The following is a 57400-nucleotide window of genomic DNA, read 5'->3' as shown; positions in this document are numbered from 1 at the left end:
CGGCGTCGGGCCGGGCTCGATCTGCACCACCCGGGTGGTCGCGGGCATCGGCGTGCCGCAGGTGACGGCGATCTACGAGGCCGCGCGGGCATGTCATGCGGCCGGGGTGCCGCTGATCGGCGACGGTGGCCTGCAGTACTCGGGCGATATCGCGAAGGCGATCGCGGCGGGCGCGGACACGGTCATGCTGGGCAGCCTGCTGGCCGGGTGTGAGGAGTCGCCGGGCGAGATGGTCTTCATCAACGGCAAGCAGTTCAAGTCCTACCGGGGCATGGGTTCGCTGGGCGCGATGCAGTCGCGCGGCCAGGCCCGCTCGTACTCCAAGGACCGCTACTTCCAGGACAACGTGCTCTCCGAGGACAAGCTGGTGCCCGAGGGCATCGAGGGCCAGGTCCCCTACCGGGGCCCGCTCGCCTCGGTCGCGCACCAGCTCGTGGGCGGTCTGCGGGCGTCGATGGGGTATGTCGGCTCGGCAAATGTGGCGGAGCTCAAGGAGAAGGGCCGCTTCGTGCGGATCACGGCGGCCGGGCTCAAGGAGAGCCACCCGCACGACATCCAGATGACGAGCGAGGCACCCAACTACTCCTCTCGTTAGCGCGTACGAAGAGGGCAGGGATACTGGGACGGCAGACCTGAAGAGCGAAAGGCACCCACGTGACTGAGATCGAGATCGGGCGCGGCAAGCGCGGCCGCAGGGCGTACGCGTTCGACGACATCGCCGTTGTGCCGAGTCGTCGTACCCGGGACCCGAAGGAGGTCTCGATCGCCTGGCAGATCGACGCTTACCGCTTCGAGCTGCCGTTCCTCGCCGCCCCGATGGACTCGGTGGTCTCGCCGAAGACCGCGATCCGCATCGGCGAGCTGGGGGGTCTCGGGGTGCTCAACCTCGAGGGCCTGTGGACCCGGTACGAGGACCCGGAGCCGCTGCTCGCGGAGATCGCCGAGCTGGACGAGCACAGCGCGAGCCGGCGCATGCAGGAGATCTACGCCGCGCCGATCAAGGAAGAGCTGATCGGACAGCGCCTGAAGGAGGTGCGCGACGCGGGCGTGGTCACGGCCGCCGCGCTCTCCCCGCAGCGCACCGCGCAGTTCTCCAAGGCCGTCGTGGACGCCGGGGTCGACATCTTCGTGATCCGTGGCACCACGGTCTCGGCCGAGCATGTCTCCGGCGCCGCCGAGCCGCTGAACCTGAAGCAGTTCATCTATGAGCTGGACGTCCCGGTCATCGTGGGCGGCTGTGCGACCTACACCGCCGCGCTGCATCTGATGCGGACGGGCGCGGCCGGTGTGCTGGTCGGGTTCGGCGGCGGCGCCGCGCACACCACGCGCAATGTGCTGGGCATCCAGGTGCCGATGGCGACGGCCGTCGCCGACGTCGCCGCCGCCCGGCGGGACTACATGGACGAGTCCGGCGGCCGGTATGTGCATGTGATCGCCGATGGCGGCGTCGGCTGGAGCGGCGACCTGCCCAAGGCCATCGCCTGCGGTGCGGACGCGGTGATGATGGGCTCGCCGCTGGCGCGGGCCATGGACGCGCCGGGCCGGGGTCACCACTGGGGCATGGAGGCCGTGCACGACGAGGTGCCGCGCGGCAAGCGGATGAACCTGGGCACCGTGGGCACCACGGAGGAGATCCTGCTGGGCCCCTCCCACACCCCCGACGGCTCGATGAACTTCTTCGGCGCGCTGCGCCGGGCGATGGCCACGACGGGCTACTCGGAGCTGAAGGAGTTCCAGCGGGTCGAGGTGACGGTCGCTCCCTCGCAGCACGACAAGCGCTGAGCGCGCGGCACAAACGGGTTGGGCCCCGACCGCATCGCGGTCGGGGCCCAACCCGTTTGGTGTGTCGGTGCGTCAGCGGTTGCTGAGGCGGTAGGAGGTGGAGACCGCCGCGGCCGGCGACAGGATCATGAAGATCCAGGTCAGGGCGTCGGCGTCTTCCTTCCACGCGTCGAACAGACCGCCGCCGGTCTTGGCCCCGAAGAGGGGCGTGTTGAAGTGCTCGAAGAAGATCTCGAACGAGGACGGCGCGTCCTGGCCGATGCTGGCGAGCTCCTTCTCGTGGTTGCCCAGGAAGTCGGCCGTGACCATGGCGTAGCCGTACAGCTCACCGAAGAACACCGCCGCGAAGGCCAGAACCGCGCCGATCACCCACAGCGCGGGGTTGCGGCCGCCCAGCTTGGCGATGACAAAACCCACGAGCGCGCCGACGGCGACACCGGCGTAGGCGAACTGAGTGATCTTCGGCTCGTTGCCGTCCGTGTCGGCCAGCGCGCTCAGCAGGAAGGCGTAGAGGAACCCGCCGACCAGAGCGGCGACGACGGCGGCGAGGACGGCGACGGCCGGGTTGCCCGGGCGGCCGACCGGCGGCGCCGGCGGCGGGAAGCCACCCGCGAACTGCGGCTGCTGCTGCGGGCCGCCGTACTGCGGCTGCGGCGGCTGGGCCGGGTAGCCGTAACCACCGGGCTGCTGGGGCGGCTGCGGCTGCTGAGGCTGCTGCCAGTTCTGGCTCATGGAGATCCCCCGGGGATGAAGGTGATGGTCCGTGCTCCGGGGATTTTCGCTGATGGGAGCGCGGACGAGGAGTTCGAGCCATAAAACTAACAGCTGGGCACGACAATCAGACAAGTCGTGTCTGTCGTCCGTGACACGCCTGCGACCGGACGGAGACAACCTGTCCGTCCTTATACGGATTTGACGCCCACTATTCCGTGACGCACTTGGCGACGAGGTAACGCTCCACCTCTGTAAACGGCGTAGCAGGCGATGTCGTTCCGCCCCTGGGTCTCCTCCTGTCGGGGATCGTGATCATGAAACACGGTAGCAGCGGTCACGTCGCACGAGGGTGCGATCGACATCAGTGCCGGGCAAGAATCCGGCATAAGCAATAATGTCAACTTATGGCGCAGAACAAGACGTTCACGGGACGTGATGTCGGAATCGACCTCGGCACGGCGAACACCCTGGTGTACGTGCGGGGTAGGGGGATCGTGCTCAATGAGCCGTCGGTCGTCGCGGTCAGCACGACGGACGGGAGCGTGCTGGCGGTCGGCTCCGAGGCGAAGGAGACCATAGGGCGTACCCCCTCCAACATCGTCGCCGTCCGTCCGCTGCGGGACGGGGTCATCGCCGACTTCGAGATCGCCGAGCGGATGCTGCGGCACTTCATCAAGAAGGTCACAGGCGGCCGCCGGCTCGCCCGCCCCCGCGTCGTGGTGTGTGTGCCCTCTGGCATCACGGGCGTCGAGCGGCGCGCGGTCACGGAGGCCGCCTCACAGGCCGGGGCGCGCCAAGTGCATCTGATCGAGGAGCCGATGGCGGCGGCGATCGGCGCGGGGCTGCCGGTGAGCGACCCGACCGGCTGCATGGTGGTCGACGTGGGCGGCGGCACGACCGAGGTGGCCGTGGTCTCGCTGGGCGGGATCGTCACCGCCCGCTCGGTGCGCATGGCGGGTGACGCGATGGACGCCGCGATCACCGCACATGTGAAGAAGCGGTACGCCCTGGCGATCGGGGAGCGCAGCGCGGAGGAGATCAAGGTGAGCATCGGCTCCGCCTCACCGGTCGGCGCCTGGTCCGCGCCCGGTGGCGGAGCGTCCGTCCGGCGCCCGGAGCGGAATGTCGAGGTGGTGTCGGCCGCCCCGGGCGGCGAGGGCCTTTCGCTCGACAAGCCCGACAAGCCCGACGGGCCCGGCAAGGGTGACGGGCCCGGCAAGGGTGACGACGCGGAGCAGACACAGACGCTGCTGCCGCCGGACCGTTGCACCATCCGTGGCCGGGACTTGGTCACCGGGTTGCCGAAGGTCCTGGAGCTGACGGCGGACGAGGTGCGGCACGCGCTGGCCGAGCCCGTGGACAGCATCGTCGCGGCGGTGCGCTCCACGCTGGACGAGACCCCGCCGGAGCTGGCGGGCGACATCATGGACCGGGGCATCGTGCTGACCGGGGGCGGGGCGCTGCTGCGCGGCCTCGACGTCCGGCTCAGCGGCGAGCTGAACATCCCGGTGTTGGTGGCCGACGCCCCGCTGGACTGTGTGGCCCTCGGCACCGGCCGGTGCGTCGAGGACTTCGCGTCGCTGCGTACGGTGCTGGATGCCCGGCCCCGGGGGCTGACCACCGCGCGGGGCTGACGCCGGGCCGCCCGGGCGGGGCCCTTGGAAGTGCGGTACCGGCCCGCCCATGGTGGTCTGGTGACACCGCGTCCGTCCACGGGGGCGGTACGGACCGACGTCGAGGTGGCGGTAGTGGCACGCGACGGGAGATGCGCGCGAGCGATCGTCGCGGCGGTCGCGGCCCTGAGCGCGGTGCTGGTCGCGCCGGTCCTGCCGCCGGCACCGGCCGCGGCGGCCGTGCCGTCGTACGAGAACTCCCGCGCCGCGCCGCCCGGCCCCGGCTATTCCGCCGGCCACGGTCCTGGCCATGGCGGCCACCACCGGAGCTCGTACGCCGTGACCGTCCGGCTGGCGTCCGTGAGCCCCGCCGTTCTGCGGCGCCAGGACGGCTGGCTCACGCTCAGCGGCACCGTGGTCAACGACTCGCGGCACCGCGTCACCGGCGCGCACGTGGGCGTGCGGACCGGCCGGGCGGCGCTCGGCACGCGCAGCGGCCTCGCCGTCGCGGCCGGGCGCACCGACCTGACCCGCGCGGACGGCGAGGAGATCGCCGATCACACCCACCGGCTCCCCTCCCTCGCCCCCGGTGCCACCCGCGGCTTCCGGCTGCGGGTCCCGGTGCCGATGCTGGGGACGGCCGGCGCGGGGGCGTACGGGCTGACGGTAAACGTGGCCCGCGCGGACGGGGCCGTCCTCGGGCTGGCCCGTACCTTTCTGCCGGTCTATCCGGAGGGCACGGCGTACGAGCCGCTGCGCACCACCGTGCTGTGGCCCGTCACCGACACCCCGCACATGGAGGCGCTGACCCTGCGCACCCCGGACAGCGTGCGGCCGGTGTTCCGCGATGACGCGCTGGCCGCCGCGTTCGCCGAGGGCGGGCGGCTGCGGCGGCTGGTCGAGACGGGCGCGCGGCTGCCGGTGACCTGGGTGGTGGACCCGGACCTGGTGGCGCAGGCGCGGGCGATGGCGGACGGCTACCGGGTGGCCCGCACCCCCGGCGCCACCGATCCCCGGCACACCACCGCGGGCGGCGGCGGGCGGGCGGCGGCGGCCTGGCTGGCCGCGCTCAAGCGGGCGGTGCGCGGGCGGGACGTCGTCGCGCTGCCGTACGCGGACCCCGACCTGGCCTCGCTCGCGCGCGGCGGCCGCGGCGGCGACGCGCTGGCGGGGCTGCTGCGCCGGGCGTCCCGGGCGGGCAAGGACGTGGTGGACCGGGAGCTGGACACCGACGCCCGCGCCGATGTGGCCTGGCCGGCGGGCGGCGCGGTGGACGCCGGGATCGCCGCCTACGCCGAGCGGCTGGGCCTGGCGACGGTGCTGGCCTCCGGCGGCACCGTCGCCAGGCTGCGCCGCTCCTCCGGCGCGCTGGTCACCGCCGGGGCCACGGACGACCGCGCGGTCGCGTTCGGCGAGCGGATGACCGCCCTGACGTACGACACGACCGTCGGGTCGCTGCTGGCCCAGAGCCGGCCGGGCGCGGGGGTGGCCGGGGCGCCGCTCCGGCTGAGGCTGCGGCAGCGGCTGCTCGCGGAGAGCCTGACGGCCGTCCGGGAGCTGCCGTACGCCCCGCGCTCCTTGGTGGTCGTCCCTCCGCGCCGGATGTCGGCCGGGGCGGCGCGCGCGGTGGCCGAGGCGGTGTCCGAGGGGCTGGGAGCGGGCTGGCTGGAGCCGTCCCGGCTGGAGGTGGCGGCGCACGACCCGGAGCCGGGGCAGTTGCGCGAGGCCGGGGGCTACCCGGTCGCGCTGCGCGCCTCCGAGCTGCCCGCCCGCTCGCTGGCGGCGGTCGCCCGGGACCAGCGGCGGCTGCGCACCCTCTCGAAGGTGCTGTCCGACCCGGGGCGCACCACCGCCTCCGCGTACGCCGCGATGGCGCGCGCGGTCTCCATGAGCTGGCGCGGGAACCCGGCGGGGGCGCGCGCGTACCGGCGCGGTGTGAGCCGCTATCTGTCCGCCTCGATCGATTCGGTCCGGCTGGTGCCCAAATCGACGGTGACGGTCGCGGGACAGTCCGCGACCATCCCGGTCACGGTCGACAACGGGCTGCAGCAGGACCTCACCGGAGTGGAGCTGCGGGTGGCCTCCAGCAGGCCGGAGCGTCTTGGCGCGGTGGACCGGGCGGTCGGGGTACGGGCGTCGCGGGCGGTCAGCCGTACCGTACGGGTCCGGGTGAAGGCCCACGCCAACGGGCCGGTGCGGCTCACCGCCCAGCTTTACACCAGCTTCGACGGCAAACCCTGGGGCCGCCCGATCACCTTCACGGCCGATGTCCGGTCGGTGCCCTCGGGGGCGGTGGCGTTCGTGGCGGGCGGGGTGGGGCTGATGGTGCTGGCCGCGGCGTTCCGGCTGCGCCGCGCGCGGGCGCGGGGTGGTGAACCGCCGGGCGCACGGGGGTGATGCGGGTTTGCGGGGGCGGCGGCTCAAAGCGCTCGGACGGCGGCGAGGTGGCGCGGCTCAGAGCCGGTACGCCATGCCCGCCGGGCTCGCGCCGCGCGTGTCCAGCAGCAGCTGCGCCTTCACGGCCAGGCCCTGCAGGTCGTAGCTGCGGTGGTGCTGCAGCAGCACCGTCAGGTCGGCGTCGGCCACCGCCTCGTACAGCGCGTCGGCGCGCGGCACCGGCCGGCCGAGCACCCGCCACCGCGCCACGAACGGATCGTGGAAGCTGAGCTGGGCGCCCAGCTCCATCAGCCGGGAGGCGATCTCGCGGGCCGGCGCCCCCTCCTGGTCGCCCACGTCGGGCTTGTAGCTCACCCCGAGCAGCAGCACCCGGGCGCCGCGCGCCGACTTCCCGTGCTCGTTGAGCAGGGCCGCGCAGCGCCGGGTGACATAGCCCGGCATCCGTCCGTTGACCTGCTGCGCCAGCTCCACCATGGCCAGCGGACGGCCGGGGCCGCGCCCGCCGTACGGCGGGCAGTCCGAGGCGATCGGCGCGCCGTGGCCGCCGACGCCGGGCCCCGGCCGGAAGGCCTGGAAGCCGAACGGCTTGGTCTCGGCGCAGCGGATCACGTCCCACAGGTCGACGCCGAGGTCCTGGCAGAACATCGCCATCTCGTTGACCAGGGCGATGTTGACATGCCGGTAGTTGGTCTCCAGGACCTTGACGGTCTCGGCCTCGCGCGGGCCGCGGGCGCGTACGACCTTCTCGGTCAGACGCCCGTAGAAGGTGGCGGCCGCCTCGGTGCAGGCGGGGGTCAGCCCGCCGATGACCTTGGGGGTGTTGGGGTAGCCGTACGCGCGGTTGCCCGGGTCGAGGCGGCCGGGGGAGTAGGCGAGGTGGAAGTCGCGCCCGGCCCGCAGCCCGGAGCCGTCCTCCAGGATCGGCCGCAGGAATTCCTCGGTGGTGCCGGGGTACACGGCGGATTCGAGCACGACCGTGGTGTGCGGGCGCAGCTGCGCCGCCAGCGCGCGGGCGGCCTCGCCGACCGCCGACAGGCCGGCCGTCCGGTCCTCGCCGAGCGGGGTCGGGGCGCAGATCACGGCGGTGTGGACGCGGCCGAGCTCGGCGGGGTCGCTGGTGGTCCGGAAGCCGCCGGCGGCCATCCGGCGCAGGTCGGCGGCCGACAGCGCGCCGTCCCACGCCCCGGACGGCAGCCTGCCCGCGCGCAGGTCGGCGGCGGCGCGGGGGTCGGGGTCGTAGCCGAGCGTGCGGACGCCGGCGGCGGTGGCGGCCTGGACGAGGGGGATGCCGAGGTGGCCGAGTCCGATGACGGCGAGATCTGCGGGCATGACGTCGTGCCGTCCTTCCCGAGGCGATTCCGGATGGCGCAGAATAGCGCGAAAGGGCATGAATGCAGACTAAGCGGAAATATGACTCGTAATCAGTATTGATGCGGGGTGTTGCGGTGCGCTGTTGCGGCGCGGTGTGGCGACCGGCGTCCGGCGCCGCCTCCGTACCGGCATGGCATCTCGGGCCCCGGCATGGCGTCTCGGCCGGAAACCCAGCAAAATCGTTCACGAACGTTGTGATCTCGATCACTATCTCGATCGCCACGGGAGGCAGCGGTGAGGACACCGACACTGGGGCCGGCCGAGCGCGGCGAGGCGCTGGCCCGGATGGCGGACCAGGAGTTGGACGTGCTGGTCGTGGGTGGCGGGGTGGTCGGGGCCGGCATCGCCCTGGACGCCGTCACCCGGGGCCTGGAGACCGGCCTGGTCGAGGCGCGGGACTGGGCGGCCGGCACCTCCAGCCGCTCCAGCAAGCTGATCCACGGCGGCCTGCGCTATCTGGAGATGCTGGACTTCGCCCTCGTACGGGAGGCGCTCAAGGAGCGCGGGCTGCTGCTGCAGCGGCTCGCCCCACACCTGGTCAAGCCGGTGCCGTTCCTGTATCCGCTCAAGCACCGCGCCTGGGAGCGCCTGTACGCGGGCACCGGCGTGGCGCTGTACGACGGCATGTCGCTCTCCTCCGGGCACGGCCGCGGGCTGCCCGTGCACCGCCATCTGACCCGGCGGCGGGCGCTGCGGGTCGCGCCCTGTCTGCGGAAGGACGCCCTGGTCGGGGCGTTGCAGTACTACGACGCCCAGATGGACGACGCGCGCTTCGTCACCACGCTGGTGCGCACCGCCGCCTCATACGGCGCCCATGTCGCCAACCGGGCGCGGGTGGTGGGCTTCCTGCGGGAGGGGGAGCGCATCGTCGGTGCCCGGGTGCGCGACATGGAGACACCGTCCGGGACGAAGGGCGCCGATGTCGAGGTCCGCGCCCGCCAGGTGGTGAACGCCACCGGGGTGTGGACGGACGAGACGCAGGCGCTGATCACGGAGCGGGGCCAGTTCCACGTGCGGGCGTCCAAGGGCATCCACCTCGTCGTGCCCAAGGACCGGATCCACTCCACGACCGGGCTGATCCTGCGCACCGAGAAGAGCGTCCTGTTCGTGATCCCGTGGGGGAGGCACTGGATCATCGGCACCACCGACACCGACTGGGACCTGGACAAGGCCCACCCGGCCGCCTCCAGCGCCGACATCGACTATCTGCTGCAGCACGTCAACGAGGTGCTGGCGGTCCCGCTCACCCGCGCCGACGTGGAGGGCGTGTACGCCGGGCTGCGCCCGCTGCTGGCCGGCGAGTCGGACGCCACCAGCAAGCTCTCGCGCGAGCACACGGTCGCGCATGTCGCGCCCGGCCTGGTGGTCGTCGCGGGCGGCAAGTACACCACGTACCGGGTCATGGCCAAGGACGCGGTGGACGAGGCGGTGCACGGCCTCGACCAGCGGGTCGGCCCCTGCGTCACCGAGGAGGTGCCGCTGGTCGGCGCCGTGGGCTACCAGGCGCTGTGGAACGCGCGAGCGCGCATGGCCCGGCGCACCGGGCTGCATGTGGCCCGCGTCGAGCACCTGCTGAACCGCTACGGTTCGCTCGCCGAGGAGGTCATGGAGCGGATCGCCGAGGACCCCTCCCTGGGCGAACCGCTCGCCTGCGCCGACGACTATCTGCGCGCCGAGATCGTCTACGCCGCCTCCCACGAGGGCGCCCGGCACCTGGACGACGTCCTGACCCGGCGTACCCGCATCTCGATCGAGACCTTCGACCGGGGCACCCGCTGCGCACGGGAGGCCGCCGAGCTGATGGCGCCGGTGCTGGGCTGGGGGCAGGAGCAGACCGACAAGGAGGTCCAGCACTACGAGAAGCGGGTCGAGGCGGAGCGCGAGTCGCAGCTCCAGCCGGACGACCTGACGGCGGACGCGGCCCGGCTGGGGGCGCCGGACATCATCCCGCTCTGACACCCCGCCCGCGCGGGGTTCCGTCGCGGTACGCGCCGCGCGTCAGGTCCGGCAGAACTCGGCCTTGAGCAGATCCCCCTCCGCCTCGGCGGAGGGGCGCGTTTCGCTGTTGAGGCGGTAGGCCAGCACATGGCGGCCGCCGGAGGCGGCGACGACCTGGACGTAGGAGCCGCTGATCCGGCCGTTGTGGCCCCACAGCGTCACCCCGCAGGACAGCCGCACCGGGAAGAGGCCCATCCCGTACCGCCCGTCGGAGGCGGCCGTGTCGCGCATCTGCCGCAGCGCCGCCGGCGGCAGCACGTCGCCGCGCAACAGCGCGGCGTAGAAGCGGGCCAGGTCGTCGAGGGTGGAGATCGCCTCGCCCGCGGCGCTCGCCAACGACGGGTCGAGGTCGGTGACGTCGCGGAGGGTGCGGCTGCGGATGGCGTAGGCGCGGCCGTGCGGGGCGGGGAGCGTGGTGCGGGTGCCGGGGAAGGACGTGCCGCGCAGGGCGAGCGGGGTGAGCAAGCGGCGCTCGGTCTCGGCGGCGTAGGGGCGCCCGGTGACGCGCTCGACAACCAGGCCCAGCAGGACGTAGTTGGTGTTGGAGTAATGCCATGTGGCGCCCGGGGCGGACCGCGGGCGGTGGGAGACGGCGATGCGTACGAGCTGCCGCGGCGTCAAGGGGGAGGCGCCGGGCGGGCCGGACAGCCGGCGGGCCACGCGCGGGTCGGCGGCGAAGTCGAACAGACCGCTGGTGTGGGTGAGAAGCTGCCGGAGGGTGATCTTCCGGCCGTCGTTGCCCCGGCCGCGCACCAGCCCCGGGAGGTGCTCCTCGACCGTGTCGTCCAGGTCGAGCCGCCGCTCGTCGGCCAGCTGGAGGACGACCGCCGCGACAAAGGTCTTGGTGACGCTGCCCGCGCGGAAGCGGTCGCTTTGGCGAATTCGCCGCCCGGTGCTGACATCCGCGAGCCCGGCAGAGGCGAAGCGCGTCCCGCCGCCGCCCAGGGCGAGCGCGGCGGCGCCCGGCGCCCGGCCCTCGGCCACCAGTCGCCGTACGGCGGCGCGCAGGGCCGCCTCGGGGGTCCGCCCGCCGGAGTGCCGAACCGTATCGAGGATGCGTCCGCCGGAGTGCCGGACCGCCACCGTGCCCGGCGTGGGGGCCGTGCCGGGCGCCGCCGGGCCGCCGCAGCCGGGGATCACGGCGCCCAGAAGCGCCGCCAGCGCGAGCGCCGAGGCCCGCGCGCTGCCCCGTCTCGACCGCCCCGGGGCGCGGATCGGCAAGCGGAGCGGCATGTCGGAGCCCTTTCGTCGGCTTCTCGGCGGGCTTCATCGGCTGCGAACCCCCAGATGTTCGCAGGTGTGGCCGCGGCCGCCACGCCCGGGCCCGGACCCCGGGACTTCCGTCGGTCCGCGGATGAGGGACAATGGGGGCTCTCCCAGGGTGGGTTCAAGGCGGGTTGATTTGCAGAGGGGACGCATGTCGGAGGCGGAGCGGACGCAGGGCTCGACCGGGCGCCTCCTCGCCGGGCGGTACCGGCTCGGGGAAGTTCTCGGCCAGGGCGGAATGGGCACGGTCTGGCGGGCGCATGACGAAACGTTGGGGCGTACCGTCGCGGTCAAGGAACTGCGCTTCCCGTCGAGCGTCGACGAGGACGAGAAGAGACGGCTCATCACCCGTACGCTGCGCGAGGCGAAGGCGATCGCCCGCATCCGCAGCAACGGCGCCGTCACGGTCTACGACGTGGTCGACGAGGACGACCGCCCCTGGATCGTCATGGAGCTCATCGAGGGCCGCTCGCTCGCCGACGTCGTACGGGACGACGGCCCGCTCACCCCGCGGCGCGCCGCCGAGGTGGGGCTCGCCGTCCTCGACGTGCTGCGCGCCGCGCACCAGGCGGGCATCCTGCACCGCGACGTGAAGCCGTCCAACGTCCTCATCTCCGACGACGGCCGCGTCGTGCTCACCGACTTCGGCATCGCGCAGGTCGAGGGCGACCCCTCCGTCACCTCGACCGGCATGCTCGTCGGCGCGCCCTCCTACATCTCGCCCGAGCGCGCCCGCGGCCACAAGCCCGGGCCGCCGGCCGACCTGTGGTCGCTGGGCGGCCTGCTGTACGCGTCGGTGGAGGGCGTGCCGCCGTACGACAAGGCCACCGCCATAGCGACGCTCACCGCCGTGATGACCGAGCCCGTCGAGCAGCCGAAGAACGCGGGGGTGCTGGAGGAGGTCATCTACGGTCTGCTCGACAAAGACCCCGAGCGGCGGCTTGACGACGCGGGCGCGCGGGCGCTGCTGAACCAGGCGCTGGACGCCCCCGACGAGGGGCGGTCCAAGGCCGCGGCCGCCAACGCGACCCGCACCATGACCCTGCCGCCCGCCCCGCCCGAGGACGCCCCCGCGGCGCCCGACGCGGCCTCGGACCGGGTGCGCGGCGCGCTGCGCTCCGTACGGAAGGCCTCGGCGGCGTCCGCCGCCGTCGCCGGATCGGGTGACGCGGGTGCGTCCGCCAACTCGGCCGCCTCCGCCGCGAAGAAGTCCTCGGGCAGCAAGCCCGCCAAGGCAGCCAAGCCCGCCAAGCCCGCCAAGGCCAAGGCGGCCCCCGCCTCGGGCCCCGAGGTCCCGCCCGCCCCGCAGCCGCCGCGCGCCCCGCTGACGGACGTGGTGCCCAGGCGCACGCTGGTGATCATCGCGGTGATTGTGGCGCTCGCGGTCGTCGGCACGGTGCTCGCCATCGCGCTGAGCGGGGGCGACGACGGTGGTGACCAGGGCAAGTCCGGTGGCCGCGAGACGGCTTCGGCCGGTGCGAGCGACAACACGAAGGACGGGCAGGCCGGGAAGGACTCCGGCAACCAGTCCGGCCAGTCCCCGGACGCGCAGGCGTCCACCGAGAAGCCGACCGACGACGCGACCAAGGGCGGGTCCGGCAGCTCGGACGAGGGCGACGACAGCGACAAGGGCAAGGGAGACGACGGCGGCGACAAGGGCTCGCTGCCGGACGGGTACGCGACCGTCAAGAGCGCCGACTTCCCGTTCACCATGGCGATGCCCAAGGGGTGGAAGGTCCACCGGGAGAGCGGCTACCCCGGCAGCCGGTTCTACTACGGCGGGTCCGGTATCCCGCGCATCCAGGTGGACTTCACCACGTCACCGAAGGCGGACGCGGCGGCGGCGTGGCGCGACAGCGAGGGCTCCGTGAGCAGGACCACGCCCGGGTACAAGCTGATCGGCATCGAGTCGGTCAAGTGGCACGGCTATCCCACGGTCGCCGACTGGCAGTTCGAGCGCGACAAGGACGGCAAGCGGGTCCGGGTGCTCAACCGCGGCTTCCGGGCGGACAGCAGCCATGGCTTCGCCATAATGATCACTTGCGAGAAGAGCAAGTGGGACGAGAAGGAGTGCAAGACGCTGCGCGACACCGCGTTCGACACCTTCGACATCACGGACTGAACACTCCGGTCGGCACGGGACGCCCCGGGCACGTATCGTGAGAGGCCGCGAACCGTACGCAGCGGCAAGCGCGGGCAAAACGCCCTTGATTGACGGTTTCGTGCGGTGCGGATGAGGGTGTGGATCGCGCGCTCGGGGAGGCGTCGTGGACGAATACGCGGGTCGGGTTCTCGCCGACCGCTATCGCCTGCCCCTGCCCCCGGCCGATGAATACGAACTCGTCGAGACCTGCGCCTTCGACACCTACAGCGGCCAGGAAGTCCACCTCAGGCAGATACCGTTGCCGGAGACCGTCGACGCGGAGGTCGTCGGCGACGACGGGCGCTACGGCGCGGGCGGCCCGGGCGGCCCCGGGGCTTCGGCGTACTCCGGGGCTTCAGGGCGTACGAACGGGATGGGCCGCGGCGTCCGTGGCGGCGGCGCCGACCCGGCGGTGCGCCGTGCCATCGAGGCCGCGACGGCGGCCGCGCAGGTGCCCGACCACCCACGCCTCGACCAGGTCTTCCACGTCTTCGTGGAGGCCGGGAGCCTGTGGATCGTCAGCGAACTGGTCGCCGGCCGGCCGCTGGCCGCGCTGCTCGCGGAGCGGACGCTGTCCCCGTACCGCGCCGCCGAGCTCGCCCACGACATCCTCACCGCGCTGCGCGCCCTGCACGCCGACGGCTGGATCCACCGCAACATCACCGCCCGGACCGTCCTCGTCTGCGACGACGGGCGCGCCATGCTCACCGGGCTGGCGGCGGGCGCCGCGGAGGAGGCGCTGTGCGGGTACGACCCGGTGCCCCGGCCGCCGGCTGACCCGGCTGTCCCGGCCGACGGGGCCGACGGGGCTGAGGCGGCCGATTGGCCGGAGCGGGGCGGGCGTTCCGCCCCGGCGGGCCCGGCCGTCGAGGGACGTTCTGCCGACGGCGGCGCTCTGCCCCCCGGCGGTGGTCCCGCCGCCCGCCAGGCGCCGCCGCTCTACCGCGACCAGGGCGCGGCGGGCGGCTTCCCGGCACCGCGCGATCCGGGTGGGCGGGGTGCTTCGGGTGCGGCGCAGGGCGAGGGCGAGCCGCGCCCCCGCCCGCAGGGCGGCCCGGCGGGCGGGTTCCCCGGGCCGCGCGGTGCGCTCGAACAGCCCGGCCCGGGCCCCGGGTTGCGGCTGCCCCCCGGCTCGGAGTGGCGGCCCGCCGAGCGCGACGAAGGCCCGAGCGGCCTGAACGGCCCGAATGGCACACACGGCACGCACGGCGTCGGGCCGGGCGTGCCCGGGGCACGTCCGGGCGAACCGGCCTCCGGCGGCCGCGCCTCCGCCCCGGCGGCCGGCGACCCACAGGGCGCCGCCGAGCGCGCCGCACGGGCCAGCGCGATCGCTGCCTACGCGGCGGGCGCCCGCGCCGCCGCGCGGGCGCACGTCGAGGGCTCCGCGCCCCGCAGCGCGCACCCCAGCGCGGCCGACGGCCCGAGCGGCCCCGCCGCCGACCGCGCGGAAGGCGCTCCGCGCCCCACACCCGACCCCAACGGCGCCGCCCCGGCCCCGAACCGGCAGGCCGACCAGAGTTCGCATGGGGCCCCGGCGCCGTACGCCGAGCTGGACCCGAACTGGCCGACGGCCTCGGACCCGTATGCCGACCGGGCTCGGCAGACTGACCGGGACGCCGCCCCGGCCCCGAACCGGCAGGCAGCCCCGGCGCCCTATGCCGATCGGGACCCGAACCGGCAGCCCGATCTGGGCACACAGGCCGATCGGCGCCCGAACACGACCCGGGCGCTGTACATCGACCCGGGCCGGCCGGCCGACCCGAACGGGGTCCCGGCCTCGGACCGGCGGGCGGGCCCGGGCTCGTACGCCGGACCGAACCGGCAGGCGGCCCAGGCGTCGTACGGCGTCCCGGACAACGCCGCCCCCGGCGGCACCTCAGGGCCCGGAGCGGCGGCGGCCGACCGCGGGCCCGCCGACCGCCCCGCGGGCGGCGCGGGCTCGTGGGAAGACGGCGCGGCAGCCGCCCATGGCGCGCGGCGCGGACCCGCGACCGCGCTTGCCGCCGAGCGCGCACGGCAGGCGCGGATTGTCGTGGTGGGGGCCGTCACCGAGCGGTGGGCGCCCGAGCAGGCGGTTCCGGTCCACGAGAACTGGCGGCTGGCGCCCCCCGTCGGCCCGGCCGCCGACCTGTGGGCGGTCGGCGTGCTGCTCTTCCGCGCCGTACAGGGGCACGCCCCGTACCCGGAGGAGAGCGCCGCCGAGCTGGTGCAGCTGGTGTGCTCCGAGGCGCCCGCGTACGCGGAGGAGTGCGGTCCGCTGCGCCCGGTCGTTGAGTCGCTGATGCGCCAGGACCCCACCGAGCGCCCGGACTTCGAGGAGCTGCGCGGCTGGCTGCGGTCCCTGATCCGCTCGGCGCCGGAGCCGGACGTGGGCAGCAGCACGGTCACGGTGCCGTCGATAGGGCCGGGCGGGGCGTCCGACCCGAGGCGGCTGCCCATCGTGCGCCGCCGGGGCTGGCTGGTGCGCAGGGGCCGGGCGGGTGGCGCGCCGAGCGCCGCGCACGGGCGGCACAAGCGGGGCAAGCAGCCCGGTGAGCGCCGTCCGCGCAGGCTGGGACGGGTGCTGCTGACGCTGATACTGCTGGCTCTGGCGGCGGCGGTGCTGTACGCGATGATGTTCATGCCGCGCGCCGACGAGGAGAACGGCCAGGGCCGTACGGGCACGGCGGGTTCGCAGAGCGACGCGCCGAGCGCCTCGCGGGAGCCGTCGACGCAGAAGCCGCCGCGCAATTCGAACGGGGGCGGGGCGGGTTCGGGCACCTCCTCGCCGGACGACCGGCAGCCGCAGTCGACGCCGCCCGCGGGCCTGGCGAAGGGCTTCGTGGTGCGCAATGACCCCAAGGGGTTCAAGGTCGCCGTGTACGAGTCCTGGACCCGGCGCGGCGAGAACGCCCGCGACCAGATCCGTTATGTCGGCGGCGACTTCGAGCTGGTCGTGGTGGCCGGGCGGGACAGGGAGTCCGAGTTCGGCGCCGACCCCATGGCCTACCAGCAGAACAAGGAGTCCGAGCTGGCCGCCTTCCGCGCCTCCTCCTGGGCCTCGTCCTCCGGGCTGCGCCGGATCGACGTGGGGCAGACGGCGATGGCCGAGGGGGAGTTCAGCTGGCGGGACAGCAGCGGCCGCAATGTGTACGCCCGCAATATGGCGATGCTCATCAACGGCCGGTACCACGTCGTCCTGGTCATCGGCCCGGCCGACGAGCGCCGCGCGGTCGCCCGCTACTTCGAGCAGGCGACGGCGACGTACAGCACGATCGGCTGAACCCGTCACAGAGCCAGAGCCGTAGCGCGTCGCCCTCCGGCACGCGGCCGATGATCGACTCTCGGATTGTCTCCATATACTGACGGGCATGGCATGCCGCATCAGTGAGCTGGTCATCGACTGCGCCGACCCCGAGCGGCTCGCCGCATTCTGGAGCAAGGTCCTCGGCTACGTCGAACTTGCCCGGGAGGACGACGGAAGCATCGAGATCGGGCCGCCCGACGCCGGCTTCGGCGGCCCGCAGCCCACCCTCGTCCTCAGCCCCAGCAGCGAGCCGCGGGCCGGGAAGCTCCGACTGCACATCGACGTCAACGCCACCGACCGCGACCAGGACGCCGAGTTGGAGCGGCTGCTCGCTCTTGGCGCCAGGCCCGCCGACGTCGGCCAGACCGGCACCGAGAGCTGGCACTGCCTGGTCGACCCGGAAGGCAACGAATTCTGCCTCCTGCACGCCCGGCTCCAGCCTCTCTGACCACGTGCGTCCCGGCGCGCCCTAAGCGAACCGCTCCCGCAGCTTGTACTTGAGCACTTTGCGGAGCGTGTCGTTGCGCGGCAGCGCGTCGACCACTTCGAGCCGTTCGGGAAGTTTGTGCGTGGACAGCCCTTGGGCGCGCAGATACGCGGTCGCGGCCTCAAGGGTGAGCGGTTCCGCACCGGCGGGCTGTTCGACGACCGCGCACACCAGCTCGCCGCGGACCGCGTCCGGCAGCCCGATGATGGCCACATCGCCGACGTCGGGGTGCTTGTAGAGCAGTTGCTCGACCTCTTTCGCGGAGATGTTCTCGCCCTTACGGATGATGATGTCCTTGGCGCGGCCGGTGAGGACGAGATGCCCCTCCTCGGTGAGGTGCCCGAGGTCGCCGGTGATGAGGAAGCCGTCGGCGTCGAACGCCTCGCGGGTCTGGGCCTCGTCCAGATAGCCGGCGCAGACGGCCTCGCCGCGCAACCGCACCTCGCCGTCCATCCCTGAGGGCAGCGATTTTCCCTCCCCGTCCACGATGCGGATCTCCATGTCCGCCGGCGGTCGCCCTTCCGTGGTCGCGAGGTGGTGTGGGGTGTCGTCCGGCGAGCCCATGGTGATCATGGGGACTTCGGTCATGCCGTAGCCGTGGGTGAGCTGGCAGTCCAGCTCGCGGACGACCTCGTAGTACAGCTCGGGCGGCTTGGGGGCGCCGCCGCCGGCCAGCAGCCGCAAGGTGGGGATGAGCTTGTGCTCGGGGTCTTTGCGCTGTTCGGTCAGGAACATCGAGTAGAAGGCGGTGCTGCCGCCCGCGACCGTGACCTTGTGCCGCCGGTACGCGGCGAGCGAGGCGGGCAGCGCGAAGTGTTCGAGCAGCACGGCGGGGAAGCCGTACATCAGCAGCATCACGGTGTAGTCGGGCCCGGCCACATGGGCGTACGGAAAGGCCATGGAGCCGATGTCGTCCTGGCGCAGCCGCAGCGCGTGGCCCAGGCAGGCCCCGGCGGCGATGAGGCTGCGGTCGGTGTGCAGGACGCCTTTGGGCTCGGAGGTGGTGCCGGAGGTCCAGTAGATCCAGCGGACGGCGGTCCCGTCGGTGGGCGGCGGGGGCAGCGGTACGGCGTCCGGATCGGCCTCGGGGAGGGTGTCGTACGCCTCGAAGACCAGGGGCGGGTCGGGCAGCCGCGCGGCGAGGCGGCGGGCCATCGCGGTGTGGTCGAAGCCGCGCCAGCAGCCGGGGACGGCGAGGAAGCGGGCGCCGGAGGCGCGTAGCGCGAAGCCGACCTCCCGGTCGCGGTAGAAGGGGATGAGCGGGGTCTGCACGGCGCCCAGGCGGGCCAGGGCCATGGTCAGGACGACCGTTTCGATGCGGGTGGGCAGCTGCCAGGCGACGCGGCTGCCGGGGCGCACCCCCATCCCGTACAGCCCGGCCGCGGTGCGCTCGGCGCGGGTGCGCAGCGCGCGGAAGGTCAGCCGCCGGTCGTCGCGAGCGGAGTCGGCTGCCTGCAGCAGGGCGGGGGTGTCGGGGGTGAGGGCGGCGCGCCGCTCGACCAGTTCCCACAGCGTGGCCGATGTGCCGAGTTCATGCGCGGTGTCGGTCATGCCGGACCTCCAACTGACGGGTAGTCAGATTGTCCGGGAAGCGTAGAGCTCGGTGCCTTGTCGGTCCAGACTTCGCGGGGCTAGCCTTGGGATTGATCTGACGTAGCGTCAGAAGTATGGCCGAGGGGACGCGGATGGACCTCGACTGCACGGAGGCGGAGGAGGACTTCCGGCGGCGGCTGCGCGCCTGGCTCGCCGACGTTCTGCCCGAGCTGCCGCATCCCCCCGCCCCCGCCGACTGGCCCGGCCGCCGCGCCTACGACCGCGCCTGGCAGCGCATGCTGTACGACGCGGGGTACGCCGGGCTGCACTGGCCGAAAGACGCCGGCGGCCAGGGCGCGACCCCCACCCAGCACCTGATCTTCCTGGAGGAGACCGAACGGGCCGGGGCGCCCTATGTGGGCGCCAACTTCGTCGGGCTGCTGCACGCGGGCCCCACCATCGCCGCCGAGGGCGACGCCGGGCAACGGGCGCGCTGGCTGCCGCCGATCCTGCGCGGGGACGAGGTCTGGTGCCAGGGCTTCTCGGAGCCGGAGGCCGGATCCGACCTGGCCTCGCTGCGCACCAGGGCGGTGCGGGACGGCGACTCCTATGTCGTCACCGGCAGCAAGATCTGGACCTCGCACGCCGAGGTCGCCGACTGGTGCGAACTCCTGGTCCGCACCGCTCCTGTCGGCGACGAGGTGCCCAAGCACCGGGGGATCTCCTGGCTGGCGATGCCCATGGACGCGCCGGGGGTCACCGTACGGCCGCTGCGCACCCTCGCCGGCACCGCGGAGTTCGCCGAGGTGTTCCTGGATGAGGTGCGGGTGCCGGTCGCCAACCGGATCGGGGCGGAGAACGACGGCTGGCGCGTGACGATGGTGACCCTCTCCTTCGAGCGCGGCACGGCGTTCGTGGGGGAGGTGGTGGCCTGCCGTCGGGTGCTGGAGGCCCTGGCGCGCGAGGCGAAGGCCAACGGGCGGTGGGACGACCCGGTGCTGCGCCGCAGGCTGGGGCGGCTCGCGGCCGAGTTCGCCGCGTTGTGGCGGCTCACCCAGTGGAACGTGAGCGAGGCGCAGCGCACCGGCGGGGTGCCGGGTACCGGCGGCTCGGTCTTCAAACTGCGCTATTCGCAGGTGCGGCAGGAGCTGTACGACGCGGCCGCGGAAGTGCTGGGCGCGGGGGCGCTGGACGCTGAGCACGCGTGGGTGGCGGACCGGCTGTCCTCGCTCTCGTACACCATCGCGGCGGGCACCTCCCAGATCCAGCACAACATCGTCGCCGAGCGCATCCTCGGCCTGCCGAAGGGACGGTGAACCAGGCCGTGGACTTCCGGCTCACGGACGACCAACGGGCGCTGCGGGCGGGGGTCCGCGAGCTGCTGGAGGGGCGGTTTCCGCGGGAGCGGCTGCGGGCGGTGGTGGACGCCGGTGCGCCCGTGGTGGACCGCGCGCTGTGGCGGGAGCTGGGCGGGGCCGGGTTCTTCGCGCTGCGGCTGGCGGAGGCGGACGGCGGTGTGGGACTTGGCCTGCCGGAGGCGGTGCTGGTCTTCGAGGAGGCGGGCCGGGCGCTCCTGCCCGGGCCTTTGGTCGCGACGCATCTGGCGGCCGGTGTGGTGGAGGGCGCGGCCGGGGGCCGGGCCGTGGTCACGGCGCTGGACGCGGCTGGGCCCCTGGTCGAGCACTTGGCGTCGGCCGATGCCGTGTTGGTGATCGGTGATGAGGGTGATGAGGGTGATGACGAGGGCGACGGGGCCGGTGGGGGCATCGGCGTGCTGTCCGCGGCCGGGCTCGCGCGCTCCGCGCGGCCGATACGGTCCGTGGACCCGGCGACGCCGCTGCACCGCCTGGACCTTGGCAGCCGTCCGGGCCAGGAGGAGCGGGGGCTGGCCGCGTTCCCGGCCGACCCCCGCTCCACGGCCCGGCTCAGGCGGGAGGCGGCGTTGCTGACCGCCGCCCTGCAGCTCGGCAGTGCGGCCCGTACGGTCGAGATGGCCGTACGCCACGCCGGGGAGCGCTCCCAGTTCGGCCGGGCGATCGGCGCCTTCCAGGCCGTACAACATCTGTGCGCCGGGATGCTGGTGCGTGTGGAAACAGCCAGAAGTGTGGTTTACGCCGCCGCTGTCACAGAAGACGCGGGTGAAGTGACCGCCGCCAAGCTGCTCGCCGACGAGGCCGCCGTCCGCAACGCGCGGGACTGTCTGCAGGTCCACGGCGGGATGGGCTTCACCTGGGAGGCCGATGTCCATCTGCACCTCAAGCGGGCCTGGGTCAGGGCCGGGCAGTGGCAGACGGCGGCCGAGGCCGAGGAGGAACTCGCGGCCGGGCTGCTGCGTATCGGCGTATGAGGTTTGTGACCCGAGTTCGTGGATACGCCTGAATTGTTCAGGTGTCGCAATTCCTGGGGACATCCCCAGGGTCTTCGAGGTGACCGAGCGTTGATACCGGGTTGTTTCCTAGGTGTGACTCGTCACAGGGTGGAGTCGGGCCCGCGCTCCGGTACTCTCCGTTGCGTGCGAGCGGTTTTGGGGTGCGGTTATCCCGGCGTGGCCCATGGGGCGACTCCGGGCACGCCAATGTGCCCCGCTCGCGCGGGGTGCGCAGGCTCGGCGCCCCGATGTTCGACTCCCCACGGCGCGCGTCGCACAGTATGCCCCATGCATACTCCTTGGCGCTGGAATATGACCGAAGCGCTTGTTGGGGTGACTGTACGTCAACCATGCTGTCTCGCAAGGGGGTACCTCCCAGCGGTCGTAGCTGGGGGAGAGTCACGTTCCGTGACCTCTTGGAGATACGAGGCGATGTGTCCGCCGGTTCGGATGGTGTGAGCGGTGCAGGTGCTTCAGATGCAGATGGAGGTCCGGCCCGACCCCGCGGAGGTGAGTCGGGCCCGTCGATGGGCGCGCTCGCGGCTCGCCGGGTCCGGGATAGGGGTGGACGAGCCGCTTGCCGAGACGCTGATCCTTTTGATTTCGGAGCTGGTGACCAACGCCGTGGTGCACACGGGCTGTCCGGCGGTGCTGCGCATGCTCTTCCCCGCGCAGGGCGACGGTGGCGGGTCCGGCGCGGGCGGCCGAGGGCCGGGTTCCGGCACGGTACGGGTCGAGGTCGCTGACGCCAGCGGCCGGGCGCCGCGGCGGCGGTGCGCGGGCGAGGAGGCCACCAACGGGCGCGGTCTTGAGCTGGTCGACGGCCTGGCGGACCGATGGGGCTGGCATCCGGAGGGTGCGGGCAAGCGCATCTGGTGCGAGGTGGACCGGAGCACCCGTGAGGGTCACGGGGTGCACGGAAGTCATGAAGAACCGGTCCTGACGGGGCATACGGGCTCTCATGTGCCGTCATAAATCGGGCGTAGTCGACAAAGTCCAGACCAGGTGTTGACGTGATGTGGTGGCTTGATCACTCTAGGATCAGCGATTCGTTGCGAGGGGACGCCGAGGGCTCTGTGATTCCTGTGAGTCGAGTGCTCACAGCGCGGTTCCTTGGCGAGTGCGGGTCGCTGCCCGGCGCGTGACAGGGCATCGGCGCCGGAGCCGGGTGGCGGTGCGCCGTGCCGTGCTCGGGGTGTGCATGAGCGCGCCGCCGCCCGACAGACCCGCCCCTCGCCTCGCGGCGTGCGGGGCCGCGGCCGACAAGGCTGTGGGCCTACAGGATCGCCGCCTACAAGAGGCCTGCAGGGTCCCGTCTTACAGGACTGCCACGGGCGCGACGGGGCTGCCCGCGCCGCCGACGAACGGCTCGGGTGTGGCCGACAGAAGAAATGTGGAGCGCCCCTCCTCGGCGCAGATCTGCGACAGCTCCTCCAGATTCCAGTTCTGGCCCTGCTGCATGCCCATCTCAACGAGATCGAGGGCGTGGACCGGCATCCACAGGTTCTCCACCTCCGGGGGGAAGATCTCGAAGGTGAGGGTGTCGTTGGCCACCGCGGCCACGTCCCGGGCGTGGAACCACTCGGGGGTGCGGAGGGACAGGCCGGGTGAGGGGAAGGCGTATGCCTGCTTCTCGCCCGCGAGATAGCGCTGGATCTGGCCGGTGCGCACCAGCGCGATGTCGCCGGGGCGGACGGTGGTCTTCGCCAGCTCCTCGGCGGCCTCCAGGTCCTCGGGTGTGACGGCGTGCCCCTCGGGGAGCCGGTCGAGCCCGTGCGCGCGGGCGACATCGAGGAGCACACCGCGCGAGACGATGTGCCGCGCCTTGTCGATGCCGCTGAAGGCGGCGCGGCCATGGGGGGTGATGGAGTCGGCGGGGCGGCCGTTGTAGATCCGGCCCGAGTGCGAGACATGGGTCAGCCCGTCCCAGTGGGTGCCCGACTGCAGGCCCATCGTCACGGCGTCGTCGCTGGTGGCCACGGTGCCCGGGCCGAACATCTCCAGATTGACGGCGATCATGGTGTGCAGCGGGTTGACCCGGCCCGGGATCACGCCGGTCTGCACCCCGTCCTGCTGGAGGGGGACCGCGAGCGGGATGCGGCGGCCGCTTCGTATGGAGGCCGCGGCGCCCCTGACCACCTCGTCGGTGATCAGGTTGAGCGTGCCGATCTCGTCCGCCTCCCCCCAGCGGCCCCAGTTGTTGACGCGCTTGGCGATGTCGTGGAATGCGGGCGGCAGGGCCATGGAGCCTCCTCGGTTCGGCTTCCGGACGGGTTTCGGCTCGGGGGGTTGTACTCGGGCCGCGTCTGCTCAAAAATCTAACGGACCGTCAGATACTCCGGGAGGGGACGCGAGTGGGCAACTTCTTGGGCGGCAAGGTGGTCGCCGTCACCGGGGCCGGGCGGGGCATCGGCCGGGCCGTGGCCCTGGCCTGCGCGGCCGAGGGGGCCCAGGTCGTCGTCAATGACTACGGGGTGTCGATCGAGGGCGGCGAACCCACCAGCGAGGTCGCCGAGGCGGCGGTCAAGGAGATCGAGGCGGCGGGTGGAGCGGCGGTGGCCGTCGCCGACGACGTCTCGACCATGGCGGGCGGGCAGCGCATCGTGGACACCGCGCTCGAACACTACGGGCGGCTCGACGGCGTGGTGTGCGTCGCCGGGATCCTGCGCGAGCGGATGCTCTTCAACATGACCGAGGAGGAGTGGGACCCGGTCGTCGCCACCCACCTGAAGGGCACCTTCACGGTCTTCCGGGCGGCCTCCGCGGTGATGCGCAAGCAGGGCTCCGGGACCCTGATCGGCTTCACCAGCGGCAACCACCAGGGGAGCGTCGCGCAGGCCAACTACGCCTCCGCGAAGGGCGGCATCATCTCCCTGGTGCGCAGCGCCGCACTCGGCCTCCACAAATACGGGGTGACCGCCAACTGTGTCGCACCGGTCGCCCGGACGCGCATGTCCGCCAATGTGCCCATGGAGCTCAAGGAGATCGGCGAGCCGGAGGACGTGGCGGCGCTGGTGGTCTACCTGCTGAGCGAGCGGGCCAGGGAAGAGAAGGTCACCGGACAGGTCTACACGATCGCCGGCCCCAAGATCGCGGTCTGGGCCCAGCCACGGGAGCTGCGCGCGGGATACGCGGAGGGCGCCTGGACCCCGGAGAAGATCGCCGACTTCCTCCCGGGCACGGTCGGCACCGACCCCATGCCGATGCTCGCGCAGCTCGACGCCATGGCCAAGGCGGCGGCCAAGGGCCAACGCCCCAACGCGTGACCCGCACCCGCGGGCAGGCGGCACCGCCCAGCGGTAGCTGGGGGAGCGGGGCCGAGAGACGGGAGAAGCCGTGGACTTCGCTTTCGGACCAGAGGACGAACGTTTTCGCACCCGAGCCCGCGACTGGCTGAACGAGCACGTCGCCGGCGCCTTTGCCCCCTCTCTTCAGGGCTCGCGACGGCCCGGCGCCGGTTACGACGGCCCGCCGGGCCCTGCGGACGCGCACCGTGCCTGGGAGCGAGAGCTCGGCGCCGGCGGCTGGATCGGGCTCGGCTGGGACCGTGCGCACGGCACCTACGGCAACCGGCCCGCCACCCTCACCCAGCAGGTCGTCTGGGCCGAGGAGTATGCCCGCGCCGGGGCCCCCGCCCGGCTCGGCCACATCGGCGAGAACCTCCTCGCCCCGACCCTGCTCGCCTACGGCGACGACGCACAGCGCGCCCGCTTCCTGCCCCCCATCGCGCGCGGCGAGGAGCTGTGGTGCCAGGGCTACAGCGAGCCCGAGGCGGGATCGGACCTCGCCGGGGTGCGGACCCGTGCCGTCCGCGACCCGGGCGACGGCACCTACCGCGTCACCGGGCAGAAGATCTGGACCTCCCTCGCCCAGGAAGCCGACTGGTGCTTCGTGCTGGCACGCACCGAGGACGGCTCACAACGCCATCATGGTCTCTCCTTTCTTCTTGTGCCGATGGACCAGCCAGGCCGCGTCGAGGTGCGCCCGATCCGGCAGCTGACGGGCGACGCCGAGTTCAACGAGGTCTTCTTCGACGGCGCGGTGGCACGCGCGGAACACCTCGTCGGCGGCGCAGGCCAGGGCTGGCGCGTGGCCATGGGGCTGCTCGCCGTGGAGCGCGGCGTCTCCACCCTCGCCCAGCAGATCGGCTTCGCCCAGGAACTCGACCGGGTCGTACGGCTGGCGCTGCGCACCGGCGCCGCCGGCGACCCCGTACTGCGCGACCGGCTCGTCGAGCAGTGGGCCGAGCTGAAGACCATGCGCTGGAACGCGCTGCGGACGCTGGGCGCGGCATCGGGCCCCGGCGCGCCCAGCGTCGCCAAGCTGCTGTGGGGTGGCTGGCACCAGCGGCTGGGCGAACTGGCCGTGCGGGTACGCGGCGCCGCGGCCGCGCTCGGCCCCGAGCGGTGGACCGCCGAGCGGCCGTACGGACTCGACGACGCGCAGCGCCTTTTCCTCTTCTCCCGGGCCGACACGATCTACGGCGGCTCGGACGAGATCCAGCGGAACATCATCGCCGAGCGCGTTCTCAACCTCCCTAAGGAATCACGCGGATGAAGACGTATGGGCCCACGGCAGGCGGGCGGACGGCGGACGGGCAGGCGGCGTACGGGCATTGGATCGGCGGCGGCCGGCGGCATCCCGGGCAGGGGCATTATCCGGTCGTCAACCCCGCCACCGAGCAGACCGTCGGCCACGCCCCGGAGGCCGACGCGGCCGACGTCGACGCCGCCGTGAGCGCGGCACGGGACGCCTACGAGGGGTGGGCGCGCACCGCCCCCCGTGAGCGCGCCGCCGTGCTCGACCGCGCCGCCACCCTGATCGCCGAGCACGCCCCGGACCTGGTCCCGCTGGCCCAGGCCGAGACGGGCGCGACGATGCGCGTCGCCAAGGCCATGCAGGTGCCCCCGGCCGCCGACCGCTTCCGCCGGTACGCGCGAGGCGCCGTCGAGCCGGACACGGTCCCGCTCGCGCCCCTGCCCGTGGCCGCCACGCCCCTCGCCCCCGGCGGGCTCATCGGCGCGGCCGCCGTCCGCCGCCCCGTGGGTGTCGTGGGCTGTATCACCTCCTACAACTTCCCCCTCGCCAACCTCGCGGGCAAGGTCGCCCCCGCCCTGGCGATGGGCAATACGGTCGTCGCCAAACCGGCCCCGCAGGACCCCCTGTGCTGTCTGGAGCTCGGCCCCCTGCTGAAGGAGGCCGGGCTCCCGGACGGTGTCTTCAATGTCGTCACCGGATCGGGCGCGGCCGCGGGCGAGGCACTCGTGGCGCACCCGGGCGTCGACATGATCAGCTTCACCGGCTCCAGCGCCGTGGGAAAGAAGATCGCCGAATCCGCAGGCCACTCGATGAAGCGCACCCTGATGGAGCTGGGGGGCAAGGGCGCGGCCATCGTCCTTGGGGACGCCGACGAGTCCGTGGTCAAGTCGGCGGTCGGGGCGGTCGGTTCGACCTGGTCTTTCCACAGCGGGCAGATCTGCACGGCGCCGACTCGTGTGCTCGTCCATCGATCGCTGTACGAGAAGGTCATCGCCGCACTCACACGGTATGCGAAGTCACTGATCGTCGGGGACCCTGTGGATAACTCCACGATCGTCGGCCCGCTGATCTCCGCGGCTCAGCGCGACCGCGTCGAGGCGTACCTCGCCGGGGCCCGTGACCAGGGCGCCCGGATCGCGGTGGGCGGCGAACGCCCCGCCGTCAAGCCCGGTTTCTACGTCGCCCCGACCCTGATCACCGACGCGGCCCCCGACATGACCGTCGCGCAGGAGGAGATCTTCGGCCCGGTCGTCGTCGCCCTCCCCTTCGACGACGAGGACGAGGCCGTCCGCATCGCCTGCTCCACGCCGTACGGCCTGTACGACTACGTCTTCAGCGCCGACGCGGGCCGCGCCTGGGCCCTCGCCGCCCGCCTGCGCAGCGGCAACGTCGGCATCAACACCGCCCAGCGCCACCCGGAGACGCCGTTCGGCGGCTTCAAGCACAGCGGGGTGGGCCGCGACGGCGGCTCGTTCGGCCTGCACGCGTACAGCGAACTCCAGTCGCTGGTCTGGGCTTCCTGAGAAGTGGAGTGGTAAGTGGTGATGAGAGGCGTCATCTTCGACGGCACCGAACCGCGCGTGGTCGACGACCTGGAGATCCGGGCGCCCGGCCCCGGTGAGGTGCTGGTCGCCATCGCCGCCGCCGGCCTGTGCCACAGCGATCTGTCCGTCCTCGACGGCACCATCCCCTTCCCCGTCCCGGTCGTGCTCGGCCACGAGGGCGCGGGCACGGTGGTGGAGGTCGGCGCCGGCGTCACGCATGTCGCCCCCGGCGACCATGTCGCCCTCACCACCGTCGCCAACTGCGGGACCTGCGCCGACTGCGGCCGCGGCCGCCCCACCATGTGCCGCAAGGCGATCGGCAGGCCGGGCCGGCCGTTCAGCCGCGGCGGGCAGCCGCTGTACAACTTCGCCTCGAACTCGGCCTTCGCCGAGCGCACGCTGGTCAAGGCCGTGCAGGCGGTCAAGATCTCCGAGGACATCCCGCTCACCTCGGCCGCCCTCATCGGCTGCGGCGTCCTCACGGGCGTCGGCGCCGCGCTCAACCGCGCCCGGGTCGACCGCGGCGAGTCGGTCGTCGTCATCGGCACCGGCGGGATCGGGCTCAATGTGCTGCAGGGCGCCCGGATCGCCGGGGCCTGGCCGATCGTCGCCGTCGATTCCAACCCCGCCAAGGAGCCGCTGGCCAGGGAGTTCGGCGCCACGCACTTCGTCGCCTCGGCCGCCGCCGCCCGGGGGGTTCTGCCGTCCGGCGCCGACCACGCCTTCGAGTGCGTCGGCAGCACCCGACTCATCCGTGAGGCCGTCGACCTGCTCGACCGGCACGGCCAGGCGGTGCTGCTGGGCGTGCCGCCCGCCGACGCCGAAGCGTCCTTCCTCGTGTCCTCCATGTATCTGGACAAGGCCATCCTGGGCTGCCGTTACGGCTCGGCCCGGCCCCAGCGCGACGTCGCCCTGTACGCGGACCTCTACCGCCAGGGCCGTCTGCTGCTCGACGAACTGGTCACCCGGACCTACCCCGTCGAAGACTTCCCGAAGGCCGCCGACGACGCGCGGGCGGGCCGGGTGGCGCGGGCCGTGCTCACGTTCTGACCGGCGAGGTGCCCGTGGAACCGCCTGCCGCCCTCAGACGTCGGCCGTGAGCCGGAAAGTGCGCCGGTAGGCCGTGGGGGAGACGCCGAGTGCCGCCTGCAGGTGCTGCCGCATCGACGCGGCCGTGCCGAAGCCCGCGTCCCGCGCCACCTGGTCCACCGACAGGTCGGTGTCCTCCAGCAGGTGCCTGGCCCGCTCCACCCGCTGCTGTACGAGCCACTGCCCGGGGCTGACCCCGACCTCCTCGCGGAAGCGGCGGGTGAAGGTCCGCACGCTCATCGACTCCTGGCCGGCCCACTCGCGCAGCGAGATCGGGCGTTGCAGGCGGCTCAGGGCCCAGGCGCGCGCCGCCGTCGTGGTCGCCTGCTGCGGTTCGGGGAGCGGGCGTTCGATGTACTGTGCCTGGCCGCCGTCGCGGTACGGCGGCACCAGACTGCGCCGCGCGACGTCGCTCGCGACGGCCGCGCCGTAATCGCGCCGCACGACGTGCAGGCACAGGTCGATGCCCGAGGCGACGCCCGCGGAGGTGAGCACATCGCCGTCGTCGACGAAGAGCACGTCCGGGTCGACCGCGATGGAGGGGAAAAGGCTCCGGAAGTGGGTGACGCTCCGCCAGTGCGTGGTGGCGGGGCGGCCGTCGAGCAGCCCGGCGGCCGCGAGTAGGTAGCCGCCGGTGCAGATGGACACCCAGCGCACGCCGGGCCGGGCGTGGGCCAGCGCGGCGGCGAGCTCGGGGGTGAGCCTGCCCTCGTCATAGACCGGCCCCAGTTCGTAGGAGGCGGGCACGACGACGGTGTCGGCTTCGGCCAGCGCCTCGGGGCCGTGCTCGACGACGATCGGGAAGTCCGCGTCCGTCGGCACCTCGCCGGGCTCCGGAGTGCAGCTGAACACCTCGTAGAGGCGGCCGCCCTCGGTGGAGCGGGCCTTGCCGAAGATCCTGAACGGGATGCCCAGTTCGAAGGGGATCACACCGGGCAGCACCAGCACGGCGACGCGGTGCTGCCTCCCGGCGTCCATGGATGAGGGCATACGGGCCTCCAGCGCGCATCTCGTGGCCCGATCCTAGCGAATAGTGTCCCTCGGGCCACTCGTGAGACCCGGTCGAAGCGTTGATGCTGGTCAGGTGACGCAGACAACCGAACTCCCAGGGACTCCGGGCCGGGACGAGCAGCCCCTTCCAACGCGGCGGCAGCCGAGGATCCACCGGGCGTGGTGGGTCGCCGCCGCCACCTTTGTGACCATCGTCGGCGCGGCCGGCTTCGCCTCGCTGCCCGGCCTGCTGATCGACCCCCTGCACGAGAAGTTCGGCTGGTCGCGCGGGTTGATCGGGTTCGCGGTGTCCGTGAATCTCGCGCTCTATGGGCTCACCGCGCCCTTCGCCGCCGCCCTTATGGACCGCTTCGGCATCCGTAAGGTCGTCGCCTGCGCGCTGACGGTGATCGCCGTAGGGGCCGGGCTCACGGTCTTCATGACCGCCGCCTGGCAGCTCGTCCTGTGCTGGGGCGTCCTGGTGGGCCTCGGCAGCGGCTCCATGGCGCTGGCCTTCGCGGCGACCGTCACCAACCGGTGGTTCGTCCAGCGGCGTGGCCTGGTCACCGGCATCCTCACGGCGGGAGGGGCGTCCGGACAACTGGTGTTCCTGCCGGCCCTGTCCTGGATCGTGGAGCACAACGGATGGCGCCCGGCCGTGGTGACGGTGGCGGTCGCGGCGTTCGCCGTCGTGCCCCTCGTCTGGCTGCTGCTGCGCGACCACCCGGCCGACGTGGGCCTGGCCGCGTACGGGGCCGAGGGGCCGCCCGCGCCGAAGCCCGCCCCGCAGCGCGGTGCGGCCCGCCGGGCGGTCACCGCGCTGGTCTCGGCCGCGCGCACCGGCCCGTTCTGGCTGCTGGCCGGGACCTTCGCGATCTGCGGCGCCTCCACCAACGGCCTGGTCAAGACGCACTTCGTACCCGCCGCGCACGACCACGGCATGCCGGTGACGGCCGCCGCGAGCCTGCTCGCGGTCATCGGGATCTTCGACATCGTGGGCACGATCGCCTCCGGCTGGTTCACCGACCGGTTCGACGCGCGGCGGCTGCTCGCCGTCTATTACGCGCTGCGCGGGCTGTCGCTGATGTTCCTGCCGATGCTCCTGTCGGACACCGTGCACCCCCCGATGCTCTTCTTCATCGTCTTCTACGGGCTCGACTGGGTCGCGACCGTGCCGCCCACCATCGCGCTGTGCCGCGAGCACTACGGCGAGGACAGCGCGATCGTCTTCGGGTGGGTGCTGGCCTCGCACCAGGTGGGTGCGGGGGTGGTCGCCTTCGTCGGCGGGATGGTGCGGGACGTCTCCGGGTCGTACGACATGGTCTGGTACGGCGCGGGCGCGCTGTGTGCCGTGGCCGCGCTGATGGCCCTGGTCATCCGGCGCGAGCGGGAGGAGGTCCCGCGCCTCGCCTAGGGCTTCGAGCGGTCCTGGCTGTGCGGCGCGAGGGTGGTGAACTCGCCGCGGTGGAAGAGGAGGGGGCCGGAACGGGCGGCGAGGTCGTCCGTGCCGAGGGCGCGGACGCGGCCCACGACCACCAGGTGGTCGCCGCCGGTGTGTACGGCGTGGACCGTGCAGTCGATCCACGCGGGCACGTCCGGGAGCCGCGGAGAGCCGGTCACCGGGGCCGGCCGGTGCGGGACACCGGCGAACTTGTCCGGCCGCCGGGAGCCGCTCACCGCGAAGCCTCGGCACAGCTCGCCCTGGTCGGCCCCCAGGATGTTGACGCAGAAGACCCCTGCGCGGGCGATGCGCGGCCAGGTCGTGGACGTACGGGCGACCATGAAGGCGATCAGCGGCGGGTCGAGGGAGAGGGAGGAGAAGGACTGGCAGGCGAATCCGGCCGGGCCTTCCTCGTCGATGGCCGCGATGACCGTGACGCCGCTCGCGAAGTGGCCGAGAACCCGCCGGAACTCCGCCGGGTCCAGCGGAAGGCGTTCGTCCGCGCGCACGGCGCGCAGGGCGGGGCGGCCTGGGCGGGGCGGCGCCGACGCGGCCCGCGGCAGGGGTTCGTCGCGGCGCGTGGCGGCGGTCGGCGAGCCGACCGAGCGCAGATAGCGGACCGCGGTGGCTGCCATCCCGGCGTGTCCCATCATGATTCCATTGAATCTGATGCTGCGTCAGATGGGAAGGCCCGGAGGAAGCCTTACGGGCCCTTCGGCGGCCCGGTATTCAGCGGCCCCGGTATTCGGGGGCGCGGCGCTCGGCGAAGGCGCGGACGCCGTCCTGCGCGTCCGCCGTGGTCATGTTGATCTCCTGGGCCGCCGCCTCGGCGGCGAACGCGGCCGCGCGGTCGGCCTCCAGCGAGCTGTTCACCAGCTGCTTGGTGAGGGCGATGGCGCGGGTCGGGCCACCGGCCAGGCGCTCGGCCCACGCGCGGGCGGTCTTGGCCAGATCGCCGTCCGCGACGACCCGGTTGACCAGACCGATCCGCTCGGCCTCGGCCGCGGACAGCGCGTCGCCGAAGAACAGCAGCTCCTTCGCCCGTTGCGGGCCGATCAGGCGTGGGAGGAGGTAGGCGCCGCCGCCGTCGGGGACCAGCCCGCGGCGTACGAAGACCTCGATGAACCTGGCCGACTCGGCGGCGAGTACCAGATCGCAGGCGAGGGCGAGATGGGCGCCCAGCCCGGCCGCGGTCCCGTTCACGGCGGCGATGACCGGCTTCTCGCAGTCCAGCACGGCGGCGATCAGCCGCTGCGCCCCACGCCGGATCAGCCGGGCCACATCGCCGGCGACCCGCTCGCCCCCGCCGGTCCCGGGGCCCGGCCGAGTGCCGCCGCCGGAGTCGGCGCTGGCGCGGGCGCCGCCGCGCAGGTCGGCGCCCGCGCAGAAGCCCTTGCCGGTGGCGGTGAGGACGACGGCCCCGACCGCCGGGTCGGCGGAGGCGTCGTCGAGCAGCGAGATCAGGCGTTCGCGCTGGTCAGGGGTGATGGCGTTCATCGCGGCCGGGCGGTCGAGGGTGATCCAGGCCACACCGTTGTCAGTGGCGTGCCGTACAACGGACTCAGGTGATTCTTCGGGGGAGGAAGTCATGAGGGAATTCCCTTGGGCCGGGGCCGTGGCCGGGGTTTCGGCAAGGGCTCGGGTGGAGGGCCGGGCGCGCGGGCCGGGTGCCTCAGCGGCACACGGCCAGGGCGTCGAGGGCCACCGCGCCCTGGCCGCGAGGCAGCACCATCAAGGGGTTGACGTCGAGCTCGGCGAGATCGTCGCCGAGCTCCAGGGCCATGCGCTGGACGCGGAGGACGACCTCGACCAGGGCGTCCACATCGCAGGGAGGCAGGCCGCGTACGCCGTCGAGCAGGGCCCGGCCGCGCAGCTCGGTGAGCATCGCGCGTGCCTGGTCCTCGCCGAAGGGAGGCACGCGCACGGCCGTGTCCCGCAGCACCTCGACGAGCACCCCGCCGATGCCCACCGTGACGGTCGGCCCGAAGAGGCTGTCGTGGGTGACGCCGACGACCATCTCCACGCCGCGTTCGACCATCTGGCAGACCAGCACGCCGTCCAGCTCGACGCCTTCGTAGCGGGCGATGTCGGTCAGGTCCCGATAGGTGTCGCGGACCTGGCTCGCGGAGGTGAGCCCGAGCCTGACCAGGCCCAGTTCGGTCTTGTGCGCGAGCTGCGGCGCGGAGGCCTTCATGGCGACGGGGTAGCCGACCAGACCGGCGGCGCGGACGGCCGCCGCCGCGCTGGTCACCAGCTGCTCGCGCGGCACCCGGATGCCGTACGCCCGCAGCAGCTGCTTCGCGGCGTGCTCGCTCAGCTGTTCTCCTGGGCGCAGCAGCGCCTGGGCCTTGCGGGCCGAGGGGGAGGGGGTGCGGGGGGCGTCTTCGAAGGGGGAGCGGTAGCCGGCCGTGAAGCGGTGGTGCTCCAGATAGGCGCGGACGGCGGTGATGCAGTTGGCGAAGGTCCGGAAGGTGGCGACGCGGGAGGACCCGAGGAGGGTGGTGCGGTAGGCGGCCTCGGTGCCGACCGGCGACCCCCACACCACGCACACCAGCTTGTCCGTCTGTTCCGCCGCGTCCACCAGGTCCTGTGCCAGCTTGTCGCTCATCGGCGGAAACGGCCCGGTGATCGGACAGATCAGTACGCCGACGGACGGGTCGGCGAGGATGGCGTCGATGATCTTCCGGCCGCGCCAGTCGCCGACGGGGTGGCCGCCGTTGTCGACCGGGTTGGCGACGCCGAGGTCGTCGGGTATCCACTGGTGGAGCTCGGCCTGTTTCTCGGCGCCGAGCGTGGGCAGCGGGAGCCCGGCGGCCGTCGCGAGGTCGGAGAAGTGGGCGCCGGTGCCCCCGGAGATCGAATAGACCACGACGCCCTCGGCGCGCGGGGGCCGGGCACGGGCGAGCAGCGCGGCCGTGTCCTGCAGCTCGTCGAGGCCGTCGACCCGGATCACGCCGAACTGCCGCATGGCCGCGTCCACGACCGCGTCCGAGCCGGTCAGCTTGCCGGTGTGGGAGGCGGCCGTGCGGGCCCCGGTCTCGGTGCGGCCGACCTTGACGGCCACGACGGGCACCTTGGCGCGGGCGGCGCGGTCGGCGGCCAGCAGGAAGCTGCGCCCGTCCTTGAGCCCTTCCGCATACATCGCGATGGCGCCGACCTCGGGCCGGGAGGCGAAGTAGGAGATGAAGTCGGCGGTCTCCAGGTCGGCCTCGTTGCCGGTGGGGGCCCAGTGGCTGAGCCGGATGCCCAGCTCCTGGAGGGTGAAGACGGGGCGGCCTTGGTGGCCGGACTGGGTGATGAGGGCGATCGCCGGTCCTTCCAGGTCCTCGCGGAACTCCTCGAAGGCGTTGAGGTTGGTGTTGGGGCCCAGGAGGCGCAGCCCGCCGCGCCGTGCGGCGGCGGAGAGCCGGGCCTGGGCGGCGGCGCCCTCGGCGCCGGTCTCGGCGAAGCCGGAGGCGAAGGCGACGGCGAACTTGACCTTGGTGGAGGCGAGTTCCTCGACGAGCGGGAGGGGATCGCGGACCAGGAGGACGGCGAGGTCGACCGGTTCGGGCAGGTCGGCCACGGACGGGACGCAGGGGAGGCCGAAGACGGCGGAACGGGAGGGGTGCACGGGGTGCAGGCGCGCGCCGACGCGCTCGGCCCAGGCGATCAGCTGCCGGGTGATACCGGTGTTGGGGCGGCCCTCGGCGTCGGAGGCGCCGACGACGGCCACCGACTCGGGGCGGAAGAACCGGTCCAGATCGGGGACGGCGGAGTGCAGCGGGCGGCCGCTGACGTCCACGTCCTCGGCGGCCGCGGACCTGCCGTGGACGTGGACGGCGGGGCCGGGAGGCCGGCCGCAGGCGGCGACGCGGGCGTGACGGGAGTTGGTGGTGAGGGTGCCGTGAGTCGATCCAAGCATCGGTATCCGCCACTCCTGCTCGTTGGCGACAAGCCAGATAACTGACGTCTAGTCAGATTACTCAGGAGTCAGATTAACGGAACTGACACCCTGTCAGGAATGGGGGTGCGGGGACAAAACACAGGGTGACGGGGCCGCCCTCGGGGCGGTGAGGTGATGCTGCCCGGCGGACGCGAGGGTCACGCCGGGCGGGAGCGGCGATATCACGCCGATGTGCGGTCGATGGCCTTGGCGATTTTGCGCGCGTCGATGGCGAGCTCGCGGAACATGCCGCTGATCGGGTTCGTATAGCCCGTGAAGTGCAGGCCCGGGGCGGAGGGGGCGGTGCGCGGACCGTGGACCAGCGGCTTGCCGCGCCCGTCGAGCACGCCCAGGTGGCCGACGAGGTCGTCCAGGCCGCGCCGGTAGCCGGTTGCCGCGACCACGGTGTCGGGGCTGATGTGGGAGCCGTCGGCCAGCGTCACCTTGTCCTCCTCGAAGGACTCGACCGCCGCCACCACCTCCACCTTCCCCGCCTGTACCGCGCCGATGAGGCCGACGTCCTGCACCGGGATCGCGCCTTGGCGCACCCGCGTGTACAGGCCGGTCTCCGGCCAGGGCAGCCCGTGCTCGGCGAGGTCCGGCATGGTGAGCCGGCTCATCGCCCGCGCCGCCCGGTCCACCAGGGGGGCGGGCAGTCGCCGCACCAGGATGCCGGTGGCCTGCGCGGGCCAGCCCGCCGTGGAGCGGCGCAGGATGTGCGGCACGGTGCGCACCGCGAGCCGCACCCGGGCCGCGCCGCCCTCGACGAGGTCGACCGCGATCTCGGCGCCCGTGTTGCCGACGCCGACGACCAGGACGTCCCGGCCCTGGTACGGCCGGGCGTTTCGGTAGCGGCTCGCGTGCAGCAACTCGCCGGTATAGGTCTTCCGGCCCGGCCAGTCGGGTACTCGCGGCGTGTGGTTGTAGCCGGTGGCCACGACCACGACGGGCGAGGTAGGTGCCCGCCCGCCCGTGGCCCGCAGTGCCCAGCCCTCGCCGTCAGGGGCCCGGTCGATCCGTGAGACCTCCACCCCCGTGACGATCTCCAGCCGGTGGTGCTCGACGTACTGCTCCAGATAGCGCACCACGTCGTCCCGGGCGACCCACCGCCCGTAGGTGCGGGGGATCGTGAGCCCGGGGAGGGCGGACAGGCGGCGCGTGGTGTGCAGATGCAGCCGGTCGTAATGGGCGCGCCAGGAGGCGGCGACCGCCTCCGACTTCTCCAGGACCACCGCGCGGATGCCGCGTTCGCGCAGGGCCGCCGCGGTGGCGAGCCCGCCCGGGCCGCCGCCTATCACGTACACAGGTGAAGAGTGCTCGGGGAAGGTGTCGGCCATGAGCGTGAGCGTAGCGTCTCTAATCAGCTTGGGTTTCCTGGGCGATCCCGGGTGTTCGGGGCCGCTTTGGAGGGTGACTCGGCCACGGTTGTCCCCGGGTGGGGGTGGTGTGGGCGTGGCGGTGGAAGCCTGCCCCGAGTCTGGCCCCGTCCGGCTGATGCCGTGCGGGGGTGCCGATGGTGTTCGGTCCCTGCTGCCGTGGACACCGCCGGCTGCGGTGGGTCGGGTGCGTGGGGGGCCGCCCCGCCGGACGCTTGCCACCCGGCCGCGCCCTGGTTGGGGTGCGGTTGTCGGGTGGGGCGGGGACCTTGCGCCGCTTCCCGGGCACAGGGCGTTTGTTCGTGGGGCCGCTCTTGGTGCGGTCCCGGGTCTGCTGCTGGACCGTGCTCGCGCGGTCCAGGGCCTCGACCACGCTGCGGATCACGAAGGTTCCGGCGGTGCGGTCGAGGCTGGTCTTGTGCTGGTGGGTCAGGCCGCGGGCGCCGATCCTCTGCCATGCGGCGTTGTCCCGGCCGGTGCTGTACGCGCACGCATCGCCTGGGCAGGTGGCCCATGCCCAGCCCGCCGCCCGGTCGCCTGGGGCTTTGTGGTGACGGAACGCGGTCAGGCACCGGGGGCAGTACTTTGACGTGCCCCGGGGCGGGACGATGACCACCGCGATGCCGTGGGCGGCGGCCCGGTGGCGCAGGTCGGTGACGATCGCGCCGCGCACGGTCTGGGACAGCCGCGTGTTCAGCGTGCGGCCCTTGCCGCGCGCCTCCATGTCCCGCAGGTCCTCCAGATAGATGACGCTCGCCCCGGCGGCGATCGCGTGGTCGGTCATGAAGCGGGCGGCCGCCCGGGCCAGCGCCGCGTTCAGCCGGGTACGGCGCCTTGCGACGTGGTCCCGCTCGGTCTGAAGGACGGCGAGCTTCGCCATTAGCCAGGGGTTCGGGCGCATCCCGCGCTCCTGGCGGGAGGCGATCAGCGTGCGCAGCTGGTCGATGCGGGCGCTGATGTGCTCGGCGTGGATGCGCAGCCGGTCGGCCTTGGCCAACACTCCTCCCGCGCGGAAGTACACCGGGCGCCCGTCGGTCCGCACGCGGGGCTGGGTCTCGTGGGTGAGGTGGAGGGTGCCGCCGGTGAGCAGGGTGTTCAATCCCCAGTCGAAGGCGACCGCGGTGCGGTGTCCGGCCCGCTCCGGCTTCGGGGCGGCGAGCGCGTAGGGCACGTCGAGGAGGAGCCGGCTCTGGCGGATGCGCAGGGTGGGGGCGCACAGCACCGTTGTGGCGGGCACATGCGGCGGCAGCCTGAACCGGATACGTACCGGATGCCAGTCGGTCCGGCGGGCGGGCGCGGGCCGGGTCGGCAGCCGCACCGTCAATACTCCGTAGTGGAACGGGTCTTGCGGGCAGCGTTCGAGGGTGGCGAGCTGCTTGTCGACCGCCGCGAGCACCACCTGCCCGCCCGCGCCCGGTGCCTGCTCGCACTCCGTCAAATTGGTCGGCAGGCGGCGGTGGCGGGCGTGGAAGGCGGCGACCTGCCGGGTACGGGCCAGCAGCACACCGCTTGCCACCACCGGGCCGTCGGGCAGCGCGGCGCGCAGCGCCTCCCACTCCGCTACGGTGCGCCGGGCGGGGTCGGCGGGCCAGGTGGCCAGGAGCGCGGCGGTGATCTCGGCGCGCCACCAGGCTGAGCGCAGCGCCCGCCCCGCCTGCTCCTGCGCGATCCGCACCACCCGGTCCGGCACATACACACCCCCCGCAACGGTCACCGACCAGCCCAGCCGCCGCAACGCCATCCATCCCTGCGACGGCAGTGATGCGCCCGACCGGTCGGTACCGGAGGCGAGCCGGGCCAGATCGGGCCCGTTCCAGTGCTCCTGGACCACGCCCGCCGCCAGCGACCCGACCACAGCGGCAAGCCACCCGGCCCGCTCCGCCCAAGCCGCCTCACCCAGCTGCCGGCCACTCACCGCATCCACACCCCGCAGCGCGCGAGCGCAGGCCGCCGCGACCCGCTGCACCTCCCCCTCACCCATCACAACCCTGCGCCGCACCCCACCCACCCCCTCACACGCCTCGCGCCGCTACGGCCTGACGATCACATCAACGACCAAACTCCCGTACGGGTTACGCACTCCCGTGCACCCCACCGCGAAACCGAGGAAACCCAGGAAGGCCAAGTCGATCCGGCAACTGTTAAAAACAGGTAATTGGCAGGTTTCCGGCAAATTTAGTCCGAAGCGGTTGCGGATCGATCGCGGGTCGCTGTGCGATCTCTTGCGCGGTCCTTTCCGCGTCCGCTGAACTGACGTACCGTCAGATCGTGTCCAGCTGGCCGGCGGGCCGGACGGGGCGGACGGAGAGGGGGAGTGATGCGTACGATCTGGCTCAGCGGGCCCGAATGGCTCGCCGCGCTGCGCATCGGGCTCGGCCTGTGGTGGCTGGAGAGCTGGCGGCACAAGGACAAGAAGGCCTGGCTGGAACGCAGCACCGGCATCACCTGGGCGGCCGGCATCGCCGCCAAGCACCGCTGGGCGTTCGTCCGCGGCGGATTCGGCGCCGTCGTCGGGTCCCGCCCCAAGCTCATGGCGTATGTCGTGCTCTACGCCGAGCTGGCCATCGGGCTCGGCCTGGTCCTGGGCTTCCTCACCCCGATCGCCCTGATCGGCGGCGCGCTGCTGAACCTGCTCTACTTCGTGCTCATGATCCACGACTGGGCCGAGCAGGGGCAGAACTCGATGATGGTGCTCATCTCCCTGGTCGCCCTCCTCGGCATGAGCTGGCAGACCTGGGCGCTGGACGAGACGTGGGGGCTGTTCCTGTGAGCGCGCCCCCCGCGGGCGCGCCCCGCTTCGACCTGCCGGAGATCGACGCCTTCACCCGCCCCTATTGGGACGCGGCCGCGCGGGGGCACTTGCTGATCCGCCGCTGCACGGACTGCGGCCGAGCCCACCACTACCCACGCGAGTTCTGTCCCCGGTGCTGGAGCGAGCACGTCATCTGGGAGCGGGCGAGCGGCCGCGCGACCCTCTACACCTGGTCCGTGGTGCACCGTAACGACCTCCCGCCGTTCGGCGCCCGTGTCCCCTATACCGCCGCCGTGGTCGAACTCGCCGAGGGCCCGCGCATGATGACCGAACTGGTCGGGTGCGCCGGTCCGGATCTGCGCGTGGACATGGAGCTGCGCGTCGACTTCCGCGCCCCGGACGGGGACGTCTCACACGAGGGCGCCCCGGCGATCCCCGTCTTCCGCCCCGCCGGCGGCGTCACGTCCCGTCGACGTGCTCGGCCTCCGGCTGCCAACGAGAGCCGGCGTAGCGGGTGAGGGCGTCGATGAGCGCGGAGTGCTGCTGATCGCTCAAGGGGCCGAGGACGCAGAGCGGGACCCTGCCGTGCTCGCGGGGGGCGAGCGGGGCGGGGTAGATCCAGCCCGCGGGGCGGGCGCGGTCGGGGTGCGGGGCGTCGTCGGTGAAGCGGGCGTGGAGCCCCGCGTAGCGGTACGGCGCCGGGGACTCGATGTTCTCCAGGGTGACCATCTTGAGGTGGTCCCAAACGAACGTGCGGCGTCCCGTGGGGCCGGTCGCGATCGTGGCGCCGGTGGCGTCGGTGGTCGTGATGCCGCGCGGGCCGATGTGGAGGGTCCACGGGGGTTTCCGCCGGAGCAAGCTCGCGTGGCGGATCACCTTGCCCGTGCTCACCAGCATACTGATCACGCCGAAGAGCGTGGCCAGGCCGCCGAATACCCACACCAAGATGACCAGCATCCACGGGTTGTCGTCCTGCTTCTGCCCCACGGTGATCTTGCCTGCGGCAAACGGGTAGTAGATGCTGGCCGCCGTGACCGCCGCGACGACCGCGAGGGCGAGCCAACCGCGCCAGAGGGGTCCGGGGGCCGGGGGAGCGTAGTCGGCCCTCCGCTCCCGCCCGGTCCAGGCGATCTCGAACGGCCCGTCGGAAGCGGACAACCGCCGGGTGGGCGGTGGGGTTTCCGTACGCGGCGGCACCACGGGCACCGTGACGGCCGTGGCGGACACGCCGGGTGCGCCGGGCTCGTCGAGGGTGGCCCGCAGCCGCCCGAGGCGCTCGTGGACCGCGGCCGCCGTCTGGGGGCGCCGGTCAGGATCGCGCCGGAGCAGCTCGGCGACCAGCTCCGTCACCGCGGGCGGCAGGTCCGGGCGGAGGGTGTCGAGCGAGGGGGCCTCCTCGTCGAGCTTGCGGCGCATCACCGCGATGCCGTTGTGGCCGGTGAACGGCGGGCGGTCGGTGAGCAGGGCGAAGAGCACGCCGCCGAGGGCGTACAGATCCGAGCGCTCGTCCCCGCGCTCGGTGAGGAACTGCTCGGGTGCGCCGTACTCCGGGGTGCCCGCCGGGGCGAGCTGTGAGGAGTGGGCGACCGTGAAGGCGGCCTGGACGAACCCGGCGATGCCGAAGTCCACTACCTTCACCCGGCCGTCCGGGGTGAGCATCACATTGTGCGGCTTGATGTCGTAGTGGATGACCTGCGCCCGGTGCGCGGCGACCAGCGCCGCGCAGATCTCCTGGGCGATCTCCAGCGCGCGGGCCGGGCCCATGGGGCTCTTGTCGCGGATGTGCTGGGCGAGGGTGGTGCCCTCGACCCGCTCCATGACGAGGAAGAGCAGGTCTTCGTGGACCCCTCGGTCGTGCAGGGCGACCACGTTCGGATGGCTGATCTGCGCGGCGGCCACCGCCTCCCGCTCGAAGCGGGCCGGCAGGTCCGGCGGCACCGTGTCGTCGAGTGCCAGCAGCTTGACGGCCACATCACGGTGCAGGCTCCGGTCCCGGCCGGCCCACACCTCGCCCATGCCGCCCCGGCCGAGCCGCTTCACCAGCTCGTACCGCCCCGCGATCAGTGCACCGCGCTCCACCCGCCACCCCCGATGACGCCGTCATGCCACGTGAGCAGGGTACGGACCACACGTCCCCCGGGCCATTACGGCCACAGCAACTCCCGCAGCCAATCACCGCCCCCGCCCGCGCGGCGGTAGCGCAGGCGTACGTGCCGCCGGTGCTCCTCCTCCTGGTAGAACTCCACCTCATCCGCGGCCAGTACATACAGCGTCCAGCTCGGCGTCGTCGTGTCCGGCTCCCGCTCGACCCGCTCGCGCGCCGCCTCGAAGGCCCGCTCCAGCTCCCCGTCCGAGCCCAGGACCTCGCTCTGCCGCCCGCCCCCGGCCAGCGCGGCCGTCAGCGCCGCCGGTGAGCGCCCGCGCAGATCCGCCGCGCTCTCCTCGGGGCCGGCCGCCGTGACCCGTCCGCCGATCCGCACCTGCCGGCCCACCGCGGTCCAGTGGAAGCCCAGCGCCGCGTACGGGTGCGCGGCCAGCTCCCGGCCCTTGCGGCTGGTGCGATGGGTGCCGAAGTGCCAGCCGCGCGCGTCGGCGTCGTGCAGCATCACCGTACGTACGGACGGGCGGCCGTCCGCGTCGGCGGTGGCCAGCATCATGGTGTGCGGGCCCGGTACGCCCGCCTCGGCGGCCTCGCGCAGCCACCGCCGGAAGAGCGGGAGCGGCGTCTCGGGCGCCGTCGCCGGGTCGAAGGCGGGCAGCTCGCCGCCGTCGCGCACGCGCAGTCCGCGCAGCAGCGCGCGGAATTCCTCGGCGGCCTCGTCGTCGGCTCCGGTTCCAGCCATCGGGTCCCCTGCCTCCTTCTCGTGCCAGGTGCACAGGTGAGCAGGGTGACACAGCGTCCGCCGCCCGTACGGTCGCCCGCCTCAGCCGCGCCCGAGCACCACCGTCCCCGAGGAGCAGAACCAGCCACCCGTGCCCGACGCCACGGCCAGTTCCGGCAGCCGCCCGCCCGCCTTGCGGACCTGCCGCTCACCCGCCTCGCCGCGCAGCTGCCGCACGGCCTCCACCAGTAGGAACAGCCCGCGCATGCCGGGATGGCAGGCGGACAGCCCGCCGCCGTCCGTGTTCGTGGGGAGGTCGCCCGTAAGCCGCAGCCGCCCCTTGCCCGCGAACGCCCCGCCCTCGCCCTTCGCGCAGAAGCCCAGATCCTCCAGGGTCACCAGCGTCATATAGGTGAACGCGTCGTAGAGCTCGGCCACGTCGATGTCCGACGGCCGCACCCCGGCCCGCTCGAAGGCCTGCCGCCCGGAGGACGCCGCGGGAGAGACGGTGAAGTCGTGCCACTCCGACATGGTGGTGTGGGAGATCGCGGTGCCCGAACCCAGCACCCACACCGGGGGCTTCGCCGTATCCGGTACGTACTCCTCGCCCGCGAGCAGCACGGCGCAGCCGCCGTCGGAGCGGATGCAGCAGTGCAGCTTGGTGAAGGGATCGGCGATCACCGGGCCGCTCAGCACCTCGTCCACCGTGATCGGGGCGCGGAACATCGCGTCCGGGTTGTGCGCGGCGTTGGCGCGTGTCTGGACGGCGATGTCCGCAAGCTGTTCGAGGGTCGTGCCGTACTGGTGCATATGGCGGCGCGCGGCCATCGCGTACTTGGCGACCAGGGTGTGGCCGTACGGGACCTCGAACTGGAGCGGTCCGCGCGCCCCGAAGGAGAGGTTGGAGGTGCGGCGGCCCGCGCGGATGTCGGCGCGGGCGGTGGAGCCGTAGACCAGGAGGACGGCGCGTGCGTGGCCCGCGGCGATGGCGTCCGCCGCGTGGGCCGCCATGACCTCCCAGGTGGAGCCGCCGACGGACGTCGAGTCGGTCCAGGTGGGGCGCAGGCCCAGATACTCGGCGACCTCGACCGGGGCCAGCGTGCCGAGCCCGGCCGACGCGAGGCCGTCGACGGCCGACCGGTCGAGGCCGGAGTCGGCGAGGGCGCGCCGGGCGGCCTGGGCGTGGAGGGCGTAGGGGGTCGCATCGTCGACGCGGCCGCAGTCGGAGAGGGAGACCCCGACGACGGCGACCTTGCGGGCGCGCTTGCGCTTCGCTGCGGGCATGAATCTGACGGTACATCAGATTCATGGGGGTGGGGACGGGGCTGAATGGATGGGAGGGGCGGGCGGGGGAAGGGGCGGGTCCGGGCGATCTCCCGTATGGCCTGACTCGCACCCCTGGGTGAGCGCGGCCCCGTCCGGACCTCGCGCGCGGGGCGGCTATTGCAGGAACTGCCCCACGCATGCGGCGATCGCCACCAGAAGGCTCAGTACCCCGAGGACCACCTGCCATATGTCAGGCGGGGCCCACCGGTGGTTGTTCGTCTCCTGCGTGTCCCGATCGTCCATTTCCCCTCCTCGCTCCTCCGACTGGCCCCGGAGGACAGGGCCGCCGCCGGTTCGTGCTCCGGCGGAGCGGTGGGGGAGGAACGTGAGGGAGTGGCGGCAGTTTACAAGGGAGGCCGTGTGCAGGGGTGGGAAAGTGTGCACCTCGTCCCTAATATGACGGTCCGTCAGAAGCGGAGGTGCTTGCCGATGGACGCCGCGTTCACCGATGAACAGGTCGAGATCCGCCGTACGCTGCGCAGACTGCTGCGGGAGCGGTGCGGCCCCGACGAGGTCAAGGCGGCGGTCCGCACCGCGCCCGGCCACGACGAAGCACTGTGGCGGCTGCTCGCGCGGCAGCTCGGGCTGCCCGGCCTGGCCCTCCCCGGGGAAGCCGGGGGGGTCGGCTGCGGACCCACCGAGCTGGCCCTCGCCTGCGAGGAGACGGGGCGCGCGCTGCTCCCGTCCCCGCTGACAGCCACCGCGGTGCTCGCCGCGCCCCTCGTCGACCGGCTCGGGACGGGCGCGCAGCGCGCCGAACTGCTGCCGCGCATCGCGGACGGCGAGCTCACGGCGTCGCTCGCGGTGCCCGGCGGGGGCCTGACCAGGGCGCTCGGCCTGACCAGCGGGGACGACGGCGCGGACGACGGCGGGGGCTGGGCGGGCGGCGGGCGCGCGGGGGGCGTCCAGGCGCGGCAGAGCGGGAGCGGGGGCTGGCGGCTTTACGGGCAGGTCGACCAGGTCCTCGACGGGCACAGCGCGGGGCTGCTGCTCGTCGCCGCCCGCACGGGCGGCTATACGCGCGGCCGGACGCTGCTCTTCCTCGTACGGGCCGGGGCACCCGGCCTGGCCCGTACGAGGCTGACCGCCCTCGACGAGACCCGGCCGCAGGGCCGGATCGAGCTGCGGGACGTGCCGGCCGAGCTGCTGGGGGCGGAGGGGGCGGAGAGCGCGGAGGTGGTGGGCGCGCTGGCGCGGCTGGGCATGACGGCGGCGGCCGCGCTCGCCGCCGAGGCGGTGGGCGCGGCGGACGCGGCGCTGGAGCGGACGGTCGAGTACGTGCGGACGCGGGTGCAGTTCGGCCGGCCGGTCGGGTCCTTCCAGGCGGTCAAGCACCGGTTGGCGGAGGTGTATGTGAAGGTCGAGGCGGCGCGGTCGGCGGCGTACTACGCGGCGTGGGCCGTGGGGCGGCCCGCGGCGGCGCACAGGACCGGGGCGGGTCCGGGTGCCGTTCCGGCCGAGGCGGCCGTCGCGAGCGGTCTCGCGCTCGCCCAGGCGTTGGACGCGCAGCGCGCGGCCGCCGGGGAGGCGGTACAGCTGCACGGCGGCGTCGGCTTCACCTGGGAACACGACGCGCACCTCTCCTTCAAGCGGGCCGCCTCGGACGAGCTGCTCTTCGGGCCGGTGCACCGGCTGCGGGCAAGCGCGGCCGAGCGGGAAGGGCTGTTCGCGGAGCCGGACGCGTCGAGCGTGGGCGCGGGTGCGGGCGCCGATGGGCGCCGGGCCCGGAAGGCGGTGGCGGTGTGATGGCGCCCTCAACGCGTACGGGCTACGGAGTCCGGCTGATCCAAAAGGTGTCGTCGGGCCGAGCCTTCGCGAAGGTCGCGCCGCACATCGTCCCGGCGCTCGACCGCGCCGTGCACCGGCTGACGCGCGGAAAGGTGCTGCCCAGCGCCCGGATGCTGCCGGGCGTGGTCCTCACGACGAGGGGCGCGAGAAGCGGCCTGCCGCGCCGCACCCCGCTGGCCTGCATGCCGGAGGACGGCACCTGGCTCCTGATCGGCAGCAACTTCGGCCGGCCGGGCCACCCGGCATGGACCGCGAACCTGCTGGCCCACCCGGACGCCGAGATCAGCTGGGAGGGCCGCGACATCGCGGTCCGGGCGCGGCTGCTGGAGGGCGAGGAGCGGGCGGCGGCATGGGCGGCGGCACTCCGCTTCTGGCCGCCGTACGCGACGTACCAGGCGCGCGTGGAGCGCCAGATCCGGTTGTTCCGCGTGACGCCGACGCGGGAGGGCTCCGACGACGCCTAGGGCGGCGGGGTACGGCGGCGCGTAGGGCGGGGTACGGCGGTACGCGTCGTCCACGGCGTCGGGGCGCCGGCTGGAGACCGCCGCGGAAGACCGCCGCGCGCGGGACGTCGTGAGACGACCCGCGCGCGGCGGTGTGGTGCAGCTGCGGGCCGGGGCGCGGCGGCGGGGGCTCGGGGAGCCGGCCGGGGCCGCCGTGGGGCCGGTGGGTCGGGGTTCGCCGTGGGGGGTGACAGGACGTGCGAGACCCCGGAGCCGACCGGCCCGCGCTGGTGGACGAGCGGTGACGGGCCCGAAGGGGAGGGACCCGGCGCTCGCGGCGCCGACGCGCGCGGTGCGTGTTGCGTGCCTTACTTGGGCGGCTTCCTGCCCGTGATGCCGAGGTGGACCACAAGCGTCAGGGCGGGCCTGAGCTCGGCTTGTTTGACGCCCCAGCTCTGGAAGCCCTTCTGGTGGCCGGCGACCGCGGCCAGCATCGCGACGATCGAGCCCGCGACGGCCGCCGGGCTGACGTCCTTGTCGTACCGGCCCTTCGTCTGGAGCTCCTTGACGGCATCGGTCAGGGAATTGTTCACGGAGTTGAGGATCTTCATGCGGATCTTGTAGAACCGCTTGTCCCCCTCCGCCGCGCCAAGATCGACAACGCGCAGGATGGCGTCGTGTTTGCGCCAGAAAGAGAGGAAGCCCTCGACGAGTTCTTCCGCGGCCTGTGCCCCGGATTTTCCGGCCCACGAGCGCCCGGCGACCAGATCGGTCAGGCCCGCGCCTTCCTTCGCCATCTCCTCCGCGATCTCGAGGACGGCGCCCTCGACATCGGGGAAGTACTGGTAGAACGTCGCGGGCGAGGTGCCGGCCTTGCGCGCGACGTCGATGACCTTGACGTCTCGGTACGGGGATGTGCTGAGCATCTCGCTGAGGCAGTCGAGCAGCTTCTGCCGCGTCGCCTGCCCGCGGCGACCGGCGACCCGCCCGTCGACGGTGCGTACTTGTCCTGTCATGACGTCAGCTTACCGAGGGGTGATCGAAGCGCGATTCGGCTGCGTGCAAATGGGGACCGTGTTCGGCTCGGGACTCCCGGGGCCGCGCTGATCAGGGAGAACGAGTCATCGAGGCCCATCTGGGCGGCGGATCTCCCGCCCGTCGACAGCTAACCCGTCCGCGTGAATCATATTATCAACAGGCTGTGGATAACTTCGGTGGACAGAGTGGCGAGCGATGCAGGTCGGGGGATCGGCAAGCGGCCTGAAATAGACCATGGAGGTGCTCCCGAATCAGGCCTCGCGTCCGCGTATCGAATCGGGCTTTCCTGGCGATGAACCGTTAGCGTGGCAAATGACGCGAAAAGCGTCGTGTGTGGTGAAGAGGGGTATTCGCGCGGGAGGACCGGAACCATGGCCGCATTCGCGGAAGGTGTGCCCTGCTGGGCGGACGCGATGCTCCCCGACCTGGAGGCCGGCAAGCGCTTCTACGGCGAGCTGTTCGGCTGGACCTTCGGGGCGGGTGAGCCGCGTTACGGCCGCTACACCCAGGCGTTCCACCACGGGCGGAACGTCGCCGCCCTCGCACCCAAGCCGGACGGCCGGATGCCGACCGTCTGGAACATCTACTTCGCCGCCCAGGACGCCGCCGCCACCGCCGCGCGCATCCGCGCCGCCGACGGCCGTCTGATCACCGAGCCCATGCGGATCGGGGACTTCGGCGCCATGGCGACGGCCGTGGACCCCGGGGGCGCGGTCTTCGGTGTCTGGCAGGCGGGCAGCCACCCCGGCTTCGAGGAGCACGGCGCCCCCGGCTCATACGGCTGGAGCGAGCTCCGTACCCGGGACCCTGAGCGTGTGGACGCCTTCTACCGGGCGGTCTTCGGGTACGGGACGGTGCGGCAGGGGGGACAGGGGGGACAGGGGGGACAGGGGGAAGCTGACGTCGTGTTCTGGGCGCCTCGCGGGAAGCCCGCCGAGCCCGGGTACGCGATCGGCGCCCGCACCGTCATGGGTGACAGATTTCCGGCCGAAATGCCCGCGCACTTCCTCACCTACTTCGTGGTGGCGAACTGTGACGAAGCCGCGCGGACGGCGCACGCGCTCGGGGGACGCCTGCTCAATGACCCCGAAAATACGCCGTATGGGCGTTTCGCGGTGCTTGCGGACAATCAGGGCGCGCTCTTCGCCGTCGTCGACACCTCGGCGGCACGCACTTCGCGCACGGAAAGCGGAGCGTAGCGGGGCCTGGGGTCCGGCATACGGCAAGGTGGAGGACTGGCGGGTGCCGCCCGGGGACACGACGAAATCGCCCCCGGGTTCGCAACCGCCGCCTTCGCCAGAGAGAATGCAGGATGCGTGCCGCCGGTTGGTTTGTCGGTGAGACGCTGCAGCGGGGCGGTATTTTTTCAAGCCCCACGGGGAGGTGGCAGGCAAGTGGTGGAGCAGCTGACGCAGCACGATCCGAGGCGTATCGGCCCGTTCGAGGTGCTCGGCCGGCTCGGCGCGGGCGGCATGGGGCTGGTCTATCTGGCCCGCTCGGCGTCCGGCCGGCGGGTCGCGATCAAGACGGTGCGGACCGAGCTCGCCGAGGACCAGCTGTTCCGTGTCCGCTTCACCCGCGAGGTGGAGGCGGCGCGCGCGGTCAGCGGCTTCTACACGGCCGCCGTCGTGGACGCCGATCCGCGTGCCGCGGTGCCGTGGCTGGCCACCGCGTATGTGCCGGCTCCCTCCCTCGAGGAGATAGTCAATGAGTGCGGGCCGATGCCGGCCCAGGCGGTGCGCTGGCTGGCGGCCGGGGTCGCCGAGGCGCTGCAGTCCATCCATGGCGCGGGCCTGGTCCACCGGGATCTGAAGCCGTCGAATGTGCTGGTCGTCGAGGACGGCCCGCGAGTGATCGACTTCGGTATCGCGTCCGGAGTCTCGAACACCCGGCTGACGATGACCAACGTGGCGGTGGGCACCCCGGCCTATATGTCGCCCGAGCAGGCGCGCGACTCGCGCAGCGTGACCGGCGCGAGCGACATCTTCTCGCTCGGCTCGACGCTGACGTTCGCGGCGACCGGCCATGCCCCGTTCCACGGCGCCAACCCGGTCGAGACCGTATTCATGCTGCTGCGCGAGGGCCCGGATCTGACCGGCCTGCCGGACGAGCTGCGGCCGCTCATCGAATCCTGTATGCAGATGGAGCCCGAGCGCAGGCCCAGTCCGGCCGATCTGCAGTCGCAGCTGGCCCCGCATCTGTTCGCATCCAACGCCGAGGACAGTGGGACGGCCTCGGCCTGGCTGCCGGCCGGCGCGGTGGCGCTGATCGAGCGCAAGCGCAACGGGCGGAACCAGATCGCGCGCCCCGCGCGGGGCGCGGACGGCCGTCACGGCGGCGATGGCGCGAGCGGTGGCGGTGGGAGCCGGCCGGCCGCGCCGCTGCCGCCGGAGCGCCCGCCGACGCCCGCGCCGGGGTACGACGCGCATGGACCGGGCACGGGGCGCGGCGGCCGGCACAGCGCGCCCGCCGGCGCCTCCGGTTGGGAGCCCATGGTCGCGGGCGACCCGCGCGGCGGCCTGCGCACCAATACAGCGAACCCTCCGAATACAGCGAACCCTCCGGGCCCGCCGAACCCGCTGAGCGCCATCGGCCCCGGGCGCCACGCCGCGCCCGGGTCGGCGGCCCCGTCGGGCCCGCCGACCGGGCCGCCCCCGGTCCAAGGCCCCACCGGACCCGGCGTAGCGGCCGGTCCGGCGGGGCCGGCGGGCCCGACAGGTCCGCCTGGTCCGGTGGGGCCGGCGCCCGTCGGAGCCGACGCGTCGGTCCGCTTGCCCGGTTCCAAGGTGCCCATCGGCCCGGGCCCCCGGGCCACCGACGGGCGCGAGCCGCAGCCGCAGCACGAGACGGGCCCCGCCACCGGCTGGGTGCGCCCGCCGACCGGCCTGACCGGCGGGGCGAACGGAGGCGATGGCGGCCTCGTGACGGGCGCGGTTCCACCGCCGTCGTCCCCGCCCACCTCGGCCCCCTCCCCGGACGCCTCCGAGGCCCCGGGCGGGGCCGGGGCGCACGGCCGCTGGCGCCCCTGGCGGTTCCGTATGTCGAACGACGTGTGGGGCACCCCGGCCGTCGCGGGCGACCTGCTGTACGTGACGTCCTTCGAGGTGCACGCGCTGGACGTGGCCACGGGGCGGCGGCAGTTCAAGACCCGCGACGTGGCCTGGGCCATGGCCGTCTCGAACGGCCGGATCCACGCCTCGGACGGCCCCACGCTGTACGCGCTGGACGCGGAGGACGGCGCCGAGCGGTGGCGGCTGTCCACGGACGGCTGGGTCTACTCCCTCAAGGTCGACCGCGGCACGGTGGTGACCGGCACCCGGGGCGGCGGCGTCCAGGCCTGGGAGGCCGCCAACGGCGAGCTGCTGTGGGAGATGCAGGGCGCCCAGACCGACTTCGAGACGCCCGAGTCCGGGCCGGCCATTTACGACGGCACGGTCTTCGTCTGGGCGGAGGCGCGGCTGCGCGCCCTGGAGGCGCGCACGGGCGTGGAGCGCTGGTCGTACCCGATCGGCGACGCGGCGTCCTGCGGCGGCGTCCCGGTCCGGCTGCTGTCGGCCCCCGACGGGGTCGTGTACGTGGCGGCGGGCACGCGCGTGCTGGCGATCGACATCGCGCGCGGGGAGGTGCGGTGGCGCTTCGAGTCGCCCGCCGTCTTCCTGTGCGCCCCCGCGTACGCGCCGGGGCCGGCGGTGACGGGCGGCGGCGTCTACATCGCCGACTACCTCGGCACGGTCTACGCCCTGGACGCGGCGAACGGCCGTGACCGCTGGCGGATCGCCACCGAGGCGCGCCAGTCGAGCGAGCCGGTGCTGGTGGCGGACGGGTCGGTGCACCTGGGCAGCGGCAGCGCGCTGTACACGCTGGACGCGGTCACCGGCACGCCCAAGTGGCGCTTCGCGGCGGGCGGCGAGGTGATCGGCTCCCCGGTCGTCGCGGACGGCCGGGTCCACTTCGGCTCGGCCGACCACTGCCTCTACACGGTGGACGCGGCGGGCGGACAGCTGCGGTGGAAGCTCGCGACGGGCGGCGAGATCACGGGCTCGCCGGTGGCTTCGGGCGGCGTGGTGTACGCGTGCAGCAAGGACCGCTGTGTCTACGCGCTGGACGCGGTCAAGGGCACCGGCCAGTCACGGGCGTCGGCGCGCCAGGGGTAGCCCGTCACGTATCGGGCGAGGCAGCCCGTCGTATACCTGACAGCGCCTGCTACGGTGGCGGGCGCTGTCCGGACCCGGTGGGGCCGGGGCAGGGAAGATTGACGCGGAAAATCGGGGGCTCAATACATGATGCGTCGTGGTCTGCGGCTGACGGCCGTACTCGCGGTGGTGCTGGTGGCGCTGACGGGATTCAAGAGCCGTGGACACGGGCGGCACGGCTCGGGCGGCGGGGGCGGCTGCTCCAACTCCAGCCACTCCAGTTCCAGTTCCGGTTCGGGCTCCAGCTCCGGCGGCTACTCCGACTCCGATGACTCCAGTTCCACCTCGGGGACCGGTGGCTACCGCTACAACGACCGCTACGACAGCAACGACTCCTCGTCGAGCAGCGGTTCGTCGAGTGGTTCCTCCTCCAAGCGCGTAGGGCCCGCGCCGACCGTGGCCCTCGTCAAGTGCGCCGGCAAGGACAAGAAGGGCGAGCCGGCCGCGATCGTGAAGGTGGGCAACCGCACCGACAAGCCCCAGACGTACGTCGTCACCATGGACTTCCGCGACAAGGACTCCAAGGTGACCTCGGGCAGTGCGTACGTGCGCTTCGCCGCGAAGCAGACGAAGACCGTGAAGGTTCCTCTGGATGATCCTGGGGTTGTGGGAACCGTAGTGACGTGTGAGGTCGTCTCCGTCGACTGAACGGGCTCGACTGAACGGGCCGGGCCGGTCCGACGCCCTTCCTGAAGTGACTTTGGGGTAGGAAGCCCCACTGCCTAGGGTGGCGTGTACTCGTCAACAGTCGAGGTCGGCCTGAATGCGTCTTCCAACGGGGGTAATCCATGAATCGCCGCTCCATGCGTCTTGTCGCCGTCGCCGCGATCGGCCTTCTGGCCCTGACCGGCTGCGGAAAGAAGGGCAGGCACAGCAGCGGGTCCGGCGGCTTCGTCTCCGGCGGCAGCGGCGGTGACGCGCCGCTGTCCAGCCCGAGCGGCCTCCCGACCGATCTGCCCACGGACCTCCCGTCGTTCACCCCTTCCGACGTGCCGTCGTTCACCCCTTCCGACCTGCCGTCGTACACCCCGTCGCCCTCGTACAGCTACTCCGCGCCGCCCACCTACAACTCGGACGGCACGAACGACGTCTCCGCCACCGGCTGCGACTACGACGAGTCCACCAGTTCGTTCCAGTACACCCTCACCATCCGGAACCCCGAGACGCAGACCATGCGCTACGGGATCAGCGTCAAGTGGAACGACCAGTCCACCACCAGCCTGCTCGGCAGCGACTACGAGTCCGTCACGGTGTCGGCCGGCAGCAGCCAGACGGTCACGGCCACCTCCTACCGCACTCTCACCGAGCAGACGTCCTTCACCTGCAAGGTGGAGTCGGTGCTCAAGTACGCGAGCTGAGGCGCCCCTCGGCCGGCGCCGACCCTCACCGCGTACGGAACCCCGGCGTCCGGGCCGCGAAGAGCCCCGCCTGGCGCTCCGGCGGAAGATTCCCGAGCGCGATCAACTGCGGGGCCCGCGCCAGCGCCTGGGCCAGCGTCGCCTCCTTGGCCGCCCACACCGCCCGTACCGTCCCCTGCACCGCCGCTGACGGATACGACGCGATGACGGCGGCCGCGCGCAGGGCGGCGGCGACCGGGTCGGCACCGGCCGGGGTCACCTCGCTGACCAGGCCGATCTCATACGCCCGCCGGGACGTGAGGCGTTCCGCGGTGCCCATCAGCGCCATCCGCGCGACCTCCCCCAGGGGCATGCGCTGCGCCATGTAGACCGCCTCGTAGGCGCTGACCATGCCGTAGCTGGTGTGCGGGTCGAAGAACGTGGCGTGCTCGGCGGCGACGATGAACTCCGCCTCGCCCAGCAGGTAGAACGCCCCGCCGCAGGCCATTCCGCCCACCGCGGCGACGACCGGCTTCCACAAATCGTTCGCCTTGGGCCCGATGGTCAGCAGCGGGTCGTCGACCGAGTACGGCGACGAGGGCTGGGGCACCCGCACCGCGCGGTCGATGCCGGTGCAGAAGGCCTGGTCGCCCGCCCCGGTCAGCACCACGGCCCGCACCGACTCGTCCATCCGGAAGCCGCGCCAGACGGCCGCCAGCTCCGCGGCCGTCTCCAGGTCGATGGCGTTGTGCCGCTCGGGCCGGTCGAGCGTGACGACCGCGACGCCGCCGTCCTCGACCCGGGTACGCACCGTCATGGCCGCTCCAGGACCCAGCGCGGCACCGCGATACCGCCCGCCGGCTGAGGGAAGACCGCCCGCACCGGGGCGTTGATCCGGATCCGCGCCGGGTCGACCGAGTCGAGGGCGGCGTCGGCGTCGGCGACCAGATTGCCCACCAGGCGGATGCGCGGGGCGTCCGCGAGCTCGACGAGGATCACGTTGTACGGCGCCTGCGCGGCGTACGCGGGCAGCAGCGGCGGGTGCGGCAGGACGTACGACCAGATCCGGCCACGGCCGCTGGTCCGGATCCACTCGCTCGCGAAGGACTGGCAGTGCGGACAGCAGGGGCGGGGCGGGAAGCGGGGCTCGCCGCAGTCGGCGCAGGTCTGGACGCGCAGCTCGCCGCGCGCCGCGTAGGCGAAGAAGGGCGCCCCGTCCTCGTCGGGCACGGGCATGAGCAGCCCCTCGGGCGGCCCCTCGGGCGGCCCCTCTTCCTCCGTGCCTCCGGAGCCGTCCCGGATACCGGCGTGTGTCATCTCCTGGATCAACTCCCCAATCCGTCAATTCCTCAGCAGCAGAGCGGAGGTGGGAACCCCCTCACCCGCCGTGACCAGGCAGGTCGCGGCGCCCGGCACCTGCGCGGTGCTGGTCCCGCGCAGCTGTCCGACCCCCTCGGTGATGAGGTTGAAGCCGTGTACGTACGCCTCGCTGAGGCCGCCCCCGCCGGTGTTGAGCGGCAGCCGCCCGCCGATCTCCAGCGCGCCCCCCTCGGTGAAGGCTGCTCCCTCGCCGCGCGCGCAGAAGCCGTAGCCCTCCAGCGACAGCGGGATCAGGGGGGTGAAGGCGTCGTAGATCTGGGCCACGTCCACGTCCTGCGGCCCGAAGTCGGCCGACTTCCACAGCTGGCGGGCGGCGGTCCAGGCGGGCCCGGTGAGCGGGTCGTCGTTCCAGTAGTTGACCATCCCGTGGTGCTGGGCCGGCAGCCCCTGGGCCGTGGAGTGGACGTACACGGGCGGGCGCCGGCAGTCGCGCGCCCGCTGTGCGGAGACGACCACGCAGGCCAGCGCGCCGTCGGTCTCCAGGCAGTTGTCGAAGAGGCACAGCGGCTCGCTGATCCAGCGGGCCGTCATGTACATCTCCCGGGTCAGCGGCCGCTCGTACATCATCGCGGCCGGATTCTGGTTGGCCCGGTTGCGGCAGGCCAGCGCGACGTTGAAGAAGTGGTCGCGGGTGGCGCCGTACTCGTGCATATAGCGGCGGGCCAGCAGGCCGATCTCGTCGGCCGGCCGCAGCAGCCCGTACGGCCGGGTCCACTGCGCGGGCGTCGGCAGCTGCACGCGGGTGTTCGTCCACGGGCGCGGGCCGCTGCCGCGTTTGCGCGAGCGCCAGGCCACCCCGACGCTCGCCTGGCCGGTGGCGATCGCGGCGGCCAGATGCGCGACGGTCGCGCAGGAGCCGCCCCCGCCGTAGCCGACCTTGCTGAAGAAGGTCACATCCCCGGCGCCGATGGCCTTGGCGACCTCGACCTCGTCCGTCTCCTCCATGGTGTACGAGGCGAAGGCGTCCACCTCGGACGGGGCGATCCCCGCGTCGTCGAGCGCGGCGAGGATCGCCCGGCAGGCCAGGGTCTTCTCGGACTCGGGGAGGCGTTTGGCGAAGGGGGTCTGGCCGATGCCGGCTATCGCGGTCGCGTCTTTCAGCAGGCTTCTCGCGAGGAACCCCGGGCGTTTACGCCCGGCAGGAATCGCGTCATGTGATTGCGGCGCGGAGCGCCGCAGCAACCCACCGCTTGGGCGCGGAGCGCTGTCCATGCTGTCTGGCAGGGACGGAGAAGGCGAACACATAATCGGGCGATCGCTGGATCGGCGCATGTTTGTGTGACGGTCGTTCGCATGTGCGGCTTCCTGGCTAACGTCGGGGTCATGAAACTGGTGGTACAGATCAAGCTTCTGCCAACGCCCGAACAGGCGTGGGCGCTTGAGGCGACTCTGTGCGCCTGTAACGAGGCCGCGTGCTGGGTCAGCGAGATCGCCTATGAGCGGGACGTGAGAAAGAACTTCGCCCTGCGCAAGCTCACCTACCGCCCGGTCAAGGACCGGTGGCGTCTGGGCGCGCAAGCCGCCCAGCACGTCATCAAGAAGACCTGCGACGCGTACGAGACCCTGCGCGCCAACCTGAAAGCGGGCAACCTCGGCAAGCCCGGCTCGAAGCGGTACCGCAAGGCGACCGGGAAACCGATCGCCTTCCGCCCCGAGGGCGCCCAGCCCTATGACGACCGGATCCTCGGCATCGACCTGGGCATCGTCAACATCGCCACCACCAGCGACGGCGTGATCATGGCCGGGCGCGCCCTCAACCGCACCCGTACAAGGGAGCGCGCTCTGTGCGCCAAGCTGCAGAAGAAGAACACCCCGTCCGCCAGGCGTCGGCTGAAGAAGCGGCGGCGCAAGGAAGCGCGGCGGACCAAGGACATCAACCACAAGATCGCCAAGCATGTGGTGGCCGAGGCAGAACGCACCGGTCGCGGCATCGCCCTGGAAGACCTGGGCGGCATCCGCGAACGGGTACGGCTGACCAAGCCCCAACGGGCCACCCTGCATTCCTGGGCCTTTCACCAGCTCGGGCAATTCATGGCGTACAAGGCCAGGAAGGCCGGAGTCCCGGTGGTGCACGTCGATCCGGCGTACACCTCGCGCACCTGCGCCGAATGCGGCCACATCGACAAGGCGAACCGCGTCTCCCAGGCCTGGTTCGCGTGCCGGAACTGCGGATTCGTTGACCACGCAGACCGGAACGGCTCCCGCAACATCCGCGCCCGCGCGGAAGAGTTGTGGCGACGCGGGGTGCAGTCAATCACCCCTGCCCACCCCCGAAAACCGGGAGTGGGGCTGGACGCAAGCGCAGCACCACAGCCAGTGGCGCCCGCTGTGCAAGCCCTTCGCTTTATCGAAGGGCAGTTGACGGTCGCCCCCATCGCCACCTCCATGGTCGCGGTCATCGGCGCGTGCATCGGTGCTGACAGTGGGGAAGGCTACCGCTAATCTGACGGACAGTCAGCTACGTGGAGTGGGATTGCGGAAGGTGACCCGATGCGCGAGACCATCCCGGCGCTGGTACGGGCGGCGGCGAAGCGTTACGGCGAGGCCGAGGCGGTCGTCGAGGGCCGCAGCCGGATCTCGTACGCGGAGCTCGGCGAGCGCGTGGAGCGGGCCGCGGCGGCGTGCCTTGCCTCGGGCGTCGAAGTGGGCGACCGGATCGCGATCTGGGCGCCCAACACCCTCGACTGGATCGTGGCCGCGCTGGGCGCGGTCACGGCGGGCGGAGTGCTCGTCCCCGTCAACACCCGCTTCAAGGGCGCGGAGGCGGCGTACGTCCTGCGGCGCACCCGCGCCACCCACCTCTTCGTCACCGGCACCTTCCTCGGCACCTCGTACGTGGCCTCGCTGCGCCGCGCGGCGGGGGAGGGGCCGGGTCGCGGCCCGCTGCCCGGCCTGCCCTACCTGCGTGACGTCATCGTCCTCGCCGACGACGCCCCCGCCGACTTCCGTACCTGGAAGGACTTCCTGGCGGCGGGCGAGCGCATCTCGTCCGTGGCGGTACGCGTCCGAGCGGCCGCCGTACGCCCCGGCGACCCCTCCGACATCACCTTCACCTCGGGCACCACCGGCCGCCCCAAGGGCGTCGTGATCACCCACGCCCAGACGGTGCGCGTCTACACCACCTGGAGCGAGGTCACGGGCCTCACGGAGGGCGACCGCTACCTCATCGTCAACCCGTTCTTCCACACCTTCGGCTACAAGGCGGGCATCATCGCCTGCCTGACGCGGGGCGCGACGATGGTCCCGCAGCCCGTCTTCAACGTAGACACCGCCCTCGCCAACATCGCGGCCGAGCGCATCACCGTCCTCCCCGGCCCACCCACCCTGTACCAGTCCCTCCTCGACCACCCGGCCCGCGCCGCGCACGACCTGTCCACCCTGCGCCTGGTCATCACGGGCGCCGCCGTCGTCCCCCTGGAACTGGTCGACCGGCTCCGCTCCGAACTCCGCGTCGCCACCGTCCTGACCGCCTACGGCCTCAGCGAGGCCTCCGGCACCGTCACCATGTGCCGCCGCGGCGACCCACCCGAGGCCGTCTCCGCCACCTCCGGCCGCGCCATCCCCGACACCGAGGTCAAGGTCGCCCGCCCCAGCGGCGCCGAACTGCCCCCGGGCCAACCGGGCGAGGTCTGGGTCCGCGGCTACCACGTCACCGCCGGCTACTTCGAGGACCCCGTCGCCACCGCTCAGGCCATCACCCCGGACGGCTGGCTGCGCACGGGCGACGTCGGCGTCATGGACGCGGACGGCAATCTGCGGATCACCGACCGCATCAAGGACATGTTCGTCGTGGGCGGCTTCAACGCGTACCCGGCGGAGATCGAGCAACTGATCGCCCGCCACCCCGACATCGCCGATGTCGCGGTCATCGGCATCCCGGACCCGCGGCTGGGCGAGGTGGGGAAGGCGTACGCGGTGCGGCACGCGGGGGCGACGCTGACCGCGGACGACCTGATCGCCTGGTCGCGGCGGGAGATGGCCAACTACAAGGTGCCGAGGCAGGTGGAGTTCCTGGCGGAGCTGCCGCGGAACGCGAGCGGGAAGGTGCTCAAGACGCGGCTGCGCTCCGGCGGATAGAGATGTGTGAGCGATCGCTAATGCGGGGCGAGCGCCCCGCCTGCGAGAAACCTCCAAATTCCGATTGCGGCAACCAGTTGGGCGAGAAGGTAGGCGATCTGTACGGAGAGGGCCCGCATCTGGTAGATCGACAGCAGCAGGCTGAAACGTGTGGGCCAGAGCTGTCTCTCGCCGCTGAATGTCGCGGCGTCCATCGAGATGCTCGTGAGCGTCAGCACAATGAGCATGAGCGAGGCGCTGAGGATCGCGTTGCCGAGTTCGGTGTCGGTGATGCGGTTGACCACGGCGCCTACTCCGATGGGGATGGCGTAGGCGATGGTAAGGCACAAGGCCCGTGCGGGACCCCGCCGCCCGGGCAGCATGCGCCACAGGGCGCCCAGGA

46 protein-coding genes (2 of these 46 cut by a window edge) are annotated in these 57400 nt (G+C 72.9%); 26 read left to right on the top strand and 20 right to left on the bottom strand.

Annotated features, from left to right (window positions below):
* Positions 1-595, top strand: partial view of an IMP dehydrogenase gene (gene guaB, locus PV419_RS12000; protein ID WP_319687960.1) — the final stretch only. The gene continues 908 nt to the left of window position 1, outside the view; only the last 595 of its 1503 coding nucleotides appear in the window; the start codon falls outside the window, past its left edge; the stop codon is at positions 593-595.
* Positions 596-654: 59 nt separating this feature from the next.
* Complete coding sequence (locus PV419_RS11995; RefSeq protein ID WP_319687959.1) at positions 655-1782, top strand: GuaB3 family IMP dehydrogenase-related protein; 1128 nt, start codon at positions 655-657, stop codon at positions 1780-1782.
* A gap of 72 nt (positions 1783-1854) precedes the next feature.
* Here the strand turns inward: PV419_RS11995 and PV419_RS11990 are convergent, their stop codons facing one another.
* Positions 1855-2514, bottom strand: coding sequence for a hypothetical protein (locus tag PV419_RS11990; RefSeq protein WP_319687958.1), 660 nt, complete (start codon positions 2512-2514; stop codon positions 1855-1857).
* Between the two features lie 386 nt (positions 2515-2900).
* Here PV419_RS11990 and PV419_RS11985 point away from each other — a divergent pair, with 386 nt between their 5' ends.
* Together PV419_RS11985 and PV419_RS11980 are read left to right on the top strand one after the other, a co-directional pair.
* Entirely contained in the window at positions 2901-4130 is a 1230-nt protein-coding gene (locus PV419_RS11985) for a rod shape-determining protein (RefSeq protein WP_319687957.1), read from the top strand.
* Positions 4131-4190: 60 nt separating this feature from the next.
* Entirely contained in the window at positions 4191-6506 is a 2316-nt protein-coding gene (locus PV419_RS11980) for a DUF6049 family protein (RefSeq protein ID WP_319687956.1), read from the top strand.
* Between the two features lie 57 nt (positions 6507-6563).
* On the opposite strand, the gene PV419_RS11975 is transcribed toward PV419_RS11980, so the two are convergent.
* On the bottom strand, positions 6564-7835 hold the full coding sequence (locus PV419_RS11975) for a nucleotide sugar dehydrogenase (protein WP_319687955.1): 1272 nt from the start codon (positions 7833-7835) through the stop codon (positions 6564-6566).
* A 276-nt stretch (positions 7836-8111) separates the two neighbouring features.
* Between PV419_RS11975 and PV419_RS11970 the strand changes: the two genes are divergently transcribed.
* Positions 8112-9833, top strand: coding sequence for a glycerol-3-phosphate dehydrogenase/oxidase (locus PV419_RS11970; protein WP_319687954.1), 1722 nt, complete (start codon positions 8112-8114; stop codon positions 9831-9833).
* Between the two features lie 42 nt (positions 9834-9875).
* On the opposite strand, the gene PV419_RS11965 is transcribed toward PV419_RS11970, so the two are convergent.
* The gene (locus tag PV419_RS11965; protein WP_319687953.1) at positions 9876-11108 is read right to left on the bottom strand and encodes a serine hydrolase domain-containing protein; all 1233 of its coding nucleotides are present in this window, start codon (positions 11106-11108) and stop codon (positions 9876-9878) included.
* A gap of 184 nt (positions 11109-11292) precedes the next feature.
* Here PV419_RS11965 and PV419_RS11960 point away from each other — a divergent pair, with 184 nt between their 5' ends.
* The 3 genes from PV419_RS11960 (at position 11293) to PV419_RS11950 (ending at position 17018) form a co-directional block, all read left to right on the top strand.
* A complete protein-coding gene (locus PV419_RS11960) occupies positions 11293-13263 on the top strand; it encodes a protein kinase domain-containing protein (protein WP_319687952.1) in 1971 nt (656 codons plus the stop codon).
* A 145-nt stretch (positions 13264-13408) separates the two neighbouring features.
* On the top strand, positions 13409-16546 hold the full coding sequence (locus PV419_RS11955; RefSeq protein ID WP_319687951.1) for a protein kinase: 3138 nt from the start codon (positions 13409-13411) through the stop codon (positions 16544-16546).
* A gap of 88 nt (positions 16547-16634) precedes the next feature.
* The gene (locus PV419_RS11950; RefSeq protein WP_319687950.1) at positions 16635-17018 is read left to right on the top strand and encodes a VOC family protein; all 384 of its coding nucleotides are present in this window, start codon (positions 16635-16637) and stop codon (positions 17016-17018) included.
* A gap of 21 nt (positions 17019-17039) precedes the next feature.
* Here PV419_RS11950 and PV419_RS11945 read toward each other — a convergent pair whose 3' ends face one another.
* The gene (locus PV419_RS11945; protein WP_319687949.1) at positions 17040-18608 is read right to left on the bottom strand and encodes an AMP-binding protein; all 1569 of its coding nucleotides are present in this window, start codon (positions 18606-18608) and stop codon (positions 17040-17042) included.
* A gap of 134 nt (positions 18609-18742) precedes the next feature.
* On the opposite strand from PV419_RS11945, the gene PV419_RS11940 reads away from it, so the two are divergent.
* The 3 genes from PV419_RS11940 (at position 18743) to PV419_RS11930 (ending at position 21933) form a co-directional block, all read left to right on the top strand.
* On the top strand, positions 18743-19906 hold the full coding sequence (locus tag PV419_RS11940) for an acyl-CoA dehydrogenase family protein (RefSeq protein WP_319688177.1): 1164 nt from the start codon (positions 18743-18745) through the stop codon (positions 19904-19906).
* 8 nt (positions 19907-19914) lie between these two features.
* Entirely contained in the window at positions 19915-20937 is a 1023-nt protein-coding gene (locus PV419_RS11935) for an acyl-CoA dehydrogenase family protein (RefSeq protein WP_319688176.1), read from the top strand.
* Positions 20938-21420: 483 nt separating this feature from the next.
* On the top strand, positions 21421-21933 hold the full coding sequence (locus tag PV419_RS11930; protein WP_319687948.1) for an ATP-binding protein: 513 nt from the start codon (positions 21421-21423) through the stop codon (positions 21931-21933).
* Positions 21934-22275: 342 nt separating this feature from the next.
* Here the strand turns inward: PV419_RS11930 and PV419_RS11925 are convergent, their stop codons facing one another.
* Positions 22276-23202 carry a cyclase family protein gene (locus PV419_RS11925; RefSeq protein ID WP_319687947.1) on the bottom strand — a complete coding sequence of 309 codons (927 nt, stop codon included), beginning with the start codon at positions 23200-23202 and terminating at the stop codon, positions 22276-22278.
* 110 nt (positions 23203-23312) lie between these two features.
* Here PV419_RS11925 and PV419_RS11920 point away from each other — a divergent pair, with 110 nt between their 5' ends.
* The 4 genes from PV419_RS11920 to PV419_RS11905 all read left to right on the top strand — a co-directional run bounded on the left by PV419_RS11920 (position 23313) and on the right by PV419_RS11905 (position 28091).
* Positions 23313-24224 carry an SDR family oxidoreductase gene (locus tag PV419_RS11920; RefSeq protein WP_319687946.1) on the top strand — a complete coding sequence of 304 codons (912 nt, stop codon included), beginning with the start codon at positions 23313-23315 and terminating at the stop codon, positions 24222-24224.
* A 70-nt stretch (positions 24225-24294) separates the two neighbouring features.
* Positions 24295-25515 carry an acyl-CoA dehydrogenase family protein gene (locus tag PV419_RS11915; protein WP_319687945.1) on the top strand — a complete coding sequence of 407 codons (1221 nt, stop codon included), beginning with the start codon at positions 24295-24297 and terminating at the stop codon, positions 25513-25515.
* Entirely contained in the window at positions 25512-27020 is a 1509-nt protein-coding gene (locus PV419_RS11910; RefSeq protein WP_319687944.1) for an aldehyde dehydrogenase family protein, read from the top strand. The genes PV419_RS11915 and PV419_RS11910 overlap by 4 nt, the downstream gene beginning before the upstream one ends.
* Positions 27021-27041: 21 nt before the next feature.
* Entirely contained in the window at positions 27042-28091 is a 1050-nt protein-coding gene (locus PV419_RS11905; protein ID WP_319687943.1) for a Zn-dependent alcohol dehydrogenase, read from the top strand.
* 33 nt (positions 28092-28124) lie between these two features.
* Here the strand turns inward: PV419_RS11905 and PV419_RS11900 are convergent, their stop codons facing one another.
* Positions 28125-29108 carry a GlxA family transcriptional regulator gene (locus PV419_RS11900; RefSeq protein ID WP_319687942.1) on the bottom strand — a complete coding sequence of 328 codons (984 nt, stop codon included), beginning with the start codon at positions 29106-29108 and terminating at the stop codon, positions 28125-28127.
* Positions 29109-29214: 106 nt separating this feature from the next.
* On the opposite strand from PV419_RS11900, the gene PV419_RS11895 reads away from it, so the two are divergent.
* Positions 29215-30534, top strand: a complete 1320-nt coding sequence (locus PV419_RS11895; protein ID WP_319687941.1) for an MFS transporter — start codon at positions 29215-29217, stop codon at positions 30532-30534.
* Here the strand turns inward: PV419_RS11895 and PV419_RS11890 are convergent.
* The 5 genes from PV419_RS11890 to PV419_RS11870 form a co-directional block, all read right to left on the bottom strand.
* Positions 30531-31196, bottom strand: coding sequence for a flavin reductase family protein (locus tag PV419_RS11890; RefSeq protein ID WP_319688175.1), 666 nt, complete (start codon positions 31194-31196; stop codon positions 30531-30533). The two genes, PV419_RS11895 and PV419_RS11890, sit on opposite strands and share 4 nt — an antisense overlap.
* 94 nt (positions 31197-31290) lie before the next feature.
* Entirely contained in the window at positions 31291-32151 is an 861-nt protein-coding gene (locus PV419_RS11885; RefSeq protein ID WP_319687940.1) for an enoyl-CoA hydratase/isomerase family protein, read from the bottom strand.
* 82 nt (positions 32152-32233) lie between these two features.
* Entirely contained in the window at positions 32234-34465 is a 2232-nt protein-coding gene (locus PV419_RS11880; RefSeq protein WP_319687939.1) for an acetate--CoA ligase family protein, read from the bottom strand.
* A gap of 203 nt (positions 34466-34668) precedes the next feature.
* Positions 34669-35823, bottom strand: coding sequence for an NAD(P)/FAD-dependent oxidoreductase (locus PV419_RS11875; RefSeq protein WP_319687938.1), 1155 nt, complete (start codon positions 35821-35823; stop codon positions 34669-34671).
* A 19-nt stretch (positions 35824-35842) separates the two neighbouring features.
* Positions 35843-37843: a transposase gene (locus PV419_RS11870; protein WP_319687937.1), complete on the bottom strand. Its 2001-nt coding sequence runs from the start codon at positions 37841-37843 to the stop codon at positions 35843-35845.
* A 336-nt stretch (positions 37844-38179) separates the two neighbouring features.
* On the opposite strand from PV419_RS11870, the gene PV419_RS11865 reads away from it, so the two are divergent.
* Both PV419_RS11865 and PV419_RS11860 read left to right on the top strand, forming a co-directional pair.
* Positions 38180-38632, top strand: coding sequence for a DoxX family protein (locus PV419_RS11865; RefSeq protein WP_319687936.1), 453 nt, complete (start codon positions 38180-38182; stop codon positions 38630-38632).
* Complete coding sequence (locus PV419_RS11860; RefSeq protein WP_319687935.1) at positions 38629-39132, top strand: Zn-ribbon domain-containing OB-fold protein; 504 nt, start codon at positions 38629-38631, stop codon at positions 39130-39132. The genes PV419_RS11865 and PV419_RS11860 overlap by 4 nt, the downstream gene beginning before the upstream one ends.
* On the opposite strand, the gene PV419_RS11855 is transcribed toward PV419_RS11860, so the two are convergent.
* From PV419_RS11855 to PV419_RS11840, 4 genes are all read right to left on the bottom strand, one after another.
* Positions 39074-40693, bottom strand: a complete 1620-nt coding sequence (locus PV419_RS11855; protein WP_319687934.1) for a serine/threonine-protein kinase — start codon at positions 40691-40693, stop codon at positions 39074-39076. The two genes, PV419_RS11860 and PV419_RS11855, sit on opposite strands and share 59 nt — an antisense overlap.
* A gap of 65 nt (positions 40694-40758) precedes the next feature.
* Entirely contained in the window at positions 40759-41457 is a 699-nt protein-coding gene (locus tag PV419_RS11850; RefSeq protein WP_319687933.1) for a pyridoxal 5'-phosphate synthase, read from the bottom strand.
* Between the two features lie 81 nt (positions 41458-41538).
* Positions 41539-42720, bottom strand: coding sequence for a thiolase C-terminal domain-containing protein (locus tag PV419_RS11845; protein WP_319687932.1), 1182 nt, complete (start codon positions 42718-42720; stop codon positions 41539-41541).
* 156 nt (positions 42721-42876) lie between these two features.
* Positions 42877-43005, bottom strand: a complete 129-nt coding sequence (locus tag PV419_RS11840) for a hypothetical protein (protein WP_319687931.1) — start codon at positions 43003-43005, stop codon at positions 42877-42879.
* Positions 43006-43191: 186 nt separating this feature from the next.
* Between PV419_RS11840 and PV419_RS11835 the strand changes: the two genes are divergently transcribed.
* Positions 43192-44508 (top strand): acyl-CoA dehydrogenase family protein, encoded by a 1317-nt coding sequence (locus PV419_RS11835; RefSeq protein ID WP_319687930.1) that lies wholly within the window; start codon positions 43192-43194, stop codon positions 44506-44508.
* Positions 44508-45014, top strand: a complete 507-nt coding sequence (locus tag PV419_RS11830) for a nitroreductase family deazaflavin-dependent oxidoreductase (RefSeq protein ID WP_319687929.1) — start codon at positions 44508-44510, stop codon at positions 45012-45014. Before PV419_RS11835 ends, PV419_RS11830 begins: the two co-directional genes overlap by 1 nt.
* Positions 45015-45361: 347 nt before the next feature.
* On the opposite strand, the gene PV419_RS11825 is transcribed toward PV419_RS11830, so the two are convergent.
* Positions 45362-46009, bottom strand: coding sequence for a TetR family transcriptional regulator (locus PV419_RS11825; RefSeq protein ID WP_319687928.1), 648 nt, complete (start codon positions 46007-46009; stop codon positions 45362-45364).
* A gap of 393 nt (positions 46010-46402) precedes the next feature.
* On the opposite strand from PV419_RS11825, the gene PV419_RS11820 reads away from it, so the two are divergent.
* The 4 genes from PV419_RS11820 to PV419_RS11805 all read left to right on the top strand — a co-directional run bounded on the left by PV419_RS11820 (position 46403) and on the right by PV419_RS11805 (position 51582).
* Positions 46403-47230, top strand: coding sequence for a VOC family protein (locus tag PV419_RS11820; RefSeq protein WP_319687927.1), 828 nt, complete (start codon positions 46403-46405; stop codon positions 47228-47230).
* 195 nt (positions 47231-47425) lie between these two features.
* The gene (locus PV419_RS11815; RefSeq protein WP_319687926.1) at positions 47426-50185 is read left to right on the top strand and encodes a PQQ-binding-like beta-propeller repeat protein; all 2760 of its coding nucleotides are present in this window, start codon (positions 47426-47428) and stop codon (positions 50183-50185) included.
* 126 nt (positions 50186-50311) lie between these two features.
* Positions 50312-50872, top strand: coding sequence for a hypothetical protein (locus tag PV419_RS11810; RefSeq protein WP_319687925.1), 561 nt, complete (start codon positions 50312-50314; stop codon positions 50870-50872).
* A 155-nt stretch (positions 50873-51027) separates the two neighbouring features.
* Positions 51028-51582, top strand: coding sequence for a hypothetical protein (locus PV419_RS11805; protein ID WP_319687924.1), 555 nt, complete (start codon positions 51028-51030; stop codon positions 51580-51582).
* 25 nt (positions 51583-51607) lie between these two features.
* Here the strand turns inward: PV419_RS11805 and PV419_RS11800 are convergent, their stop codons facing one another.
* The 3 genes from PV419_RS11800 to PV419_RS11790 are packed head-to-tail and all read right to left on the bottom strand — an operon-like array spanning position 51608 to position 54153.
* The gene (locus tag PV419_RS11800; protein ID WP_319687923.1) at positions 51608-52378 is read right to left on the bottom strand and encodes an enoyl-CoA hydratase/isomerase family protein; all 771 of its coding nucleotides are present in this window, start codon (positions 52376-52378) and stop codon (positions 51608-51610) included.
* Positions 52375-52878: a Zn-ribbon domain-containing OB-fold protein gene (locus PV419_RS11795; RefSeq protein WP_415925288.1), complete on the bottom strand. Its 504-nt coding sequence runs from the start codon at positions 52876-52878 to the stop codon at positions 52375-52377. Before PV419_RS11795 ends, PV419_RS11800 begins: the two co-directional genes overlap by 4 nt.
* Positions 52879-52902: 24 nt before the next feature.
* Positions 52903-54153, bottom strand: a complete 1251-nt coding sequence (locus tag PV419_RS11790) for a lipid-transfer protein (protein ID WP_415925287.1) — start codon at positions 54151-54153, stop codon at positions 52903-52905.
* A gap of 81 nt (positions 54154-54234) precedes the next feature.
* Between PV419_RS11790 and PV419_RS11785 the strand changes: the two genes are divergently transcribed.
* A complete protein-coding gene (locus PV419_RS11785) occupies positions 54235-55383 on the top strand; it encodes a transposase (protein ID WP_319687922.1) in 1149 nt (382 codons plus the stop codon).
* Between the two features lie 48 nt (positions 55384-55431).
* The gene (locus PV419_RS11780; protein WP_319687921.1) at positions 55432-57018 is read left to right on the top strand and encodes a FadD3 family acyl-CoA ligase; all 1587 of its coding nucleotides are present in this window, start codon (positions 55432-55434) and stop codon (positions 57016-57018) included.
* Between the two features lie 17 nt (positions 57019-57035).
* On the opposite strand, the gene PV419_RS11775 is transcribed toward PV419_RS11780, so the two are convergent.
* Positions 57036-57400, bottom strand: partial view of a DUF6185 family protein gene (locus tag PV419_RS11775; RefSeq protein ID WP_319687920.1) — the end only. It continues 2398 nt past the right edge of the window; 365 of the gene's 2763 nt are visible here — the last part of the coding sequence; the start codon falls outside the window, past its right edge; its stop codon occupies positions 57036-57038.

Source organism: Streptomyces sp. ME19-01-6 (genome assembly GCF_033793745.1).
In the GTDB taxonomy this organism is placed as follows: domain Bacteria; phylum Actinomycetota; class Actinomycetes; order Streptomycetales; family Streptomycetaceae; genus Streptomyces.
This window is presented reverse-complemented; position numbering and strand designations above follow the sequence as displayed.

What these genes read in the sequence shown, in the direction of transcription:
- PV419_RS11990 (WP_319687958.1), bottom strand. Translation starts at nt 2,514, where the DNA reads ATGAGCCAGAACTGGCAGCAGCCTCAGCAGCCGCAGCCGCCCCAGCAG.
- PV419_RS11985 (WP_319687957.1), top strand. Translation starts at nt 2,901, where the DNA reads ATGGCGCAGAACAAGACGTTCACGGGACGTGATGTCGGAATCGACCTC.
- PV419_RS11975 (WP_319687955.1), bottom strand. Translation starts at nt 7,835, where the DNA reads ATGCCCGCAGATCTCGCCGTCATCGGACTCGGCCACCTCGGCATCCCC.
- PV419_RS11965 (WP_319687953.1), bottom strand. Translation starts at nt 11,108, where the DNA reads ATGCCGCTCCGCTTGCCGATCCGCGCCCCGGGGCGGTCGAGACGGGGC.
- PV419_RS11960 (WP_319687952.1), top strand. Translation starts at nt 11,293, where the DNA reads ATGTCGGAGGCGGAGCGGACGCAGGGCTCGACCGGGCGCCTCCTCGCC.
- PV419_RS11950 (WP_319687950.1), top strand. Translation starts at nt 16,635, where the DNA reads ATGGCATGCCGCATCAGTGAGCTGGTCATCGACTGCGCCGACCCCGAG.
- PV419_RS11945 (WP_319687949.1), bottom strand. Translation starts at nt 18,608, where the DNA reads ATGACCGACACCGCGCATGAACTCGGCACATCGGCCACGCTGTGGGAA.
- PV419_RS11940 (WP_319688177.1), top strand. Translation starts at nt 18,743, where the DNA reads ATGGACCTCGACTGCACGGAGGCGGAGGAGGACTTCCGGCGGCGGCTG.
- PV419_RS11925 (WP_319687947.1), bottom strand. Translation starts at nt 23,202, where the DNA reads ATGGCCCTGCCGCCCGCATTCCACGACATCGCCAAGCGCGTCAACAAC.
- PV419_RS11910 (WP_319687944.1), top strand. Translation starts at nt 25,512, where the DNA reads ATGAAGACGTATGGGCCCACGGCAGGCGGGCGGACGGCGGACGGGCAG.
- PV419_RS11905 (WP_319687943.1), top strand. Translation starts at nt 27,042, where the DNA reads ATGAGAGGCGTCATCTTCGACGGCACCGAACCGCGCGTGGTCGACGAC.
- PV419_RS11900 (WP_319687942.1), bottom strand. Translation starts at nt 29,108, where the DNA reads ATGGACGCCGGGAGGCAGCACCGCGTCGCCGTGCTGGTGCTGCCCGGT.
- PV419_RS11890 (WP_319688175.1), bottom strand. Translation starts at nt 31,196, where the DNA reads ATGGCAGCCACCGCGGTCCGCTATCTGCGCTCGGTCGGCTCGCCGACC.
- PV419_RS11885 (WP_319687940.1), bottom strand. Translation starts at nt 32,151, where the DNA reads ATGACTTCCTCCCCCGAAGAATCACCTGAGTCCGTTGTACGGCACGCC.
- PV419_RS11880 (WP_319687939.1), bottom strand. Translation starts at nt 34,465, where the DNA reads ATGCTTGGATCGACTCACGGCACCCTCACCACCAACTCCCGTCACGCC.
- PV419_RS11875 (WP_319687938.1), bottom strand. Translation starts at nt 35,823, where the DNA reads ATGGCCGACACCTTCCCCGAGCACTCTTCACCTGTGTACGTGATAGGC.
- PV419_RS11870 (WP_319687937.1), bottom strand. Translation starts at nt 37,843, where the DNA reads ATGGGTGAGGGGGAGGTGCAGCGGGTCGCGGCGGCCTGCGCTCGCGCG.
- PV419_RS11865 (WP_319687936.1), top strand. Translation starts at nt 38,180, where the DNA reads ATGCGTACGATCTGGCTCAGCGGGCCCGAATGGCTCGCCGCGCTGCGC.
- PV419_RS11850 (WP_319687933.1), bottom strand. Translation starts at nt 41,457, where the DNA reads ATGGCTGGAACCGGAGCCGACGACGAGGCCGCCGAGGAATTCCGCGCG.
- PV419_RS11845 (WP_319687932.1), bottom strand. Translation starts at nt 42,720, where the DNA reads ATGCCCGCAGCGAAGCGCAAGCGCGCCCGCAAGGTCGCCGTCGTCGGG.
- PV419_RS11840 (WP_319687931.1), bottom strand. Translation starts at nt 43,005, where the DNA reads ATGGACGATCGGGACACGCAGGAGACGAACAACCACCGGTGGGCCCCG.
- PV419_RS11835 (WP_319687930.1), top strand. Translation starts at nt 43,192, where the DNA reads ATGGACGCCGCGTTCACCGATGAACAGGTCGAGATCCGCCGTACGCTG.
- PV419_RS11830 (WP_319687929.1), top strand. Translation starts at nt 44,508, where the DNA reads ATGGCGCCCTCAACGCGTACGGGCTACGGAGTCCGGCTGATCCAAAAG.
- PV419_RS11825 (WP_319687928.1), bottom strand. Translation starts at nt 46,009, where the DNA reads ATGACAGGACAAGTACGCACCGTCGACGGGCGGGTCGCCGGTCGCCGC.
- PV419_RS11820 (WP_319687927.1), top strand. Translation starts at nt 46,403, where the DNA reads ATGGCCGCATTCGCGGAAGGTGTGCCCTGCTGGGCGGACGCGATGCTC.
- PV419_RS11810 (WP_319687925.1), top strand. Translation starts at nt 50,312, where the DNA reads ATGATGCGTCGTGGTCTGCGGCTGACGGCCGTACTCGCGGTGGTGCTG.
- PV419_RS11805 (WP_319687924.1), top strand. Translation starts at nt 51,028, where the DNA reads ATGCGTCTTGTCGCCGTCGCCGCGATCGGCCTTCTGGCCCTGACCGGC.
- PV419_RS11800 (WP_319687923.1), bottom strand. Translation starts at nt 52,378, where the DNA reads ATGACGGTGCGTACCCGGGTCGAGGACGGCGGCGTCGCGGTCGTCACG.
- PV419_RS11795 (WP_415925288.1), bottom strand. Translation starts at nt 52,878, where the DNA reads ATGACACACGCCGGTATCCGGGACGGCTCCGGAGGCACGGAGGAAGAG.
- PV419_RS11790 (WP_415925287.1), bottom strand. Translation starts at nt 54,153, where the DNA reads ATGGACAGCGCTCCGCGCCCAAGCGGTGGGTTGCTGCGGCGCTCCGCG.
- PV419_RS11785 (WP_319687922.1), top strand. Translation starts at nt 54,235, where the DNA reads ATGTGCGGCTTCCTGGCTAACGTCGGGGTCATGAAACTGGTGGTACAG.
- PV419_RS11780 (WP_319687921.1), top strand. Translation starts at nt 55,432, where the DNA reads ATGCGCGAGACCATCCCGGCGCTGGTACGGGCGGCGGCGAAGCGTTAC.